Raw genomic sequence first — 56592 nt, 5'->3', positions numbered from 1 at the left:
AGTTCCGCGCCGCCGAAGACCTGCAACGCACCGTCTGGGGTGCGGGCGACATGCCGGACCCGGCCGATCTGATGATGGTCATCCAGGCCGAAGGTGGCCTGGTCGGCGGCGCCTTCGTGGACGGTCGGCTGGTGGGCTATGTCTTCGGCTTCCCCACCCGAAACCCGCAGGTGCAGCACTCGCACCGTCTGGCCGTGCTGCCACAGGCGCGTGGCCTGCATCTGGGCCTGCGTCTGAAGCTGTATCAGCGCGACTGGGCGCTGCGCCACGGCATCACCCGCATCCGCTGGACGTTCGATCCGCTGCGCCCGCTGAATGCCGCGCTGAACATTCACCGGCTGGGCGCCACTGCCAACACCTACCTGCCGGACTATTACGGCGAAATGGCGGGCATCAACGGCGGACTGGCCTCGGACCGGCTGCTGGTGGACTGGGATCTGGCCGATCCCCTGGTCACCTCGCTTGCCGAAGGCCATCGGCGCCAGCCCGGGCAAGGGGTTCCGCTGCCCCTGACCCTGCCCGCAGACCTGGAAACCCTGACGCGCGACGCCCCGGATCACGCCCAGACCCTGCGCCTTGAACTGCGCGCCGCCCTGCAACAGGCCTTCGCCAAGGGTCGCCGCATCGTCGATTTCGACCGCAGCCTTTCGCAATACCGGCTGCAGGGCTGAAGCGCCGGTCGCCGCGGAAAGCCACGCAAGAAAGACTGCTGCCAAGGGCGGAACCGTGCACGATCTTGTCAGATTGCGGGCGGCACTCGGGCGCATCCTTTTTTCGGAATACCGCTCAGACACTGCCAAAATCCTGCCGCAAATTGATTGCATACATCCAATCTTGACTTCCACAGTGTTGTGGAAAGATTCGTGGCGTGTGTGTGATGGAGTGGCAGTATGCCAGTGCAATGTGGCTTTCCGAGTTCGCGTATTTCCCGCCCTTGCCGTAGGGCCCTGCGTTCGGGCATCTCCTCCTTGGCCCTGCTTGCCGGCCTTGTGCTGGCGAACGGCCCCGCCCATGCCGCCTGCGGGCCGATCACAGACGGCGATGACACCATCACCTGTGATCAGCCGGGCCAGCTTCTGCCCTTTGCCGGCAACGATACCGTCACTGTCAACGCCGGCTTCAACGGGGCGATTGTGGGCGACTATCGGTATCCCAAACCGCTGCCCGAAATTGGCTATGGCAATGACCATATCACGGTCAACAGCGGGGCCATTGTTACCCAATACATCAACGGTGATGCCTTCGTCTGGACGCCCGGCATCGGCCCGCTGGGCAATGACACCATCATCTTCAACGAAGGCGCCCAGTTCACGCCGTCGCAGGTCTCGATCTTCAACGGCATCACCGGCGATCTGAACTATCTGCGCGACATCTCGAACATCTATCCCGGCCCCTCGCTGACCATCGCCCTGGGGAATGACACTATCCTGCTGAACGGCGGTACCATCAACGGTGACGTGGTCGGCGATGTCTGGTCCGCCGATCCCAGCTATGCGCCGTTCGTCACCGGCGGGAACGATACCATCGTCCTCGACGGTGCCAATATCGTCTATGCCTATGCAGGCTACAGCACCTCACGGGGGGAAATCCGTGGCGACTATGGCGATGACCTGATCGCGCTGCGCAAGGGCTCGGCCGTGGGCGTTCGGGGGGGCACCGGCAACGATACCATCACCCTCGGCGAGTCGGGGCTTGCGGGCGCGGACATCGGCAAGTTCATCGAGGGCAATGAGGGCGACGATCTCATCACCCTGACAAGCGGCACCGTCGGCGGCCCGGTCAGCGGCGATGCCGGCAATGACACGCTGGTCCTGAATGGCGCAACCATCGGTGGCCTGATGGGCGGCGATGGCGACGATACCGCCACCTGGTCCTCGGGCCTGCTGACGGAATTCGACGGCGGCAATGGTTCGGATCTGCTGACCGTCACGGCCGCGACCTGGGACGGCAGCCAGACCCTGAGCGGCGGTGATGACGTTCTGGCGGACGACGGCTATATCGACACGCTCACCCTGTCTGGCCTGACCGTCACCGCCAACGGGTCGTCCTTGCCCGATTGGGAACGGCTGGTGCTGGCCGATGCCACCGCGCTTACCCTTGCCGGCCCGGGCGCCGAGGTTGGCAGTGGCCCCGCCACGGGTGGTCCTCTGGGCATGATCGTGCAGGGTGGCACCACGCTTGGTTTTGCGGAATCTGCCTTCACCCTGACGGGCGATCTTGCAAATGCCGGAACCGTTGTCCTTGGCAACGGAAGCGCGGGCGATACGCTGACCGTCACTGCGGGTTACGCGGGCAACGGCGGCACCGTCACGCTTGACACCGTTCTGGGCAATGATGCGTCGGCCACCGACATTCTGGTGGTTGGCGGGGCAACCTCGGGCACGACCACGCTGGTTGTCAACAATATCGGCGGCACCGGGGCAGCCACGACAACGGGCATCCTGGTTGTCCAGACGACAGATTTCACCGGCAGCTTCGTCTTGCAGGGCGGGTCTGTGTCGGCAGGTGACTTCACCTATACGCTCGCTCAGGGCAGCGAGGGCTGGTATCTGGTCGCCAAAGCTGCGGTTGTTGAACCGCCCGCGCCCGGCAGCATCCATGAAGCGCTTCCTGCGGCCCTGCTGGCCCGCCTTCCGACGCTGGAACAGCGGGTGGGGCAGCGGCAGTGGCTTGGGCGCGACAGCTCCCGCGTGGGCGTGGTCGACCCTGCGCGCGGGGCCTGGATGCGGGTCTGGGGCGACAAGTCGGAAATCCGGCCGGAAAGCTCGACCAGCGGCATCGCTGCCGATCGCCGCGACTGGGGCCTGCAACTGGGGTATGACCACCCGCTGGAACGTGGCGATGCCGGCCAGTGGGTGCTGGGCATCACGCTGCAGGCAGGACATTCCTCGACAGATGCCACCACCGCCAAGGGCACCGGCAGCATCAAGGCCGATGGCCTGGGTCTGGGCGTGACCGGCACCTGGTATGGCGACAACGGGCTTTACGTTGACCTTCAGGGCCAGGTGAACCGCCTCAAGACGGATGTCACCTTCGACGGGGCGACGCTGCTTGACGGCAAGGGCCTGACCGCAACCGCCGTGGGGGCCGAAATCGGCTGGCGCAAGGCGATCAGCGCGAATTCGGCGCTGGTGCCGCAGGCACAACTGACCTGGTCGCATATCTCGGGCGGCAGCTTCACCGACGATCAGGGCACGCTGGTCGATCTGGGGCACAATGACCAGTTGATCGGCCGTATCGGCGTGGCCTGGGAATACGAGTATTCGGAAGGATGGCTGTTCGGCGACCGTGCCACCTCGTCCGAGGTGAACCACCGTGAAAAGGTCTATGTGATCGGCAACCTGCTGCACAACTTCTCGGGCGACACCACGGTCACGGTGGACGGGGTGGCGCTGACCCAGACCAACGCGGCGACCTGGGCCGAAATCGGCGTCGGCGGCTCCTATCTCTGGGATGGGAACAAGACCATCTATACGGAAATGTCCTATCGCCGCGCCATTGACGGCGGCGACGCCGAAGGTCTTGCAGCAACCGTCGGCTTCCGCGTCCAGTTCTGATGCAATAGCCTGACCCCGGCCCCATCGCAGGGCCGGGGCGCAACCTGAAAGGTCAGGCAGATGTTCAAGAAGAAATCCCTTGCCGCTGCCGTTGCGGCAGCAATCCTTGCGGCTGTGGGTGCGGCGCAGGCGGAAGGCGTGGCCGCCGACATGACGACCGAAACCTTCGGTGACTGGATGGTGCGCTGTGTGCCCGCCGCCACGGCCAATGCCCCGCGCCTGTGCGAGATGACGCAGGAGTTGAACGAAAGCAAATCAGGCAAGCGCGTGCTGGCCATTGGCATGACACGGCAACCCGATGGCAGCGCGGCGGCCACCATCGTCGCACCGCTGGGGCTGAAACTTTCGGCCGGGCTGGCGCTCAAGGGCGATGGCGATCTGTCGGTCGCGGCCGCGTTTGATACCTGCCTGCCGGCGGGCTGCATCCTGCGCCCGGCCCTGGATGCGGCGACGGTGGCCGCGATCGGCGCCTCGCAGAAGCTGACGGCCTCAATGACCGCACCGGATGGCAAAACGCTTGAAGTTGCCTTGTCTCCAGCGGGCTTCAACGATGCCTGGGCCAGACTGGCCCTGCCGGCCCCCTGAAATGGTCCACCCCAAACACCGCGGGCCAAGTCATGGTACGCAGGGGCGCCCGAAGGAAATGCGGCAGGTCAACCGGCGCCATCCCAGGGTTGGGGGACTGTATATTTGACAAACCCGCCGCTTGAGCGGCGCTAACCGCCAGATCGCCCAAGCAGGTCAGTCGTCGGCCGCCTCGTCTGGCTTTGGCGCGAGCCTATGCCCGGCCAGCTTCTTCAGGCGTTCGTTGAACCGCTCCGCATCATCAAAGCCGTTCGCGATGCGATGGTAATAACGAATGTCGAACTCAGCAGCATAGCGGTGCAGGTGTTGCTTGCCGCAGTGGTGATAAACGCCCTTCTTGCCGCGCTTGAAGATGCTGTAGAAGACTTCTGAGCACTCTCGAACTTTTGGACAGATTTTCGGCTGACTTAAGCTACTGCCTGCACCTGCTGATCGGTTTCAATGTGATTGAAGTAGACCACGGCGGGTGGCTGCCCGCCATGGGCAGTGTGTGGGCGTTGGTGGTTGTAGACCGTGATCCATCGCCCGATGCCAGTCCTTGCCTGCGAGCCGGTTTACCAGGCGTGCAGGTAGACGCATTCATACTTCAGGGACCGACAGAGGCGCTTTATGAGGATGTTGCCAAGCAACGCCCCTCGCCGTCCATCGAGATCCGGGCACGGCTCTGTTTCAGTCGGTCGGTCCATGCGAACGATGTGAACTGCGACCCCTGGTCCGTATTCATAATGCCCGGCGCGCCAAAGCGGTGGATAGCCTCGTTCAGGGCCTCGACGCAGAAGTCCGCCTCCAGCGTATTCGAGATGCCAAGCGAGTACCTTCCTCGTGAACCAGCCCATGACCACCACCAAGTAGAGGAACCCCTTCCGCATGGGTAGGTATCCTGCGCCATACGACCGTAAGCTCGATCTCGCACAAGCTGTGCTGCCGTACCCATCCCGCTCTGCCCTCCACGGCATCGCGATCTTCACCGCCGTCAGCCATGCTTGCTTTCGCGTGGAACGTGAAACTTGTTCCTGCAACCGGCTCGAGGCCGATCTTTCCTGCGGCCCGCAAGCAGCCCAGAGCCGGATTCTGGGCTGCTTGCCCTCAACCTTGCGCGATAGTGCCGTGTCCGGCAGGGCCGCTCAGACCAGCCGTAGCGCACTCAGCCGCTGCCGGGTTTCGTTGCAGACCGCCTTCAGATGCCCAACCAGCCGCCCGGCACTGTCCACCCACGGGCGATCTGCCGGATGCAGGGCGCAGACCATGAAATCCGGCGCTTGGGAAAAGCTGCGCAGCACCACGCGATCTCCAAGATAGCTGAGGGCGGTCAGGGGGTTGAGGATGCTGACCCCAAGGCCGCTGCGCACCATCTCGCCCACGGCATTGGCCGATTGCATGGTGACGGGCAGGCGCCGCGTCACGCCCGCCTCGTCAAACATCCGGTCAAGAATCAGCCGGTAAGGGTCTTTCGGCCCCAGCGAGACAAAGGCGTGATCCTGGAAATCCTGCAGGCTGAGCGGCCCTTCGCCATTGGCCAGCGGATGCCCGGCAGGGATCAGGCAGACCTGCGGGAAACGGCCAAGCGGGATCACCTCTGTTGTGGGATCGGCATATTCCCCCTCGATGAGACCAAGGTCGAAATTGAAGCCCGAGATGGGCGACTGGTTGCGCGGGTCACCGTTGTCGATCTCGATGGTCAGACCCGGTGCCTCGCGATGCAGCCGCGCCACCGCCTCGGGCAGCAGGTTTTGTGCGAATGTTGGCAGGGTAGACACTTGCAGGATCTCGCCATAGGCGGCCCGCATCCGCAGCAGCGAGGCGTTGATCTTGTCGAGGCCGGAATAGGCCTCTTCGATGGCGTGATACAGTTTCAGGGCACGCGCGGTCGGGTGCAACCGCTGGCGTCGCCGCTCGAACAACTGAAAACCCACGGCCGCCTCCAGCCGCAGCACTTCGCGCGTCAGCGTGGGCTGGGATGAGCCGAGCGCGGCAGCGGCGGCGGTGACCGTGCCGAATTTTACGATGGCGCGGAACACATCCACCTGTCGCAAGGTCAGCCCCGGCCGCATCTTCGCCCCCATCAAGGTTGTCGCGTCAGCTCATATCCAAAGTGAATGAAGTAGAATAGCCTTTTCTGTATCTCGCCTGTGCGATGCGGGCTTAGCATCCCTGACATATTGTTCGTCACCAACGGATGGAAACACCGCTTGACCTTGCTTTCCCCGCCGCCCTCTTCCGTGTTGGACCGCGCCGCGGAGGCCGGGCTTCAGGCGCTGCTGCAAGCCGCTGCTGGCGCTTTCGGGGCCGAGCAGGTTTCGGTCTGTGCGATGCTGCATGACCGCCCGCTGATCGAGGCTGATCCTGGCCCCTTTGCCGTGCAGGCGCAGTGGCAACACCGCGGCCGTCAGCAGATCTACCCGGCTTCGGTCTGCAAGATGGTCTATCTCGCGGCGCTTGCCGCTTTCGAGGCAGACGGCCGCCTTGTGCTGGATGATGAGGATCACCGGGCCGTCAAGGCGATGATCGGCATCTCGTCGAACGATGCGACCACCTATCTGCTGGGTCGGCTGACCGGCGCCTTTGACGGTCCGATGCTGGATGAGGCGGCGCTGGAACTCTGGGTGACAGCCCGCCATCAGGTGCAGGACTGGCTGGAGTCGCTCAACCTTCCGGCGCTGGAAGGCGTGTATCTGATCCATTCCACCTATGAAGACAGCCCCTATGGCCGTGCCCGGCAGGCGCGGCAGGTGCGGCCGGGTAATCAGCTTTCGGCGCAGGCCTGTGCCGCCATGCTGCATGACATCCTGCGCGGCGCGCTGCCCGGGCGGGACTGGATGGCGGGGCATCTGTCGCGCGACTGGCAACGCAGTGCCGGGCCTGACCCTGAAGGTGACCAGATCGCCGGTTTTCTGACCGATGGGATTCCGGCCTCGTTCCGCGTCTGGTCGAAGGCCGGACATACCTCATGGACGCGGCATGACGTGGCCGCGTTCTCGGCGCCGGATGGCCGCTCGGCCACGCTGGCGGTAATGACCGAAGGCCCCGCAGCGGCGGCCCATACCGGCACCCTGCCCGCCTTTGCCCGCGCCTTCATTGCCGAAGCCTTCGGCTGACCCACCCCAAAGACAAGAAGCAAGACCAACCAACAGGAAGCTGACCATGACCCATTCGCCCGCCTCTCTTGTTCTGAGCCGCCGCCGTATGCTGGCCGCGATGCTTGCCAGCACCGCAGCCGCGGCTGTCGGCGCCATTCCCTTTGCCGCCCGCGCACAGGAGGCGGGCACGCCGCGCCCCGGCGGCACCTTGCAGATGGTGGCCCCGTTCGGATCGGCGCTGCAAAGCCTTGATCCGCACGCCACCTATGAATCGCAGGACATGGCGGTGTCGAAAGCGTTCCACCGCTCGCTTTACAACTGGGATTCGGCGACCAATTCGGTCGTGCTGGAGCTGGCTTCCGAAGTGAAGGTCAGCGACGACGGCAAGACCTTCACCTACAAGCTTCTCGACAACATCTATTTCCACAATGGCCGCCAGTTGGTGGCCGATGACGTGATCTGGTCCTATTCGCGCATCCTTGCGCCGGGCAGCAGCCTGTCGGCGATTTCCAACCTTCAGAACATCAAGGGCGCCCAGGATTATCTGGACGGCAAGGCCGATACGGTGACGGGTCTGGCCAAGATCGACGATCTGACCTTCTCGATCACCTTCGACAGCTTTGCCGATCCGGGCTTCCTGTTGTTCGAGGCGGTCACGGCGATCCTGCCGCGCGAAGCGGTGGAAAGCGGCACCTTCCTGTCGAACCCGGTCGGCTGCGGCCCCTTCACCTTTGTCGAGCATATCGAAGGCTCGCGCATCTCGGGCAAGAAGTTCGACAAGTACTTCAAGGCAGGCAAGCCCTATGCCGATGCCATCGAATTCACCATCACCGATGACTATTCGGCGCTGGACGTGGCCTTCCGTGCGGGCGAGATCGACGCGACCGTCCTGTCGGAAAACGGCTATGTCTTGTATGCGCAAGACCCCGAGCTTTCGAAGGGCCTGATCGAGATTGCCGAGATGTTCACGCGCCATATGGGCATGAACCTCGACATGAAGCCCTTTGACGATGTGCGCGTGCGGCAGGCGATCAACTATGCGGTGGATCGCGACATCATCATTGAAAAGCTTTTGAAGAACAAGGCGTTCAAGGCTGTTGGCTGGCTGCCGACGCCCTCGTCCGGTTTCGATCCCGACCGCAAGCCCTATGCTTTCGACCCCGAAAAGGCAAAAGCCCTGCTGGCTGAAGCGGGCCTGACCGATGGCGTCAGCTTCGAGGCCTGGGTGACGGATGCGACGTCCTCGCTGGGCGTCCTTCAGGCCATGACCCCCTTCCTTGCCGCCGTGGGCATCACCGTGACCCCCAAGGTGGTCGAGGCGGGCGTGCTGGTCGAGGCGATCAACAAGGGCGAAGCCCCGGCGTGGTTCCGCTCCAACGGCACCGGCCCCGATCCGATCTCGGCCCTGCGCAGCTTCGACAGCCGCCGCCCGCGGTCAACCAACCGGGCGGGTTTCAAGGATACCGCCTTCGATGCCATCCTGGACGAGGCCATGGCCACGCTTGACCCCGCCAAGCGGGTGGAACTGGTGCGCAAGGCCGATGCCTATATCTTCGATCAGGCGCCGGTCTGGTTCCACAATTACAACAAGGCCGTGCTGGCAACACAGCCCTGGGTGCATGGCGTGGACGCAAATGTGACCGAGGCCGCGATCATCGAGGTGGATCAGGTCTGGCTGGACGAAAACGCGCCTTCGCGCTGATCGGCCCCGCCGATCTGTCCACCCGGAGGGGCGGCGTCGCGCCGCCCCCCTGCCAGTCCCGTCAGCCTGTGGATGTACCATGCTGAATGTCCTGCTCAGACGGCTGTTCCAGGCCGCCCTGACTGTCCTTGTCGTCGTGACGCTTGTCTTCGTGCTGTTCAGCGTGATTCCGGGCACCTATGCCTCGTCGCTTCAGGCCGACAAGCGCGACGTTTCTGCCGAAGTACTGGAGCGGATCGAGGCCGAACTGGGCCTGAACGATCCGCTGCCACAGCGCTTTGGCCGCTATATGGCGGGGTTGGCGCAGGGTGATCTTGGGGTTTCCTACGCCACCAAGCGCCCGGTTGCAGACATGCTGTCCGGGCGGGTCTGGGCTTCGTTCCGGCTGGCCTGCGCGGCGATCCTGTTCGCGGTCTGCATCGGCCTGCCACTGGGCTTTTTCGCCGCCATGCGGCGGGGCAGTTGGCTGGACACCGCCACCATGACACTGGCGGTTTCGGGCCTGTCGATCCCGGCCTTCTGGGCGGGCCTGGTGCTGATGTATGTCTTCTCTCTGAAGCTGCACTGGCTGCCGACCTTCGGCTATGGCTCGGGCGGGTTGAAACACCTGATCCTGCCCGCCATCACTCTGGGCATCGCGCCGATGGCGCTGCTGGCCCGCACCACCCGTGCCGCCGTGCTGGAAACCCTGAATTCCGATTTCATTCGAACCGCAAGATCCAAGGGCATGTCAGAGCGGCGGCTGGTGCTGCGCCACCTGGCGCGCAACGCCTTCGTGCTGGTGCTGACCACGATCGGCCTGCAATTCGGCTCGATGCTGGGCGGCTCGGTGGTGATCGAGAAGCTGTTTGCCTGGCCGGGGGTCGGCTCGCTGCTGATCGACTCGGTCGGATTGCGCGACATTCCCGCCGTGCAGGGCGCGATTCTGGTGATCGTGCTGTTCTTCCTGCTGATCAACACGCTGGTCGATCTTGCCTATCTGGTGGTCGATCCTCGCATCCGTTACCGCTGAGGAAGCACCATGAAAGCCGGAGCCAACCTTTATGTCGGCGGCGGGATCATCCTGCTGATCTTTCTGCTGGCCGTGTTTGCGCCTTTGATCGCGCCCTATGACCCGGTCACCTCTGCCAATCTGATGTATGCGGAAGAACCGCCCGGCGCCCAGTTCTGGCTGGGCACCGACGAGCAGGGCCGCGACATCTTTTCCCGCATCGCCTATGGCGCCCGCATCTCGCTGTTCATCGGGCTGGCAGTCCAGGTGATGAACACCGCCATCGGCGTCTCGCTGGGCCTATCGGCCGGTTACATCGGCGGCTGGTGGGATGAAATCGTGCAGGGTCTGACCAACCTCATGCTCTCCATCCCGACCATCGTCTTTGCGCTTGCGCTGATGGCGATTCTTGGCCCCGGGCTGCCAAGCCTGCTGATCGCGCTTGGCATGACGGACTGGGCCTATAGCTGCCGGATCTCTCGCGCGCAGGTGCTGACGCAGAAATCGCTGAACTATGTGCAATCGGCCCGGACCATGGGCTTTGGCCCGCTGCATGTGATGTTCCGGGAACTGCTGCCCAACATTTCCGGGCCGCTGATCGTTGTGGCTACGATGGGTGTGGGTTCGGCGATCATGGCCGAAGCCTCGCTGTCCTTCCTTGGCCTTGGCGTTGTGCCGCCGAACCCAAGCTGGGGCGGGATGCTGTCCTCGGCGCGCGAACAGTTAATGGTGGCGCCCTGGGTCGCGGTCTTTCCCGGGCTTGCACTGTTTGCCGCCGTTCTGGGCTTCAATCTTCTGGGCGATGGTCTGCGTGACCTTCTTGATCCTCATGGAAAGGGCCGCAAATGACCAAGGCGGTTCTGGATGTGCGCAACCTTGCGATCAGCCTCTCTGACGGGGCGGTTCGTGTCCCGGCGGTCGAGGGGGTGGATTTCACCATCAACCGCGGTGAGGTTTTCGGCCTGGTGGGGGAATCCGGCTGTGGCAAAAGCCTTTGCGCCCTAGCACTGGCGGGGCTGCTGAAGGCGCCGATGGCGGTCAGCGGCGGGCAGATCCTGCTGGAGGGCCGTGATCTGGCACCGCTCCCCCCGCGAGAGATGCGCCGCCTGCGCGGCGACAAGGTGTCGATGATCTTTCAAGAGCCGATGACGGCGCTGAACCCGCTGATGACGGTGGGCGACCAGATCGGCGAGATGTTCGTGCTGCATCGCGGCCTGACGCCGCGGGCCGCACGGCTGAAGGCGATCGAGGCGCTGGAACAGGTCCAGGTGTCCAGCCCGGAGCGCCGGATCAACGCCTATCCGCACCAGCTTTCGGGCGGGATGCGGCAGCGCGTGATGATCGCCATCGCGCTGGCCTGCGACCCGGCGCTGCTGATCGCAGATGAGCCGACCACAGCGCTGGATGTGACGATCCAGGCCGAGATTGTGGAACTGGTGCTTGAACTGTGCCGCGCCAAGGGCACGGCGGTGATGATGATCTCGCATGACCTGGGGCTGGTGGCGCGCGTCTGCAACCGCGTGGCGGTAATGTATGCGGGCCAGATCGTGGAACAGCGCAGCGCCGAGGAGATCTTCACCGCCCCGGCGCATCCTTACACGCGCGGCCTGATCAATGCGCTGCCGCGTCTGGGGCGGCGGCTGGAGCGGGGGCAGGAGCGGCTGACCGAGATCGGCGGCGTGGTGCCGGCGATCCGCGATTTTCCGCAGGGCTGCCGCTTTGCGCCGCGCTGCACACGCGCCACAGCGGAATGCCGCGCGGCACCCGTGGCGATGACCGATCTGAACGAGGGGGGCCGGGTCCGGTGTCTGCATCATGTCTGAGGCCGCAATGATCCCGGCCGCCACGCCCCTGCTGTCGGTGCAGGGCCTGAAGGTGCATTACGCGGTGCGGCAAGGCTGGCGCGGCAAGCACTTTGCCGTCCGGGCCGTGGACGGGGTGGATCTGACACTGCGGGCGGGCGAATGTCTTGGCCTGGTGGGCGAAAGCGGCTGTGGCAAATCCTCGATTGCGCAGGCGCTGCTGGGGCTGGTGCCTGCGACGGCCGGGGTGATCCGGCTGGACGGACACGAGATAACGGGGGCGGCGCAGGTGTCGGCCATGGCGCTGGCAAGGTCGGCGCAGATGGTGTTCCAGGACCCGATGTCGTCGCTGAACCCGCGCCAGACCATCCGCGAGATCCTGTCAGCGCCCCTGCGCCTGCATGGCATGACCGACCGGGCCGAGCGCGAAGCGCGCGTGGCCGAGATGCTTGGCCTTGTCGGCATGTCGCCCGAAGTGGCCAGCCGTTATCCGCACGAGTTTTCCGGCGGCCAGCGTCAACGGCTGTGCATTGCGCGGGCGCTGATCCTGCGGCCAAAACTGGTGATCTGCGACGAGCCGGTTTCAGCGCTGGATGTCTCGATCCGCGCGCAGATCATCAACCTTCTGCTGGATCTGAAAGACAAGCTGGGCCTTGCCCTGCTGCTGATCTCACATGATCTGGGCGTTGTCGAACACATGAGCGACCGGATCGCCGTGATGTATCTGGGCCGCATCGTCGAAGAAGGCGGCTGGCGCGAGATCTTCACCGCGCCAAGCCACCCTTATACGCGGGCGCTGATCTCGGCGATCCCGGACCCGCTGCACCGTGATCGGGTGCCGGCCCGTCTGGGCGGCGAAATCCCCAGCCCGATGGCCCCGCCAGAAGGATGCGCCTTCAACCCACGCTGCCCGCAGGCCCTGCCACAGTGCCAGAGCGGCCAGGTGCCTGATTTCACCCGCCTCGGCGCCGATCATCAGGCGCGCTGTCATCTGCTGAAAACCGGAACATCCCATGCTTGACCAATCAGCCCCCTCCGCAATCCCGGAAATCGGGCCAGACCTCGTCATCACGGTGCGGGCAGGGCACGACCCTGCCGCCCCGCATCGTGGCACGCTGACCATCGGCGACTGGACGGTGCCTTGCGCCGTGGGCCGCTCGGGCATCGTGGACCCGGCGCAGAAGCGCGAGGGCGACGGAGCCACACCGTCAGGGCGCTTTGCCCTGCGCTACGGCTATTACGAGCCCGGCATCTTTGATGATGGCGTCATGGCTGCCATGGCCTTTCCCTTCAAACCCAAGCCTGACAGCTATGACTGGATCGAGAACCCGGCCAGCCCGGATTACAACCGGATGCGCGCCCGCAGCCATAACGAGCCGCCGCCGGATCGCGCGCCAAGGCTGTTCGACATTTTCATCCCGTTGGGCTGGAATGATGCCGTCCCGCGCGCGGCAGGAGGCAGCGCGATCTTCCTTCATGCCGCCCGCCCTGAAATGACCGGCACGGCGGGCTGTGTGGCGGTGCCGCATGACCAGTTGCTGGAACTCGCGCAGCGGCTGCGCCCCGGCATGATCATCGACATCGCGACGCCGGATCAGGCCGCAGCGGCGCTGTCGCTGCCCGACAGTCTGGAAAGCGTAACCTTTCACAGCCTGCGACCCGGTCCGCGCGTGATCGTGACCGGGGCCGTCCATGGCAACGAAGGTTGCGGGCCGAAAGCGATCAGCCGGATGATCGCCGAGTTCCGCGCCGGACGCCGCAAGCTGGTTTGCGGCTCGGTGACATTCGTGCCTGTGGTCAATCACATGGCTTACCGGCTTGACCGGCGTGAGGGGGACCGCAACCTGAACCGCGACCTGCACGAATATCCGGTGCCGCAGGTCAACGAGGATCGGGTCGCGAATGTGCTGTGTTCGATGCTGCGCGCCCATGATGTGCTGATCGACCTGCATTCCTTCGGGTCCGAAGGGCCGGCCTTCGCATTGTTTGGCCCGGATGCGCCCGGCAGCGATCTGGAGCCGTATGTCCGCCCGCGGGAAGAGCGGCAGTTGATCCGCGCGCTTGGCCTGCCCTTCGCGGTTCAGGGCTGGATGCCGGCGCATCTGAAGGCACTGACCCGGCAAGGCCGCGCGTCCGAGATCGGGCACGCCATCGGCACCACGGAATTCATGCGCTTTGTCGGGGGGGCGGCAATCACGGTGGAGTGTGGCTCGCACAAGGACCCGGCCTCGGGCGGGATGGCCTATGAGGTGATCGCGCGCGGTCTGGCAGCACTTGGCCTGATCATGGCCGAGGCAGGTCCGCCCCCCGCCCCACCGCAGATCCTGCAGATCGGGGACGCGATCTTTGCCGAAAGCGACGACGATCGCCTGCTGCGCACCTATGTGACCGGCGAATCGGTGCGGAAAGACGAGGTGATCGGCAAGCGCGCCGACGGAAGCCCGATCATCGCACCGCATGACGGGGCGATGATCTTTGCCAGCGGCAGCGTGAAGGCCGGAACCGAGATGTGCTTCCTGTGCCGGCCCGGAACCCCATCCTGGCCCAACGATCCTGTCGCGCGGACCTGAACCACACATCTTCCTACGGCTCACCTCAAGCCCCCGGTCGGCAAGTTCAAACGCGCCACCGGGGCCTTCCTTTATGGCTCGACAGCCAGAGGTGCGGATTTGGAGCCGGGTTAAACCTGCAATTCCGCAATAGCGCGTATCGGCCCGCCCGACCGCAAGGGTAGCCCTGTCTCGGAACGTCATATCCTGCACGGGTGCGAAAGCCCTGTTGACTCGTGAAAAGACCCGTTCATATTAGTTGTAGGAACAACACTACAAGTTGGATCTGATGACCCGCGCCAACCCGCCCCTGTCCGCCGACACCCTGCCCGGCCCCGACCTGCCGGTGCGCGGCCGGCGGCATCCGTGGCGCTGGATCGCGGGCAGTCTGGTTCTGCTGCTGCTTGCGCTGCTGGTGCGGGCCTTCGCGGAAGGAAACATCCGCTGGGCCATCGTTGGTGAGTTCCTGACGGCCCCGGTGATCATCAAGGGGTTTGTCTGGACGCTGCTGATCACCTTCGCCGCGCTGGCGCTTGGCGTCGTGCTTGGCTTCGCCTTCGGGATGATGCGGCTTTCGGCCAACCCTGTGCTGCGCTTCGCATCCTGGCTTTACGTCTGGATCTTCCGTGGCACGCCCGTGCTGCTGCAACTGCTGATCTGGTTCAACATCGCGCTGATCTTCCCCACGCTCTACATCCCCGGCGTGGTCGATGTGAAAATGGTCACCGTCATGACCCCCTTCGTCGCCGCCGTTCTTGGCCTTGGGGTCAACGAAGGTTCCTACCTGACCGAAGTGGTACGCGGCGGCATCCTGTCCGTCGACCGCGGTCAGGTTGAGGCGGCCAATACACTGGGCATGACGCCGGGCCAGACGATGCGCCGCATCGTGCTGCCGCAAACCATGCGGTTGATCCTGCCGGTTCTGGGCAACAGCGCCGTGGGGATGCTGAAGTTCTCGTCCCTGGCCGCCACCATCGCCATGACCGAGATGCTGAATGCGGCGCAACGCATCTACTTCATCAATGGCGCGGTGATCGAACTGCTGTTCGTCTGCGCGCTTTGGTATCTGGCCGGAACGACTGTGCTGTCGATCGGGCAATACTACCTTGAAAAGCACTTCGGCCGCAGCCATGGGGGCCGCGCATGACCGCCGCACAGCAACCGATCATCCGCGCGGTCGGCCTGCGCAAGGCCTTCGGAAACCTCGAAGTCCTCAAGGGTATCGACCTTGAGGTCGCACAGGGCGAAGTGCTGTGCATCCTCGGCCCCTCGGGCAGCGGAAAGTCAACGCTGCTGCGCTGCATCAACCACCTTGAGGTGCCCTATGGCGGCTATGTCTGGGTCGATGGCCAGATCATCGGCTATGACCTGCAGGGTGGCGTGCTGCACGAACTGCCGGTCAAGCGGCTGCGGGCACAGCAAAGCCAGTTGGGCATGGTGTTCCAGCACTTCAACCTGTTCGCGCATCGCACCGTCCTTGGCAATGTGATCGAAGGGCCAATGGTGGTGCGCGGCCTGTCGCGCCCGGCGGCCACCGCGCGGGCGATGGACCTGCTTGAAATGGTCGGGCTGGCGGACAAGGCCGGATCATGGCCCGCGCAGCTTTCGGGCGGGCAGAAACAGCGCGTCGCCATCGCGCGGGCCCTGGCAATGGAACCGCAGGTGATGCTGTTCGACGAACCGACCAGCGCGCTGGACCCCGAACTGGTGGGTGAGGTGCTTGAGGTGATGCGGCGGCTGGCCGACACCGGCACCACCATGATCATCGTCACCCACGAAATCGGTTTCGCCCGCGATGTGGCCGACCGCGTGGTCGTGATGATTGACGGAGAAATCCGCGAGACCGGCCCCGCCAGAAAGGTTCTGGCCAACCCGGCCGACCCGCGGGTGAGAAGCTTTCTGGGCCGTGTGCTGGCCCAACCCGCCGAAGCAAAAGACTGACAACACCCAACAGACAAGAGGATTGCGCGATGAAACTGTCCCTTCTGAACCGCCCCGTTCTGGCGGCATTGCTGGGCGCAACGCTGGCCCTGCCGGCGCTGGCCGATGTGGATGCCGCCGCCCAGGCCCTGCTGCCCGAAGCAAACAAAAGCTCGGGCAAGCTGCTGGTCGTGACTTCGCTGGCCTATCCGCCGATGGAATACACCGACGCGGGGTCCGAAGAGCTGAAGGGCTTTGACATCGACATCGCCCGCGAGGTTGCCGCGCGCCTGGGGCTGGAACCAGAATTCGTAAATGTCGAGTTTCCCCAGTTGATTCCGCAGGTGGTGACCGGGCGTTCGGAAATGATCATCAGCGCCTTCTCGGACAAGGTCGAACGGCAGGCGCAGCTTGACTTCATCGACTACTTCAACACCGGCAACGTCTTCTACACGACGGCGGACCACAAGGACGAGATCAAGACCGAAAAGGATCTGTGCGGCAAGACCATCGCCGTGGCCACCGGCACAAGCTGGGTGACTTGGGCCGAAGAGGTTGGCAAGGCGAACTGCCCGGCCGACAACCTTTACAACGTCATCCAGATCCCGACGCAGGCCGAACATATCATGCAGATCAAGCAGGGCCGCGCGCAGGCGTCTGTCATCGGCATCGAGGGGCTGGCGGATCTTGAAATCAACGAGCCGGGCGCCTTCTACCAGATCGGTGAGGCGGGCGAGCCGAACCCCTATGGCATCGCCTTCGAGAAGTCGAACACCGCCCTGCGTGATGCGGCGCTGGCCGCGCTGAACGGCATGTTGGCCGATGGCACCTACATCGAGATCGTGAAGCGCTATCATCTGGATGTTGGCGCGGTCGACAAATTCGTGATCAACGGCGCCACGCAGTAATCACGAGGACGAGGCCATGGCGGGATCAGGCGACATCGACGCGAAGACGGGGGCATCGTCCCTGGCTGCGATCACGCTTGATCCCTATTCGGGCGAGCAGATCTACCGCCAGCTCTATCGGGGCCTGCGCGGGCTGATCCTCTCGGGCGGATGGGGCGAGGGCGAGATCATCCCTTCGGAAAACGAGATGCGCGACCATTTCACCGTGGCGCGCACCACCGTTCGCCATGCCCTTTCGCTCTTGGTCCGAGAGGGGCTGGTGACCCAGGTGCGCGGCAAGGGGACCATGGTTTCGCACCGCCCGGTCAGCCACAGCGTCTGGAACTTCGGCAGCTTTACCGATCTTGCCCGTGCCAACGGCAAGCGTCCGGTGACCCGCGTCATGGAGCACCGGATCGACGATGGCATCCTGCTGCTGGTCCGTGCGCGAGGGCTGGCCGGCGTGGATGCGGTCGAATGGCTGAACCTCGATACCTCCTGGCTGCCCCTGAAAGACTATCCGGGTATCGAGACCTACGATTTCGCGGCGCAGTCGCTTTATGAAGTGCTGCGCCGCGATTACGGGCGTGTTCCCGTGCGCTCCGAGATCCACCTTTCCGTGGTGCCCCCCTCGGCCCATCTGACCGAGGTCTTCGGGCCTGATCCGGCGGTTCCGGGCTATCTTTGTGCCACCGGCGATGTGCTGGACCTTGAGGGCGAGCGGGTCGAGCGGACCTCGATCATCTACTCGCCCCGGGTGGAAATGAAATTCGCAACCCGCTGGGGGCAGGCAGGGGCCCTGCAATCCCCCGCGAAGGGAGACTGACATGACCGCTTTCCGCGGCCTATTCGCGATGCCGAAGCCAATTCTGGGGATGCTGCACCTTGGCGGCGACACATCGGCCGACCGTCTGGCCCGCGCCCTGGAAGAGGCGCGCATCATGGCCGGCGAAGGTTTCGACGGGCTGGTGATCGAAAACTATTTCGGCGATTCCGAGGATGTGGAGCGGGTGCTGGACCGGCTGGTGGCACTGGCCCCCGGGCCACGGATCGGCATCAACGTGCTGCATGACAACAGCCGTGCCTTCGCCCTTGCCAGATCCTATCCGGTTGACTTCATGCAGATAGATTCGATCTGCGGCCACTTGCCCCCCGACCAGGACGCCGACTTTGCCAACACGCTGGCGGCTGAACGGGCCTCGGTGCCCGCCGTGCTTTTTGGCGGCGTGCGCTTCAAGTATCAGCCGGTGCTTTCGGGGCGCCCCGAAGCCGAGGATCTGCGCCTTGGCGCCGCGCGCTGCGACGCGCTTGTGGTGACATCGGATGCAACCGGGCAAGAGACGGACCCGGCCAAGATCCGCAGGTTCCGCACCGCAACCGGCGGCAATGTTCCGATCATCGTCGGCGCCGGCATGACCGAGGCCAATGCCGCGGCCCAGCTTGCGCTGGCGGACGGGGCCATTGTCGGCAGTTGGCTGAAGGAAGGCCATGTCGACAAGGGCCGTCTGGCACCGGCGCATGTCGCGCGTTTCATGGCTGCCGTTCGCCAGGCACGGGCCGAGGCCGCATGACCCTGCGCGCAATCCCCCTGACCCCCGACGCCTTCGCCCCCTTTGGCCGCGTGTTCGATCTGACCGGCACGCCCGGCGAAGGGGTCATGCCCATGTCGGGCGAAGGCTGGCGCGACAGCTACACCCTGGCGCCGCTGATCGACGGGCCGGCCCATCTGGGCATGACGCAGGGCCCGTCCGCCCCCTGGGATTGCCGCCTGATGGAGCGCCATCCCCGCACCGAAGAGGCGCTGTTCTGCGCCGGCGCCGCCATCGTGCTGGCCGTCGCCCCGGGTGGCACGGCGCCCGCGCCGCTGGCCGAAACCCTGCGCGCCTTCATCATCCGGCCGGGGCAGGTTGCAGTGATGAACCGCGGGGTCTGGCACGATGCCTGCCGCGGCCTGAAGGCGCCGACGCCCTATTACTGGATGGCAACCTGCGGCCTTGGCCCCGACCCATGGGTCGAGGTGTCGGGTGGCCCGGTCCGGGTGCTGGCATGACGACCTTCTTCATCGGCGACGTGGCGCTGGACGAATACTTCACAGCGGAACGCTGGCCGGGCCTGGCCGACAAGGATTTCATCGACGAACTGCCGGCGGAATGCGGAGGCTCGATCGCCAATGCGGCGGTGGTTCACGCCGCGCTTGGCGGCGAGACCGAGTTCATCTCCTTGCTGAACGAAACCGCGCTGTCCGACCGGCTGATCGCCGATCTTCAGGCCAACGGCGTTTCCACCCGCCACATGCTGCGCCAGCCCGGCATCCCGGATTCGCGCAATCTGATCTTTCTGGTGGACGGAGAGCATGTTGTTCTGACCCTGCGCATGGGCCAGCAACCCATGCCGCTGCCGCCCGCCACCATGGCGGCCTTGCGCCAGCCGGGCTTCCTTTACACCACGCTCTACCGCGCGCGCCGCCTGCATGAAGCGGACGGCACACTGGCGCAGGATCTTCTGCTGGCGGACCTGCGCCGCCATGGCCGCCGCATGGTCTTCGATCTTGACGTGGGCGGCGCGACCGCCGCAGATGCGGCCTATCTGCAAGGGGCCGAGGTGGTGATCTTCAACCAGGTCGGCTTTCGCGCCACCTTCGGCCATGACACCCTGACCCTGGCCGAGACCTGGCGCCGCGACCATGGCATCACCCGGCTGGTCCGCACCATGGCCGAAGACGGGGCCGAGGCGCTGGACAACGGCCGGTTGCTGCGGGTGCCAGGCCATCGGGTTAACGTGGCCGATGTCACCGGCGCCGGAGACACGTTCGGCGCCGCGCTGACCTGGGGTCTTGGACAGGATCATGCCTTTGAAGCGGCGCTGGAGTTCGCCGTGGCCGCCGCCGCCCGCTCGGTCACCCGCCACGGCCCCCGCGGCGGCAAGGCCAGCCGGGCCGAGGTGCTGGACTGGCTGAAAGACCGGACATCGCCGCCATCGTGAACAGATGCCGCGCGCGGGATAGCCCCCGTGCCGGTGTCCGAAGCCTGGCCCATGGTCAAGGACAAGCCTCCTGCCCTGTCTTTTGCGGGAATGGGCAGGCGGTTGCGGGGCCGTCATGGCCGCACCGTTCAGCCGTCCGCGAAGATGCCGCTGCCGACAGATCGCAGGGCCGCACCATCGCGCAGCAGAAACAGGGCGCTGATGGCGTGTTGCCGCGCGAAGGCAAGCCCCTCGTCCTTGCCCATCACCATCAGGGCCGTCGCCATTGCATCCGCCGTCATGCAATCGGCCGCCATGACGCTGACCGATGCGGGGCCGTCCACAAGCGGTGATCCACGGCGCGGGTCAATGGTATGTGGCAACCGCCGTCCCCTGACGGTCAGAAAGTGCCGGTAGTCACCCGAGGTTGCCACCGCGCCTTCGGTCAATGCCAGCATGGAATGGGGCGCCCGGTCGGGACTGTCAGGTGTTTCGATGGCAACGGACCAGGGCGAACCATCAGCCTGGCGGCCAAGCGCCCGCACTTCGCCATCAATCGCGCACAGCGCCCGGCTCAGTCCGTGACCGGCAACAACCTCGGCCAGCCTGTCCACCCCATATCCCTTGGCGATTCCCGACAGATCGAGTGCAAGCAGTGCCGTCTTGCGCGCGGCCTGACGGGCCGGGTCCAGCTCCAGCGCCGCGACGGAAGAGACACGCGCAGCGCCGCTTGCCGCGCGTATGGCGGCCAGGTCTGCCGGATCGGACCCGAAGCCCCAGGCACGCACGGCGGCCCCGACATTCATCTCGAACGCGCCTTTGGTTGCGCGGCCGATCTGCACGCCCGCCCGCAGCACGGCCATCAGCCCCGCGGGCAGAACAACCCAGTCCCCGCAAGGAGCCGCGTTGAACAGCATCAGATCGCTGTCGGGCTTCCAGGTGGACATCTGGGCGTCCACCTCATCCACCGCCGCCTGCAAGGCCGCTTGCAAGGCATGGGCATCGGGCTTGGCCGGTTCGTCCAGCAAGACGGACCAGCGGCTTCCCATCGTCGGGCCCGACAGAAGCATCCGGTGCGGATCAGTAGGTGTCTTCGACATAGCGCCCCTCGGATTTCAGCGTGACAAGGGTCAGATCCATCGGCGCCAGGATCTCGTTCAGTGCGCCCTGCACGCCCCTTGCCATGTCCCGCCCGCCGCAGACCATGATCCGGGCGCCACGCGCGATCAGCGCCCGCAGGGCCAAGGCATCCCCACGCAGGGCGTCCTGCACATGCTGACGCGGACCGCTGCGGGAAAAGGCGGTACGCAACCCCGTCAGGCGCCCCTCATCCGACCAGCGTTCAAGATCTTCGCCGAACAGCAGGTCAGCATCAGGATGGCGCGCGCCGAACCACAGGTGAACGGGTCGCCGCCCACCTTCCGCGCGGATGAACCCCGCCAGCGGACCGATGCCGGTGCCCGCGCCGATCAGGATCAGCGGGGTGGTGCCACGGTCAGGCTGGAAGGCCGGATTCGGGCGCAGGAAGGCTTGTACCGACTGCCCCGGTTGCAGCGCCATCAGTTGGCCCGAGCACAACCCGCCAGGATGCTTGCGCACGGCAATTTCGACAAACCCGTCTCGGTGGCACGAGGCCAGCGAATAGAACCGCGGCACGGCGGCCCCCTGGGGCAGGATGCCCAGCAGATCACCTGCGCGGAACCGTCCGAAACCGCGCCCGGTCAACCGGCGCCACAAGCCTGCCTTCGGTACGGCAAAGCGCAGGATCGCGGCCGGGGCCTGCACCGCCTCGCCATAATTGCGGCGCGAGATCAGGGTCAGGCTTGTGACCGGCGGCGTATCCGGCTGATGGTTCAGCTCCAGCGGCAAGCCAAGCGCCTGACCAAGCGCACGCCCCCAGCGGGCGAATTCCTGCGGCGACTGGCGATCAATGCGTTCCCCCGGCAACAGCAGGTTCCAGCCACGGTCGCGCGCGGCGGCCTCGAAGGCCACGGCAAAACCGCAGAAATCTGGAAAGCTGCTGTCGCCAAAGCCCAGAACCGCAAGCGGCACGTCGGCCAGCGGCCGCGCGGCGGCCAGTCGTTCAAGCCCCCCCTTGGCGGAAGACGGCGCTGCCCCATCGCCCCAGGTGGCCGTCAGCACCAGGATTCGCCGCGCCGCAATGTAGTCGGCAGGAGAAAACGAGGACAGCGGTGCCATGTGTACGGCCTGACCGGCGGCCTGCAGCGCGCGCGCCAGCGTTGCGGCAAAGCCCCAGGTGCTGCCCCCCTCGGAGCCGACCAGAATTACGGTCTCAGCCCGCGCGGCCGCGACCATGCCCCGCAGCCGGGGCCGACCGCGCCGGCCCTGCGCCCAGAGGATCGCGCCCGTTATGGCAAGCGCGGGGGTGGCCAGCACCATTAGCCCAAGGGCAAGCCCCCAGAGCGCGGCCCCCTCACCCGTGTGCAGCAGATAGACCCATTCATAGGCACGCGCCCAAGGCCCGGGCGTGGCCCAGACCAGCAACGCTCCGGTTCCCTGGTCAAGATAGCCGGTGCCCTGCGAAGTGGTCAGCGTGTAGACATCGCTGGCATCATCCGCAGCAGGAAAGGCCAGTTCACGCAAATCCGCGACCGGAGTTTCCTGAAGGGCGGGAATCGCGGACGGCATAACCCCGGTCTGGCCGCTGACAGTGGCCGGAAAGGCGGGGTTCGCCTCGTCGACAGGCAACAGGTCAAAGGTCGCGGCAGCCATCCACAGGGCGGTGATCGCAGAAATGCCCAGCCCCACCACGGCAAGGCGGGCCAGCTCGGTGTGCAGTCGCCCGGCCAGCGGCCCGCGCAGGCGGCTGAACCACTTTCGCCAGCCACCAACCCGCCGGGCCACCAGCAGGCTGCCCGAAAGCGCCAGACACAGCATCGCGAAGGCCGCCGCCGCCATGGTCATCCGCCCCGCGTCATCCAGCAATAACGAGCGGTGAAAGGCGGTCAGCCATTGCCGGATGACACTCTTGTCGGCGCTGGCCACATCCTGGCCGGTAGCCGGGTCGATCACCGCCGCACCCGGTGTCCCGCCGTCAAACCACCAGACGGTGATCTTTCCCGACGGCGAACGCCGAATCTGCTCGGCTCCGGGGTGCTGGTCCAGCACCAGCGCGGCAAGCTCCGCCACCGTCTGGCCCTGCACTGCGGCAGGTGACGCAATCCGTTCAGCCGCCGGAAAGACCGACAGTATCGCGCCGCTTACGGCAAGCATGATCAGGAAAGCCGCGGCCAGCAGGCCCGGCCAGCGGTGAAGGCGGCGCATCATGGCGTGGTCCTGTTCAGAAGCCGTAGGTGAAATCGGCGATGTATTGGCGGCCCGCAACGGCCTGGCCCGCCCCGGCGGCCGTCAGCGGCACGGCAATCTCGTTCGGACTGTCGCGCATGTCCTCGACCGCGGCATCAATGTGCAGCGTGTAACCGGCATCGAACAGCGCGTCGGCAAGATCCATCGACAGTTCAAGGCTGCGGCCCGCGCCGACGCTTGCGCCGGTTATGCCGTTCACCTCGGCGATGTTCTCGCCGGTGAAGCGAGCCCAGTCGGACAGGTGGCGATAATACTTGGCCTTGCCCCCCGCCATCCACAGACTGCCGGCATAGGCACCGGCCGGATCGGTGACATAGACCGCCAGATAGGCACCGTCCCCGCCATATTGCGAAAGGTTGACGGTCAAGGTCACCGGGCGGGCCTGCGCAAGGCCGGGAACGGTCAGTGCCGTGGTCAGCACAAGGGCAGAGATGAACGATTTTGCCAGCATTTTTCTTTCCTTTGAATGGTTCAGCGATCAGTTGGTCTTGACGACAGGCGGCTTGCCGCCCCCGAACAGGCCGTTCTTCGGCGGCGCAACCGAACCCGCCGGCGCGGCGTTGCCACCGCCTTTGCCGCCACATTCGTGTTCATCGTCATCATCATCGTCGCAGTCGTCGTCATCATCATCGTCGTCGTCATCGTGGTCGTGTCCAAAGAACAGCCAGCCACCCAGATCATCATCACCATCCACCAGCAGAACCCCGGGCGCCCGGCCGGGCACTTCGGCCACACCATTGGCCGATGCGCCGGCCAGCGGCGGCAGGGTCAGGGCGCAGGCCGGTGCCGGGGCTGCGCCGGCAGAACCGATCGCCGTGCTCAGAAGGGTCATGAGTGCAGAGAGTTTCATAAGGTTTCGCTCCTTCAGGACATGGAAAGCCGGTCCCCGACCACAGGCCGGAGGCGCCGTCAAAAGGCATCAGGGGAAAGGGGTCAGTCGTCGCCTTGCTTCAGGCCGTGACCACCCTCGTGTTCATCGTTGTCTTCGTATTCCATCTCGACAACGCTCAAGGTGCCGGGATGGAGCTTGACCTCGATCCTGCGTCCGGTGGCATCGGTGCCGACGATCTCGTAGCAGCCATCGTCGATCTTGATCCGCCGCACGGTCCAACCTTTTTCGGCAGCCAGACGGGCGACGGCCTCGCGTGGTTGCCAATCGGTCATCGGAACGACGCAATCATCGTCGGCCCGTACCGCGCCAGCCGCCATCAGGGCTGCCAGTGTCAGAACGGTGAGGGTCTTTCGCATCAATGAAACTCCGGCGCGGTCGTCGATTGAATGCCTTTTGCGCCACGAATCTGACAGCATCCTGAAGCGCTGCCAGAAAGTGCTTAAGGCTACCGTCAGGTTGGGACATTAGAAGACAGGCACCAGAGGTTCATTGCGCGGCCAGAGGGCAAGATGCGGATTCTGCTGATCGAGGATGACAAGGTGATCGGCGCCGCCGTGCGCGAACAGATCGAGGCGGATGGCCATTCCGTTGATTGGGCCATGCGGCTGGACGAGGCGCAGGATGCACTTGCCGGCGCCAGTTTTGACCTGATCCTGCTTGATCTGATGCTGCCCGATGGGCGTGGCATCCCGTTCCTCAAGACCCTGCGCAGCAGGGGCAACACGACGCCGGTCATCATCCTGACCGCGCTTGACCAGATTTCAGACCGGATCGACGGGCTGAATGCCGGGGCCGATGACTATCTGGTCAAGCCCTTTGACCTGGCCGAGCTTTCCGCCCGCATCGGCGCGGTGGCGCGGCGCTACTCCGGCAATCCGAACCCGGTGATGCGATTTGGCGATCTTGAGATTGATCTTGCCGTCCGCAGCATCCGCCGCGCGGGCAAGCCGGTTGCGCTGACGGCCCGTGAATGGGTGCTGTTCGAGGCCTTCCTGTCCCGGCCATCGCAACTGCTGACCAGATCCCAGCTTGAGGAACACCTGTATTCCTTTGACGCCGATGTCGAAAGCAATGCCATCGAAGTGCATGTAAGCCGGCTGCGCAAGAAACTTGGGGCCGGGGTGATCGCCACGGAACGCGGCCTTGGCTATCGGCTGGGGCGCCCATGAAACGCCCCGCGTCGCTTCGGCTGCGATCCGCGCTGGCGCTGGCGCTGGCGGTCACGCTGGTCTGGGTGGCCGCCGCCGCAATCACCTGGCAATTGCTGCTGCGCGAAATGAACGAGGTTTTCGATTCCGCCCTGCAGGAAACCGGGCAACGCATTCTGCAACTGGCCGTGATCGACGTTCTGGGCCGTGACGAGGAGGGAATCACCCAGCACGTCACCGCGCTGGACCAGCACGAGGAATACTTCACCTATCTGGTCCGCGATCCGCAGGGACGTGTGCTGCTGGCCTCGCATCGCGCCGATCCGGCGCAGTTCCCCGTGCTTGACCAGCCTGGCTTCCACCAGACGGAAGGTTTCCGTTTCTATCAGGAAGCGGCGGTTCGCGGCTCCATCATCCTGACCATAGCCGAACCGATGGCGCATCGGCATGAGGTGGCGGGCGAGGTGGCGCTGGCCCTGGCGCTGCCGCTGGGGCTGGTGATCCCGCTCAGTCTGGTGGGCATTGCTTACGGGCTGGGCTACGGGCTGAGACCGTTGGGGGTGCTGCGCCAGCAGCTTGCCCGCCGCAATGCGAATGACCTGTCCGCCTTGCGGACCGAGACCCTGCCAGAGGAGCTGCGCCCCATCGGCGAAACGGTGAACCAGTTGTTCCTTCGGCTTGGCAAGGCCTTTGACGCCGAACGCAGTTTTGCCTCGAACGCCGCGCATGAGCTGCGCACGCCGCTGGCCGGGGCGATTGCCCAGATCCAGCGCCTGCGCGGGCAGACCCGCGAGACCGACACCGCCGCCCGCGCCGACGAGATCGAAGCCGTCCTGAAGCGCCTGACACGGCTGGCCGAGCGGTTGATGCAGCTTGCCCGCGCCGAAGGGGCGAGGCTGATGACCGACCGGCCGCAGGATCTGCGACCCGTCCTGCAACTGGTGGCGCAGGACTTCTCCCGTGGGGCCGATCAGGGCCGGATCGAATGGTCCCTGCCGCCCGATGCAGTACTGTCAGACCTTGACCCTGACGCCGTTGCCATCGTCGCGCGCAACCTTGTTGAAAACGCGCTGCGCCATGGAGGCGGGGGGCCGGTGCGGGTAAATCTGGCGCCTGATGGTTGGCTCAAGGTCGAGAATGACGGCCCCGCCGTGCCCCCGGACGTGCTGGCTTCGCTTTCAGGTCGCTTCGTGCGTGGCACGGGCGCGGGCAGCGGCAGCGGCCTGGGGCTGGCCATCGTGCGCACCATTGCCGAACGCAGCGGCACCACGCTGACGCTGGCATCGCCCTTGCCCGGCCAAGCCGGCGGCTTTTCCGCCACCATCCGGCTTTGCCCGGAACAGACACACACCCCGCCCCCCTGAACCGATGGAATCAAAGATGACCCTTCCATACAAATCCGCCCACGAAGAGCTGCATTTCATCAACCGCACAGGCTGGCTGCGGGCTGCCGTTCTGGGGGCCAATGACGGCATCGTTTCGGTATCCTCGCTGATCGTCGGCGTCGCCGCCGCCGACCCAAGCCCCGGCGCCGTTCTGGTTGCCGGAATGGCCGGGCTGGCAGCCGGCGCCATGTCGATGGCCGCGGGCGAGTATGTCTCTGTCAGTTCACAATCCGACATCGAACGCGCCGACATCGCCCGCGAACAGCAGGCCCTGATCGACACGCCCGAGGCAGAACTTGCGGAACTGGCCTCGATCTATCAATCCCGCGGGCTGTCGGCGGAAACCGCCGCGCTGGTGGCGCGGGAACTGACGCAGAACGATGCGCTTGGCGCCCATGTGCGGGACGAACTTGGGTTGTCAGAGGTTCACGCGGCCAACCCCCTTCAGGCCGCCTTTGCCTCGGGACTGACTTTCACGGTGGCGGCCGCCCTGCCCTTGATCGCGGCCGTTCTTGCGCCCGCCGACAAGATCATTCCTGTCGTGGTCGTCACAACGCTGCTTTGCCTTGCGGGACTGGGGGCCCTTGGGGCGCAGGCGGGGGGCGCGCCCAAGCTGCGTGCCACCGCCCGCGTGCTGTTCTGGGGGGCGGCGGCCATGGCCATAACCGCCGGCGTCGGCCGCATCTTCGGGGTCAGCGTCTGAAGATCGGCCGCCTCCAAGACCTGCGCCGGCCATCCGCCCCGCCCTTGGGTCAGGCCCTTGCACCGGCCTGGCCCTGACAGCGCGCCGTTTGCGGGGCCGCTGTCTGGAGCGCCACGCCGTTTCGGAGGTGGCGGCGGATCAGCGCCCTGGCCTTGTGGCCCTTGAAGATCGTGGCGGCCGGCCTGTGGCCGGCTGGATTTCCGAAGATCTCTTCATACTCCTCACGCACAGACCGGGGCAGGCTCAGAAAGGCCTGGGCGCCCGGAAACAGGCTTTCACTCCAGCAACCATCCGACTTGATGACTTCATGGCGATCAAAGACCAGGTGCACATAGGTGCAGCCAGTTTCGGGACGGGGCTGGGTGATGCCCGGTACGCCCAGAAGGCTTTTTGCGGAAACAAGAACATCGTCATGCCCCATATGATGCGCGATCCTGCTGTTCACAAGAACCCTGTGCTGGGGCGACACGCGCAGGTTTCGGCTGGGCACATCGGGGCCAAGGGCGTTTCTGGCAATGACGACCGGCCAGAGGTTCGGGCGAAGCGTCAGCTCAAGATCGCCCAGAACCCGCGTATTGACCGCCTTCAGGCATCTTGAGGCACCGGAACGGGTGATGATCTCATCCCCCGGAACCAGATCTTCAACCGGCACCTCGCCTTGCGCTGTCAGGATAAGGGTGCCTGCGGCGAAGCAGATCACGTTAAGATTGACGGCGTTCAGGTCGGCAATCGACGTATTCAACACCTGCACGGTTCCCCCGCCCGCCGACGGGGGCAGCGCGATCAGGATCGAACCATCCGGCGTTTCCGTCGCGGCGGCGACGACATCGTCAAGCGTCTGGAAATAGCTGCTCAGGTCGATCACATCGCCGCCGGCACCATCGAAATCGGCGATCACGTCGTTCCCGCCCGATGCAAAGCTGTCTGCCGCAAACCAGTCTGCGCCGGCGCCACCTGTCAGCGTGTCATTGCCGGCGCCGCCGCTGACAAGGTCGGCGCCAACCCCGCCAAAGATCCGGTCATCGCCGCCACCGCCAAAAAGCGCATCGTCGTTGACCCCGCCGTAGATGTCCTCGTGGAAGAACTGGCCCTGCACGGTTGTCAGCGTTGATCCGGCCGTCTGCGCCGACAGCAGCGTCATGCGGGGAAAGTCATCCGCCGTCCGGGCATCATCACCGGTCAGCGACTGGATCGTGGCGGCCAGGTCCGCGTAATGCGGCGAGAACGAGGTGGATTGGACAAACGTCCCGACGATCTGACCATTCTCATCAAACGCAACGCCGCCCCGGGCGACCGCGCCGATCAGGTAGGTTTCCGTCACGCCATCCCCATCGGCATCATAGTCCAGAAAGGTTCCGCCGCCACTCATGCCGCCCAGGGCTTCGGCACCGTCAATGGTGAAATAACCCCCGATGTCACCACCAACATCCTGTTCTACATAGGCATTTTCGCCTGTGTAAATCGACTGTCCGGCGGCAAGCGTTCCGGTCGTCTGGTGAAGAACGCCGCCCAAACCATTCAGCGAATTGGCTGCCGACGGATAGCCGGTGATGGTGACCGTTCCGAACAGATCGTTCGGATCGTTGGCGATCAGCAGCGGAACCGCCGGACCGTTATAGAACTGTCCTGTGCTGGAAAGGCGGGCGCCGACGTGAAGGCTCATGTCGAAGCCTGCCTTGACGTAATCAAGGGTTCCGTTGTTGTCGGTGTCTTCCCGATAGGCGTCCCAGGGGGCGCCGCCGAAAGGCAGCGTGTAATCGTATTCCGTGGTGGCGTGCTGCTCGACCTGGCCGTCCAGGCTTCGCTGCGGAATCGCGGTGTTGGTGCCGCCGGGCGTGGGGTTGTGGTTGGCGCTGAAATAGATCCCGCCGCCGATATGGGCGCCCGAGAATTTCACATCGACCGAGGCAAGATGGATGAGTTCGGTCGATCCGGGGTCAACAATTTCGACGGCCATCACAGTCGTCCTGTCATTGTGATTGAATAAGGGTAGCACAAAGACAAAACACTGATCGCAGATTTATCTTCCGACAGACCGCCAAGATGCGCAACACGCCTTGGGAGCCGGGGCCGTTATCCGCAGGGAGCGCGGGCCAAGGCGCCCGATTCCCCCGGAGAGCGGCAAGATGGATGGCAATGAATCCATTGCGTTATCAGATAACCGCCAGATCCGCGGCGCTGTTATTGAATATCGGGGGCGGGGCGCGCAGAGTGGGGGAGACGACGGCCCTCCATCACGGAGCGAGACATGACAAGACTGATTCTGGCCGCGGCAGCCCTGCTGGCGCTGACCCTTGCCGGGCCGGCAGCGGCCGAGTGCTATGCCGATTACAAGGCCAAGAAGGATGCCCCGCTGCAACTGCATTATGGCGTGGCGCGGGTCAGCGACGCCAATTGCAGCCCGAAGGCCGCCGCCGGCGAACTGGCGCCACGGCTGGCCGGGGACGGCTGGACGCTGCTGAATGTTCTGTCCACTTTCGGGCCGGAAGGTCTGGACGAAAGGAAAGCCAGTGCCGGCGCCTACTTCCTTCGCTATTGACAGCCTGAAACAGGGAAACCGCGTTGTCGGCTTTGGCATCGCGGCCATTGTCGTGATCCTGTTCGGGGCGGCGCTGTTCCTGTTCCTGAACCTGCCCGACGCCAATGCCTTCAACGCGCGGGTCGAGCGGATCTTTGTGGAAAACAACGATCTGCGGTCGGGCGCCGAGATCAAGCTTTTGGAAATACTGGCACAATCCGGCACGGCTTTCTCCGAGGTGCTGACCAGCTATCGCATGGTGATCTTTGTGCTGCTGGTGTTTTCCACCGCGCTTCTGATTGCCGCGCTGGTGTTTCTGGTGACGATCATCGTGCTGAACCGCCGCATTTCGGCCATTCAGCGCAGCGGTATCCAGGTGGCCAGCCTGATGATTTCGCGTGAGGCGCGGGCGGTTTACATCAACGATCTGGAGTTCCAGTTGACCGAGGCCGCGCTGGAAACCCTGAGCGTTCTGGCCGAGGCGCGGATGGATGACGAGGTGCTGACCGGGGCGCAGATCGAGGCGGTGATCAGCGGCCGGTCCGAGGCCGATTGCGACGAGGCGGCAGGGGCGACGCGGGTCAAGCGGCTGCGCGATACGCTGGGCAACCAGTTGGTATCCGAACTGCTGGTCAAGACCATCGCGCGGCGCGGGTATGTGCTGGCGGTGGGGAAGGAGACCATTCGCATGATCTGATCCGAGAAACGGGTCAAGGCTCTGAAATCGGTCAGAAATCTGCGTCTGCATCGCGTCTGCGCGGCGTATGTTTCGCGTATGCTTGACGTATGCCTGTCCCCCTGCCCCTGTCATGCGGCCGTCATGGGGCTTGCATAGGGGGGGTGGGGGCCTTAGAGACCGCGCTTCGTGTTTTTGGTCCCTTGCTGCCCCTGGGGGATTCGATGATCCAGACGCCCTATTACCTGATCGACCGCACGCGGCTGGCCCGCAACATGGCGGTGATGGACGAGCTGCGCGCGGCCTCGGGCGTGAAATGCCTGCTGGCGCTGAAATGCTTTGCCACTTGGGGCGTGTTCGACCAGATGCGGCAGCACATGGACGGCACCACCAGTTCCAGCCTGTATGAGCTGCGGCTGGGGCGCGAGAAGTTCGGGCTGGAGACCCATGCCTATTCGGTGGGCTGGGCCGACCATGAGATCGCGGAAGCGGTCGGCTATGCCGACAAGATCATCTTCAACTCGATCAGCCAGATGGAGCGGTTCGACAACCAGTCGGCGCAGATTGCGCGGGGGCTTCGGCTGAACCCGCGGTTTTCAACCAGCGGCTTCGACCTGGCTGATCCGGCGCGGCAGTATTCACGGCTGGGCGAATGGGACGCGACCAGGATCGAGCGGGTGATGGACCGGATTTCCGGCTTCATGATCCATTACAACTGCGAAAATGCTGATTTCGATCTGTTCGACCGGCAGCTTGCCCGGATCGAGGAAGAGTTCGGCGGCCTGCTGAAGCGGCTGAAATGGGTAAGCCTTGGTGGCGGCATCCATTTCACCGGCGACGGCTATCCGGTGCAAAAGCTGGCGGCGCGGCTGAAGGCGTTTCAGGACCGTTTCGGGGTGCAGGTCTATCTGGAGCCGGGCGAGGCGGCGATCACCGGGGCGGCCAGCCTTGAGGTGACGGTGCTGGACATCCTGAACAACGGCAAGGATCTGGCGATTGTCGATTCCAGCGTGGAAGCGCATATGCTGGACCTGCTGATCTATCGCCAGCCCGGCAAGATGGAGACGGACGGCCCCTATCCCTATATGGTGTGCGGCAAGTCCTGTCTGGCGGGCGATGTGTTTGGCGAATTTTCGTTCGTAAACCCGCTGTCGGTGGGCGACCGGCTGAGCATCGCCGATGCGGCGGGCTATACGATGGTCAAGAAGAACTGGTTCAACGGCGTGAAGATGCCGTCGATCGTGATCCGCGAAGCGGATGGCAGCCTGACCGTCGCGCGCGAGTTCGGCTATGCCGATTACCGGGATTCGCTGGGCTGATCCCCCCTTCCCCCGAACCGAGGAGGTTTCCGATGAAACGGAACGTATTGATCATTGGTGCAGGCGGCGTGGCGCAGGTCGTGGCGCATAAATGCGCGCAGGCGAATGACCGGCTGGGGGAATTGCACATTGCCAGCCGCCGGGTGGAAAAGGCCGAAGCCATCATCGCGGGCGTGATCGACAAAGGCGCGATGAAGGTGCCGGGCGTGTTCAGGGCCCATGCGGTGGATGCGATGGACACCGGCGCCGTGGCGCATCTGATCCGGCAGACCGGCTGCCAGATCGTGATCAACGTCGGCAGCGCCTTCGTGAACATGACGGTGCTGGAAGCCTGCATCGAGACCGGGGCGGCCTATCTGGACACCGCCATTCACGAAGACCCGGCGAAGGTGTGCGAAACGCCGCCGTGGTATGGCAATTACGAATGGCGTCGGCGCGACCGCTGCAAGGCGAAGGGCGTGACGGCGATCCTGGGCATCGGCTTTGATCCCGGCGTGGTGAACGCCTGGGCGCGGGTGGCCGAGGGGATGCTGGACCGGATCGACAGCATCGACATCGTGGACATCAACGCCGGGTCGCACGGGCGGTATTTCGCCACCAACTTCGACCCCGAGATCAACTTCCGCGAATTCACCGGCACGGTCTATAGCTGGCAGAACGGCGGCTGGCAGTCGAACAGCATGTTCGAGGTGGGCCAGACCTGGACGCTGCCGGTGGTGGGCGACCAGAAGGCCTATCTGACCGGGCATGACGAGGTGCATTCGCTGTCGGCCCGCTATCCGCAGGCGGATGTGCGGTTCTGGATGGGGTTCGGCGACCATTACATCAACGTGTTCACGGTGCTGAAGAACCTTGGCCTGCTGAGCGAAAAGCCGGTGATGACGGCCGAGGGGCAGGAAGTGGTGCCGTTGAAGGTGGTCAAGGCGGTGCTGCCCGACCCGGCCAGCCTGGCGCCCACCTATACCGGCAAGACCTGCATCGCCGACGTGGTGCGGGGCGTGAAGGACGGCAAGCCGGTGGAGCTGACGATCTACAACGTGGCCGATCATGCCGAGGCCTATGCGGAAACCGGGGCGCAGGGCATTTCCTATACGGCGGGCGTGCCGCCGGTGGTGGCGGCGCTGCTGATTGCCGAAGGCGTGTGGGACGTGGGCACGATGGTCAATGTCGAGGAGCTGGACCCCCGCCCCTTCATCACCCTGCTGAACGGCATGGGCCTGCCCAGCCGGATTCATGACGCGGCGGGGGACCGGCCGCTGGCGTTCTGACCGGCGGCATGGCGGCGGGCGGGGGCTTGCGCTAGGCTGCGGGGAAACCCCTTGCAGGACGACAGCATGGCCGCCCCCCGCACCAGCCAGACCCATCCGCTGCAAATTGCCGAGGTGCGGGCCGCCCCGGAAATGGGGCGGATCGGCATCACCTTCTGTCCGGGCAAGCACGATCTGGCGGCGGCCAGCGGGGCCTGGGCGCGCGATCTGGCGGCCGATCTGGATGCGATCGCCGCCTGGGGTGCGCGGCTGGTGCTGACGCTGGTGGAACCGGCCGAGCTGGTGGCGCTGCGGGTGCCCGATCTGGGCGCAGGGGTGCGGCAGCGCGGGATGGACTGGCGGCATCTGCCGGTGGCCGATTATTCGGTGCCGACCGAGGGGTTCGAGGCCGACTGGGCGCAGCACGGCCCCGAAATCCGCGCGCTGCTGCGAGGCGGGGCAGATGTGGTGCTGCATTGCCGGGGTGGGCTGGGCCGGGCCGGTATGACGGCGGCGCGGCTGCTGGCCGAACTGGGGATGGAGCCGGGCGAGGCGATCCGCCTGGTGCGCAAGGCGCGGCCCGGCGCGATTGAAACGCCGGCGCAACTGGCGCTGGTGCGGCGGACGGTGGCGCTGGACGACAGGGTGCTGGACACGGCGGCGCTGCACCGGGTGGGCGCGCGGCTGGGCAGCACGCCGGGCGGCGTGTTCCAGGATGCAGCGGGGCAGCGCTATTACGTCAAGCAGGTGGAAACGGCGGCGCTGGCGCGCAACGAACGGATTGCGGCGCGGCTCTACCGGCTGGCGGGGGCGCCGGTGCTGACCTATGTGGCGACGCGCGATCCCTGCGAGGTGGCCACGGTGTTCGTCCCGCTGGACAAGCGCCATATCGCGCAGTTTTCCGAAGCCGAGCGGCGGCAGGCGCAGGGCTGGCTGGGGGTCCATGCCTGGCTGGCGAACTGGGATGCGGCGGGGTTTGGCGGCGACAATCAGGGCGTGGTGGCGGGCGTGGTGACAACGCTGGATCTGGGCGGCGCGCTGGAGTTCCGCGCGCAGGGCGATCCGAAGGGCCGCGCCTTTGGCGACAGCGTGTCCGAGATCGACCGGCTGCGGCACGACCCGGACAATCCGCAGGCGGCGGCGCTGTTCGGCGACATGACGCCCGAGGCGGTGCGGGCCGCGATTGCGGTGGTGACGCGGCTGCCCGAGGACGCGATCCGCCGCGCGGTGGCCGGGGCGGGCGGGCGCAGCGAGCTGGCGGACCGGCTGGTCGCGCGGCAGGCCGATATGGCGCGGCAGGCGGGTTAGCCGGCCAGCGCCAGCAGGCGCGGCACCTGGGCGCGGATTTCGGCGCCGACCGCGGGGTCAAGCGCGGCAAGCCAGGCGTCGGGAATGGCCTGCAGACCCCAGGTGGCGCCGGCCAGCATCCCGGCCAGCGCGCCGGTGGTATCGGCATCGCCGCCCTGGTTGACGGTCTGGATCAGGGTTTCCGCAAAGCTGCCGGCCGTCAGGTAATGGTGCAGCACGGTCTGCATCGTATCGACGATATAGCCCGAGGCCCGGCCCGGATAGGGCACAAGGCGAAAGGCGCGGTGGCGGGCGGCCAGCGCCTCGGCCAGCGCCTGCGCGGCGGGGCGGCCCTGCCCCTGCACCAGCGCCTGCACCATGGCGACCAGCGCCAGGCAGGCGTCATCGGACAGCGGGTGGTGGTGGGTGGTGCGGGCCTGCGCCAGCGTCCAGTCGCGGGCACGGTCGGGGGCACCCAGCGTGGCCAGCGCCACCGGCAGCACGCGCATCGCGGCGCCATTGCCGGCATCGCCCTCGGACGGCGGGCCTTCGGTGCTGCCGTCGCGCAGAAAGCGGCGGATGCCACGGCGGCAGGTGTTGCCCACATCGGCGGGGCCGGTTTGCAGCCAGGCGGCAAATTCGGTGCAGAGATCGGCGGCATCCAGCCCGCCGCAGCGCAGGAGGGACCGGCCAAGCGCCAGCGACATCTGGGTGTCATCGGTCACAACGCCCGGCGGCAGATTCAGCCAGCCGCCGCCGGTGATGTCGCGGTGAACGCCATGTTTGGCGGAGATTTCGCCCCGTGTCATGAATTCGACGGTGGCACCCAGGGCATCACCGATGGCGAAGCCAAGATAGGCGGCAAGGGCGCGGTCGGCGGGATCAGACATGATCGAGGGCCACCCGGAATTCGCCGCCGATCACCAGAAACTCGCCCTCGCCCTGCAAAAGACGCGAGGGCAGGAGGCCGTTGAAGAACAGCACCTTGGGCAGCGGCACGCGGGCGGCAAGGATCTGGTCCCCGAAACAATCGGCCACCTCGCGGTCAGAGGTGAAGGAGACCAGATTGTTCAGCCGCAGCACGGCGGTGCGGCCCTGCCGTTCAAGGATGCGGTGTTCGTCAAGCGCATTGATGCCCCGATACAGCGTAAGGTGGGTTTCGCCCGGAAAGGCGAAGCGGGCGATGGCCCATTGGCAGAATTCGAACAGCAGGTCGAGCTGCACCCAGATGGTGTTGTTGTGAAAGCGGCTGGACATCTTTTCTTCCACATAGGTGGCCCAGGCGGGGCTGGCGATGTGGTCGATAATCTGGCGGTGGAACGAGGGGCAGATGCCGAAGCGGCTTTCGACCCAGCCTTTCAACACGGCGCCTTCTGCCCCGTTGCTGTCAAACCCCCAGCCCTGGATCAGCCGCAGGACAGAGGACCGGAAGCGGCGGCACCCGGCGGGGGCGGGGGCGCGCTGTTCGGGATCAAGGCCGAACATGGCGGTCAGATAGGAAAGGAACGCCCCGCCCGCTTCGGGCAGGGTTTCGGCCTGATCAAGCATGGTGAACAGGCTGGGGTTCATTTCCCGCACACCCCAGATGTGCAGCGGCACCGGCGCATCGTTGAAACCGCAACTGGCCAGCCAGGCCGAGCACCGACCGACCAGATTGGTCGAATGGCCGATGCCGCGCCAGGCGCGGGCCGGGGGATCTGGCATCGTGGCGGGCATGTCGGGCCTTTGGCCGCAGGGTTGGTGCGGCGGATTAGACCACGGCGGGCGCGGGCCGGCATCGTGGCGTGCCGTCGCGGGGCGTTGCGGCGCGCTACGGCAAAAGGAAAGGGACCTCTAGCCAAGCCACGCCACGGCTTATGCCATAGCGATGATAGCTTCTGCGAGGCGAGTGTAGACCATGTTGGCCTCTTCTATGTTCACTTTGATCCCATGCTCCTTACCCTTGGCATCCTTTCGGACCCAGCGCGCGCCTGTCCATTGGCCGTCAGACGACGTCAGCTCAAAGATAGGCTTCGAAAGCTTTTGAGATACTGGTATTAAGCCGCTGAAGTTTTGAACGCCCGCTAGGTGATAAGGTTCATCGTAACCAACTGCATCCCGGAACTTCTCCTCCCCAACAATCATACCTCTACTTTCTAGCACCGGGACAAGCTTTCCTGATACGAGGTCTTTTATCTTTAACAGCCAATCAAGATAAGCTTTCGACATTTGCTTTTGATCTGGCGTTTCCACTTTATCTTCTACGGTGTAAATTCGGTAGTTCTGAGAAATATAACCAAGCATCTTTGGATTATTTGCAGGAAGAGAATCCGCGCCACCATCTTTGAAGCTCGCGATTTCCTCAACCCAGCGCGGAAAAACGTTGCTAAGCGAATCTATGGCCTGATAGCAGAAGAAGTCTGGCGAAATTGGGATTATAAAGTAGTCTGAACTCATCAGGATACAGTGATTTGTGGCCGAAACGCTTGGACTCATGTCGACCAAAACTATATCAATGTCGTTATCTTTTGCAACCCTACGTATCAATTCGCTAAAGGCACTTACAAAGCGGCGGAGAATAGGAATTGTCGCGCTGCTAGTTAAAGCTGTCGCGATTTGAGTGTCTATCTCAGAAAACCGTATGTTTCCAGCAAGAATAAACAGGTTCGGATTGTTGGTTTTGGCAATCGGCGTTTTCTCCCCCTGAGAAGATACCGTATCACCACCCAAGGCGAACACCGGGGCAAGACTGCTGAAAATGTCTGTGTTCTGCTTGCTTTCGTAAAAAGCGAACAGCGAATCGTAATCCTCTATGCCCAAAGTTAAGCCAGTTAGGTTGCATTGCGGATCGGCATCCACAATCAGAACTCTCTTTCCCAGTCGGGCCAGTTTCCAGCCAAGGTGGAAGGCTGTAGTGGTCTTGCTGACGCCACCTTTGTGATTGAAGAGCGAGATTACCTTGGCCACTGAAATTCTCCCGGAGGATGTTGAGCTACGAATATGAGTATTGGCCGCTGCCGTGCCACGGGAGGTAATCCGACCGCTAGATTGAGTTTCTAGCCTTTCCAGTGCCACAGTATCTTTCGAATGGGCCGGAGGAACATCAGTCAGATTTTTCACCATCGCCTTGGCGACTGCATCAAACTCCGCGTCGATCGGCTTGATCACCCTCTTGTCGTCAGACATGGATCACACCATTGTAGGTTAGCCGCTTACCTACCGACCGGCACAGCGTCCTTTCGATGAATGCCATTGCGCCTGCTTTCGCAGTGTTGTGGCGGAATAAATATTCGTTGGCGTAGCAATGCAGATGCCTCACACTCACGCAGTGATAGATGCCAACATAGCCGCGCTTCAGCAACGACCAGAAGCTTTCAGTGCCGTTGGTGTGGGCTATGTCGCGGACATACTCGCAATGTGAGCGATTGATGCGGATATGGTTGAGGCCTGCTGCTGGAAGTCCGACATAGCCGCGGTGAGTGTCCGCAACGACCATCGCGCTGGTGTTATCCTTAGCCCGAACTAACGGCCCCAGCGTAGCGGCATTGGTGTCATGCCCCCCCACAGTGCGAACCACGTCAGTTTCGGAGCGGATGCCGGCAACGACGGTCTTGCCAACCGATCCGCAACCGGCGCGCAACTTCGTGTCCGCGTGCTTGTTCTTCTCACGACCACCTACATAGGTTTCATCAACCTGCACATGATCGCCCATGCCACTGCCTTGGCCGGCCAACCACGTTTCGCGGATACGCTGAGCAAGGAACCATGCCGACTTCTGCGTAATGCCGAGTTCGCGAGCCATCTGCGTGGCAGGGATGTCGTTGTGCGCCGCGGTCATCATGTAAATCGCCATGAGCCATTTGTGCAGCGGAAGGCGTGATTCTGCCAGAACCGTGCCAGTGCGGACGCTGAAATGCTGGCGGCAGTCCCGGCAGCGGTAGGGCATCGGCTTGTGGTTCTTGACCCCGGCAACCGAAAAGCTGCCGCAATGTGGGCAGGAGACATCGCCAGCCCAGCGATTGTTCTCAAAATACTTCCTTGCGGCTTCCTCATCGGGGAACCGTTTGGAAAATTGATACAGGTTGACGATTTCAGGTTTGTTGATCATGAATTTAGCTAGCCACTTCCGCACCACTGGTCAAGAAATTTTTGGCTAGCTAGGTTTATTGGCTCCAAAAGGAAAGGGCGGATGAAGATCATCCGCCCCGCCTGTCTTTCTGCCCTGCGGCCCTGAAGGGCCGGATCAGACCGGGCTGAAGGTCTTTTCCACGTCCTTGCGGTGGCCTTCGAACGACGCATCGCTGCGCGAGATCAGCGTGTAGAACATCGGCACCACAAACAGGGTGAACACCGTCCCGATCACCAGCCCGGTGAAGATGACCAGACCCATGGCCTGACGGGCGGCGGCGCCGGCGCCTTCGGCGATGATCAGCGGCACCACGGCAAGGGCCATGGCGGCGGTGGTCATCAGGATCGGGCGCAGACGGGTTTTCGCAGCGGCCACGATGGCGGCGCGGCGCGACAGGCCGTGCTCCTCTCGTTGCTGGTTGGCGAATTCCACCATCAGGATGCCGTGCTTGGTGATCAGGCCGATCAGGGTGATCAGGCCGACCTGCGTGTAGATGTTCAGCGTGCTGGCCCCCAGATACAGCGGCAGCATGGCGCCGAAGATCGACAGCGGCACCGACATCATGATGATGAACGGATCGCGGAAACTTTCGAACTGCGCGGCAAGGACAAGGTAGATCACCACCAGAGCCGCCCCGAAGGCCAGCAGGATGGTGTTGCCTTCGGTCTTTTCCAGCCGCGACTGGCCCGAGTAATCGACGAAGAACCCGTCGGGCAGAACTTCGTCTGCGATCCGCTCCAGCTCGGCCAGGGCAACGCTGGTGGACAGGCCGATCATCGGCATGGCCGACAGCGTGGTCGAGTTCAACTGGTTGAACTGTTCGATCGAGGCGGCGGTGATGCCCGGATCAAGCTTGACCACCGAAGACAGCGGCAGCATCGCGCCCGAGCTGGAGCGGACGAAGAATTCGCCCAGCCGTTCGGGGTTGTCGCGCCATTCGCGCGGCACCTGGGTGATCACGTCATAGCTGTTGGAATCGCGGTCGAACTGCGCCACCGCGCCGCCGCCGACCAGGATGCCCAGCGTGTTGCCGATCTCGGACACGCTGACGCCCAATTCGGCCGCGCGGTCACGGTCGATGGTGATGCGGACCTGCGGCGCGTCGAAGGCCAGGCTGTTCTGCACCACGATGAACATGCCGCTGGCCATGGCCTTGTTGCGGATTTCTTCGGCGATCTCGAACACGCGGTCGGGCGAGTGGATCGACTGGATGATCATCGAGATCGGCAGGCCGCCGCCGGCACCGGGCAGCGAGGGCGGTGCGAAGACATAGCTTTGCAGACCGGGGGTATCGTTCAGGATGCCCTGGATCTGGCCCTGGATTTCCGACTGGCTGCGGCTGCGTTCGGCCCAGTCCTTGAGCGCCCAGATGTAGAAGCCGGTGTTCGAGGCCCCGCCCATGCCCGCCACCGAGAACGAGGTCTGCACCTCGGGGATGTCGGCGGTGCGCTTGCCGATTTCGGCGGTGAAGGCATCGGTATATTCCAGCGTCGCGTAGCGCGGGCCGTTCAGGATGGCGAACAGGGCCCCCTGATCTTCCTCGGGCGCAAGTTCGGACGAGGTGTTCAGGAACATGAACCCGGTCGCGCCCACCAGCGACAGCACCATCAGCAGCGTGACCGGCCGATAGTCGAGCGACGAGGACACCCGCCGTTCATACCAGTTCGCCACCCCGGTCAGCACCCGGTCGACCGTGGACTGGAACCGCCCCGGCGCATCATGCGTCAGCAGGCGGGCCGACATGGTGGGGGTGATCGTCAGCGCCACGATGCCCGAGATGATGACCGACCCGGCCAGCGTCAGCGCGAATTCGGTGAACAGCGATCCGGTCAGGCCGCCGGTAAAGGCCAGCGGCGCCAGCACGGCGGCCAGCGTGATGGTCATGGCGATGACGGGGCCGGTAATTTCCTTCATGCCGTTGATCGCGGCACGGGCGGGCTTCTGGCCTTCGTCGATGTGGCGGTGGATGTTCTCGACCACGACGATGGCGTCGTCCACCACCAGACCGATGGCCAGCACCATGGCCAGCAGCGTCAGCAGGTTGATGGAATAGCCCAATGCCAGCATGATGGAGCAGACGCCCACCAGCGACAGCGGGATCGTCACCACCGGCATCACGACCGAGCGGAACGAGCCAAGGAACAGCAGGATCACCACGACCACGATGACCACGGCCTCGGCGATGGTCTTGAACACCTCGGAGATCGAGGCGGCGATGGTTTCGGTGGAGTCATAGACCATGGTGATGGTCATGCCCTGCGGCAGCGTGTCGTTCAGGCGCGGCAGTTCGGCCAACACGTTGGCGGCCACGTCAAGCTGGTTTTCGCCCGGCGCGGGGATGATGCCGATGAAGGTGCCCGGTTCGCCGGAAAAGGTGACGATCGCATCGGTCGAGCCGGAGGCCAGTTCGATGCGGGCCACGTCGCGCAGCCGCACGGTGCCGTTGGCCCCCTGCACCAGCGGCAGGGCGCCGAAGGCCTCGGCCGACTGAACGGTGGAATCGAGCGTCAGCGAATAGGCGAAGTATTCGTTTTCGGTCTTGCCCGGCGCCGACAGGAAGTTCGAGGCCCGGATCGCGCCCAGAACATCGGTGGCGGTCACGCCGCGCGCCGACATCTGCAGCGGGTCCAGCCAGATGCGCATGGCATATTCGGCGGCGCCCATGATTTCCATCTGGGCCACGCCGTCGATGTTGGTCACCCGCGGCCGGACCACCCGCTCAAGGTATTCGGTCAGTTGTTCGGGCGTCATGTTGGGGTTCTGCACCGCCAGATACATCAGCGCGAAGGTCTGGCCGGTGCCCTTAACGATCACCGGGTCTTCCGCGTCGGACGGCAGTTCGCCGCGCACCTGCTGCACCTTCGACATCACCTCGGTCAGGGCGATGTCGGGGTTGGCGCCCAGCTTCATCTGCACCGTCACGACCGAGGCCGAGGGGCGCGAGGCGCTGGTCACATAGTCGATGTTCTCGGTCGTCGAGACGGCCGAGGCGATGGGCGAGGTGATGAAGCCCTGGATCAGTTCGGGCGCGGCACCCGGATAGACGGTGGTGATGGTGACCACCGTCTCATCGACTTCGGGGTATTGCCGCACCGGCAGGTTCAGCACCGAGGCAAGGCCAAGGAACAGGATCAGCGCGGCCACGACGGTGGACAGGACCGGGCGGCGGATGAAGATTTCTGAAAAGTTCATCGGCTTGCCCTTATTCGCCTGCGGGGGCGTCAAGCGCGACCGAATTGTCGATCTTGACCTTGGAGCCCGGTGTCAGGCGGTTCTGCCCGGAGGTGACGATCTGATCGCCGGCGGCCAGCCCCTTGACCACCTCGATCCGGCCACCGGAGCGGCGGCCGAGGGTGACGAACACCTGTTCGACCTTCAGCTCATCGGCGGCCTCGCCGGGGCGGATGACGTAGAGGGAATCGCCATAGAGGGTGGAGCTGACGGCGGTTTGCGGCACCGCGATCACGCCTTCCTCTTTCGGCAGGGCGATGCGCACGCGCAGGAACTGGCCGGGGAACAGGCGGCCCTTGGTGTTTTCCACCTCGGCCCGCACCGAGACGAGGCGCGAATTCGGATCGACCCGCGGTTCGACGGCGATGATCGTGCCGCCGGCGCTGAAATCGCCCACTTCCGAGGTGACGGTGACGGCGCCGCCCAGCTTGAGGTTGGCGATCTGCTGTTCGGGCACCGCGAAATCGACGCGCATCCGGCTGAGATCCTGCAAGGTGGCGTAGATGGTGCCGACCGTCACATACTGACCCACCTCGATCTGGGGGATGCCGATTTCGCCGGCGAAGGGGGCGGTCAACTGCTTGCTGTCCAGCGAGGTCTGCACCTGCGCCACCTGCGCGCGGGCGCTTTCCACCTGTGCTTCGGCGCTTTCGACGGTGGTCACGGCGCCGACGCCGCGTTCCGACAGGGTATTGGCACGCTTGGCCTCGGCGATGGCGACGGTCAGCGCGGCCTGTGCGGCGGCGAGCGAGGCCTTTTCGCTGTCATCGTCGATCTGGACCAGCTTCTGGCCCTTGGTGATGCTGTCGTTGCCGGCAAACAGGATCTCGCGCACCAGACCGCCGGATTCGATGGCCAGATCCACGCCCTGCGCCGAGACCGAGGTGCCGACGGCATCAATGCCCGGCTCCCATGTCACGGCTTCGACGGTTTCGGCGCTGACCGGAACCGGCGGCGGCACCTGCCCGGTGATATACTGGGCGATCATGCCGTCGCGGAAGAACTTGAACCAGACGATCCCGCCCACGATCAGGCCAAGAAGGATGATCGCAATGATCAGGCGCTTGAACATCGGTTTACTCCAGCAAAGCAGTTCCAGAATGCCGGCCGAAGGGCAGGCCTTTCGTGCGGAGTTGGAACGGCTTTGCCGGAACGTCAACTCCCAATGCACCTTTTGCCGGTGCATTGGGGATGCGTTGTGCCCCATCGTCAACGGTCTTGCAATGCAGCGCCGGGTTGAGCGGCACCGGCAAGGGGGCGGTGTGACCTATTTCAGCGTGGCCAGATAGGCGGCCATGTCTTCGCCGCCCTTGGTCAGCTTGAAGGTCATCTTCGACTTGGCGCTGTCATCGCCGGTTGCGGCCTTGAGCCAGGCGCTGGGGTCGGCAAGGTAGGCGGTCAGCGCGGCTTCGTCCCAGACCAGACCGGCGGCGTTGGCGGCAAGGATGCTGTCGCCATACTTGAAATCGGGGAAAGACCCGACCGGGCGCCCGACCACGCCGAACAGGTTGGGGCCGGTCTTGCCCCCCTTCACGATGTCGGTGCCATCGGCGCCGACGATCGAGTGACAGGATTTGCATTTCTTGAAATCGGCCTCGCCCTTGGCGGCATCGCCCGCGAAGGCGGGGGCGGTCAGCGACAGGGCAAGGGCGGTGGCGGTGGCGGTGGCGGTCAGGGCGCGGATCATGAGAAGGTCTTTCAGACAGGTATGGCAGATTCGGGTTTTGCTCCGGGGAAAGCATCGCAAAGCGCGGCGACCTGATCCTTGACTTTCATCAGGCAGGCGGCGGTGGACAGGGCATCGGCCAGCGCCGCCGAGGGGGCCGAGATGCTGACAGCGCGAAAGACCGCCGGCCCCGGCAGGCCGCTGTGCGGATCAAGGATATGGCCGATGCGCCCGGCCTGATCAAAGGTGGTGCCCAGCGGGGCCGAGGTGGCCAGCGCGCGGCTGCGCAACGCGACCTGCCCGCCCTGCGCCAGATGCACCGGCCAGGCGCCGCCATCGGGGTGGCCGCCCAGCGCGCGCAGCTCGCCGGTGTCGATCAGGATGTCATCCAGCCCAGCAGCGGCCAGAAAGGCGGCAACGCGGTCGGCGATGTAGCCCTGCGCGATGCCGTTCAGCGTCAGCGCGCGGCCGGGGCCGTGGGTGATGCGGCTGGCGTCCAGCCGCAGATGCGACCAGCCGGTCCGGGCCAGGGCGGCCTGCCGTTCCGCGGGATCGGGAAGCCGGCCCCGCGCCGCGGCTTCGGCATGAAGCGCCCAGAGCGGCTGCACCGTCGGGTCGAACAGGCCGCCGCTGGCGGCCTGCACGGCCCCGGCCAGCGACAGACATTCCAGCAGTTCGAACGGCGGGTCATCAAGATGGCCCTGACGGTTGAGCCGGCACAGCGCGGAGTCGGTGCGATACAGGCTGAAAATGGTTTCAAGCCGGTCGATTTCGGCCATGGCGCGGGCGGCAATGGCCGGGGCATCGGGATGGGCCAGCCGCAGCGTGACCCGCGCGCCCAGCGCCTGCCCGGTTTCGACATGCAGCGGCTGTGCCGCGGCGGCGGCAGGGGCCAGAAGCGCGGCAGAGATCGCCAGAAAGCGGCGGCGGTTCAGCATGGTCTTATCCTTCGGGCTGGTTCGACAGGGCGCGCAGGCGGCGGGCGTAATCGGCATCGTCGCCCGTTTCGGCCGTGTCGGGCGGGATCACCAGGGCATCGGGGATCTGCGCCAGATCCATGACCGCGCCGCCATGTTCGGCGGCAAAGGCCAGCGCGGCGGCGGGGTCTGCGAAGGGCACGATCTCGGGCGCGCCCATGCCGCCTTCGACGGCGGCCCCCACAACGTAATGTGCACGGCGGGCGTCGATCCAATTGGTGGCGCCGGGATCATCCCAGGTGGCGCCGGGGGCGCCCATGTCATTGACCCAGATCGCCAGGATCGGGTGGCTTTGTTCGGGCAGGCGGGCATAGGCGATGGTATCGCGGACCTGGCTGAAGAACAGCGGCGTGCCGGGCAGGCCTTCCAGATGCACCTGCCCCTTGGGGCCGGGGTGTTCCAGCAGGTTCATCTGGCAGAAATGACCCACGGCATCGGGTGTCAGGGCGACGGCGGCGGTGGATTGCACCGTTTCGTCCCGGCAGGCGGCCATGAGCAGGATCAGGGCGAGGGCAAGGCGGTGTTTCATGGCGTGACCTTTCGGAAGGCCAGCGTGGCCAGCGCCAGCGCGGCAAGCGGCCAGAGAAGCAGCGAGGCCAGCGCCTGCCACAGCGGAATGGTCGCCGCGGCGCCCCCCACGCCAGAGGCGGCGGCGGTGGCCCCGGAAGCGGCCAGGTTGAACAGGCGGAAGGCATCGGCCGGGTTGGCCAGCAGCGCCACCGAGAAGGCGTGGGTGGTGAACCAGCCGCCGTTGTCGGCCACGATGGCGGCCAGAAGGCCAAGGTCATACAGCACCACCAGCGCCAGCCACAGGCCCACAGCCAGCCCGGCCGCCCCCGAGGGACGGCGGGCCAGCGACGACAGGGCATAGCCCGCCCCCAGGAAGGTGGCCCCCAGCACGACCGAGGACCACATCAGCCGGACCAGCGCGGGCAGCCCGGCCTTGGCCGAAGGATCGGCCAGAAGGGCAGCACCGGCGGCAAGGCCATAGCCGGTGACGACGGCCAGCGTCAGAACGGCCAGATGGGCCGCCATCTTGCCCAGCAGAACCTGCCAGCGTGCCACGGGATAGGTCAGCAGAAGCGGCAGCGTACCCCGCTCAACCTCGCCGGCGATGGCGTCGAAGCTCATCAGCAGGGCCAGCAGCGGCACCAGATAGACCGCCAGCGAGGTGAGCGAGGCGACGATGACCGACAGACGGTCAACGCCCAGCCCGCCGGTGGGGGCCGATCCGGCGGCCGAAAGGACCAGCGCGAACAGCGCCATCAGCACAACCGCGATGGCCACCCAGCGGTTGCGCAGCGCGATGCGGAATTCACACAGGGCGGTGGCAAGGATGCGGTTCATTGTCCGTCCCTCTGGCTGAAGTGGCTGTAGATGTCTTCCAGGCTGGGCGGCTGCACCTCGATGTCGCGGATGCGGTCGCCAAGGCGGGTGATGCGGGCCAGAACGGCCAGCTTGTCGGCCTGGCCACAGGTCAGATGGAGGGCGCCGCCGGCGGGCGTGGCCTCGGGCAGGGCCTGGCGCAGCGCGGGATCGTCGGCGTCGCGCGGCACGATGGTGATGGCCACGGGCAAGGCGGCCCGGCGGCGCAGGTCGGGCAGGCTGCCCTCGGCCACCAGACGGCCCTTTGACAGGATCAGAATCCGGTCGGTGCGGGCCTCGACCTCGGTCAGGGCGTGGCTGGACAGCAGGATCGAGGCGCCTTGCGCCGCCAGCCCGTCCAGCAGGGTGTAGAAATCGCGGCGCGAGACCGGATCAAGCCCGCTGGTCGGTTCGTCCAGCACCAGAAGCCGGGGCGCCCCGATCAGCGCCTGCGCCAGACCGACGCGCTGCCGCATCCCCTTGGAATAGGTGCCGATGCGGCGGTGCGCGGCCGGGGCAAGGCCGACCTGTTCCAGCAGCGCCATCGCGCCGCCCGGCGGCTGGCCGCGGAGCGCCAGGTAATGGCGGATCTGCTCCAGCCCGGTCAGCGCCGGGTGAAAGGCCACGTTTTCCGGCAGATAGGCCACCTGCCGCCGCGCCTCGGGGCTGCCGGGCGTGGTACCGCAGACCGAAAGCTGGCCGGTGGTGGCGGGGATCAGGCCAAGGATGATCTTCATCATCGTCGATTTGCCCGCGCCGTTGTGGCCCAGCAGCGCCACCCGTTCGCCCGGCGCGACCGAGAAGGTCACGTCCGTCAGCGCGGCCACGCCGGCAAAGCGCCTAGTGAGTGCCGAGATCGTCAAGGTCGGTGTCATCATATGTGCCTTTCGCCCAGCGACCGGCGACAAGCGCCTCTTGCGCGGCGATGTCATCGGGAACGGGAATGACCAGCGGGGTCATCAGGGGGTGGCTGTCCAGCACGCCGCCGGGCAGCGTGGCCGGGAAGCTGGATTGCGACCAGCGGATCAGTTGCACCGACGGCGCCCCGATCAGCAGGGCGGCGGCGGGCTGCGACCAGAGGATGTGATCCATCAGGTCATTGGGGCGGAACACGCCATCGGCGATGCCGTCGCCGTTCAGGTCGAAGGCCGGGTGATCGGACCAGAAGTTGCCGCGCCCCTCGAAGCTCCATTCGATGCTGCGGGTGCCGACATATTTCACCTGTTCCTGATTGCCGATGAAGGCGTTGCCGGTCAGCACGTTGCGTTCCGACCCGGCGGTGAAGTGGATGCCGATGCCGCAGCCTTCGAAGCGGTTGCCGAAGATCAGGTTCTTGTGGGCGTTGTAGATGAACAGGCATTTCTTCGTGCCGCCCCGGACCAGATTACCGGCGACATCGGCGCCGTTGGCGAAGTTCAGCATCAGCCCGTGTTCGCGGTCGCCCAGCGAGAGGTTGTCCTTCACCACCACGCGGTCGGAGAACATGATGGCGAAGCCCAGGTGATTGCCGATAGAGACATTCCCCGAAACCGTGCTGTCATGCGTGTACATGTAGTGGATGGCGAAGCGCAGATCCTGGAAGGTGTTGTTGCGGAAGATGTCCTTGCGCGAGGCGTTGGCGAAGATGCCGTCCCGGCCCCAGCGGACCGAATTGCCTTCCACCACGGCGCCGGGGCTGTTCCAGACATAGATGCCGTTGCCGCGTTCGTTCATGCGGTCGGATTGCAGGCCTTCGATGCGGTTTCCGCGGACCAGCGCATCGCGGCCGCCATGCAGGTCGATGCCGTGCATGTTGCCGACCAGAAGCAGGTTGCGGATCACGGCCCGGTCGGCACCGCGGACGATCTTGATTCCGGCGTCGAGATCCTGGTTGCGCCGGCCCGATCCGGTGACGGCAAAGCCGTCAAGCACCACATCGGCGGCGGTGATGGTGATGACCGTGCCCTGCCCCTGCCCGTCAACCACCGCCGCGCGGGGGCCGCGCAGCGTAAGCGGGCGGTCGATGGTGACGGGGCCCGGATAGGCCCCGTCCTGCAGCAGCAGCACATCGCCGGGGGACGCCCCGGCGATGGCCCGGGCCAGCGCGCCCGCACCGGGGCTGACCGCGACCTCGGCCGCCCGAAGGGGCGCGCCAAGGCAGACCAGCGCAAGGATCAGGACGCGCAGCAGCATGATCAGGCGTCCTTCGGTTCCACGAACATCCGGCCGCGCATTTCCATGTGCAGCGCATGGCAGAACCACTGGCAGTAATACCAGTAAACGCCCGCCGCCCCGGCGACGAAGGTCACGGACGAGGTTTGCTGCGGCCCGATTTCCATGGCGACGCCATGGTTGCCCATGGTGAAGCCGTGGGTCAGGTCGTCGATGTCGTCGAGGTTGGTGACGATCACCGTCACCTCGTCGCCTTCCTTGACCGTGAATTCCTCAAGCGCGAATTGCGGCGCCTGGCTGGACATGTAGACCCGCACCTTGTTGCCGTCGCGGATCACGGTGTCTTGCCAGTCGTCCAGGTTCACGCCGTCGGCCTCGGCCTGTTTGCGGGTCTCGGCCCACATCGGGTCTTGCCGGTCCCAGACGGACTTGATGTTGGTCATCTTCGAGGCATGAACTGCGATGGCATCATGCGGTTCGGCGAAGTTCGGGCCATCGTGGATGACCACCATCTTGTCGCCCGAAATGTCGATCAACTGGTCGTTTTCGGGTTTCAGCGGGCCGACGTTCAGGAAGCGGTCCTTCGAGAACTTGCACAGGCAGACCAGCCATTTCCCGTCTGCCTCAAGCGTTTCGCCCATCGAGGTTTTCAGGTGGCCGGGCTGATACTGCACATCGACCTTGTCGAGGATCGGATCGACCTGCTCGCCCTTGTAGGCGGCGATGGCCTTGTCGATGTTCCATTTCACCACCTGGCTGTCGAGGAAGAGCGAGGTGAAGACGTTGCCCTTGCCGTCAAAGGCGTTGTGCAGCGGGCCAAGGCCGACCTCGGGCTCTGCCACCACGGTGCTGCGCGGATCGGCGTTCTTGTAGAACACGTCGTCCAGCAGGGTGACATCAATCACCGTGACGGTGGGCGACAGCTTGCCGCCGATGCACAGGTGGCGCTTGTCGGGCGCCATGTTGCAGCCATGCGGGTTGTTGGCGATGGGGATGTAGCGGGTGAACAGGCTGTTCGCCTCTTTCCGGCCGTCCAGCACCTTGACGCCGTTCAGTTCCTGATACTGGCCGGCGGCGATGGCCTTTTCGATCTCGGCGATGTTGAACACCACCACATGATCCATTTCCGAGGCGGTCATATCCGCCAGGTTCATGCCCATTTCCGAGTTGTAGCTGGTGGAGAAGGCCCATTTGCCTTCGTAATCGGCATCGCAGTTGTCGAGGTTGCCCGAGACCATGACCTGCCAGGCGACATCCCACTTGTCGGCATCGACGGCGGTGAAGATGTTCACATAGGTGGACACGTCCTTCATGGTCGAGCCGTCATTGACCAGGGGCGCCTCGTCCTCGCCGTTGCAGAAGACGTAGTTCGAGCGCGGCCATTTCTGCGGGCGCATCCCGTGGATGCCCTTGGCGTTGGGGATTTCCAGAATGGCATCGCATTTCATCACGTCGCAGCGGACCCGCGCAACGCGGGTGTTCGCCTTGTCGTTCATGAACAGGAAGCGGCCGTCATACTTGCCCTCGGTATAGGACATGTGGACGTGGTGAAGATCGCCGTTGTCGTGGATCTTCTTGCCGTTGGCCTCAAGCAGCTTCTTCGTCTTCTCGGTCATCGTCCGCTGGTGGATGCGGATCGATTCATTGGTCTGGCCCCAGCCGGTGGCCGAGCAGCGGTTGAACACCGGCACGCGCATGAATTCCCGCATCGAGGGGATGCCGAGAATCCGCATCTCGCCCGTCTGGCCCGAGGACCAGAAGCCGTAATATTCGTCAAGCTGGCCGGGCGCCACCTCGAAGCCCGCGGCGCGGGCGGCGCCGGGCAGGGCCACGGCGGCGGCCCCCAGGCCAAGGGCGGCCGGGGTCAGCGCCAGCCGTCCGGCAGAGCCGGCAAGCGCGGCGCCGCCCGCCGTTGCCCCCAGCAGGGCGCGGCGGCTGAGACCTGTCTTGTGGTCGGTTTCCATGATCATACTCCTCTTGCGGATTTCGGGATGTGGCGGGCGGCATTGGGATGGCCGACGGGGGGCGGCCCCAGAACCGGGGCGGCGCCCTCGACGGCGGACCGCCGCTTTTCGCGCTTGATGACGACCGGACAGATCGTCCTGGACTGGTACAGAACCTGGCAGTGCAGGCAGTTCACACATTCGTTCGGGTTGATCTCCCCCGTGGGGTGAATGGCCTGAACCGGGCATTGGTTGGCGCAGCTCTGGCAGGGGTTGCCGCATTCGCGGTACCGCTTGAGCCAGTCGAACATGCGCATCCGGGCCGGGATCGCCATCGCCGCGCCCAGCGGGCAGAGATAGCGGCAGTAGAACCGTTCGACGAAGAGACCGGCGATGAGCAGCGCGGCGGCATAGGCCACGAAGGGCCAGGCGCGGACGAATTTCAGGATGATCGCGGTCTTGAAGGGTTCGACCTCGGCCAGATGTTCGGCCTGTTCGATGGACATCAGCGAGACGCCGAAGAGGCCAAGGAAGATCATGTACTTGATCGGCCAGAGGCGTTCGTGCAGGCCCCAGGGCAGCGTCCATTGCGGCACATGCAGGGCGCGGGCGATGCGGTTGGTCAGTTCCTGAAGGGCGCCGAAGGGGCACAGCCAGCCGCAATAGGCGCCCCGCCCCCAGAACAGCAGCGCGGCGGCAACGGCGAACCACAGGATGAAGGTCAGCGGGTCCAGCAGGAAGGCCTGCCAACTGAAGCCGGTGACCAGCGCCCCGAACAGCGCCATCAGGTTGACGACGGAAAGCTGCGCATTGGCGTAGAAGCCCAGGAAGACCAGGGTCACGGTCAGGAAGCCCATGCGGAACCAGAAATAGGCGCGGGCGTTGCGGGTGGCGAAGCCCTGGAAGAAGAACACGCCCGTCAGCACCACAAGCATCGCGGCCAGGCCGGCGATTTCGGGCTTCGATCCGGCCCAGATCTTTTTCCACAACTGGGCCTGGGCGCTGACTTCATCCTGCGCGGCAACCTGTTCGGCGGCCGAGGGTTCGGCGGCCGGCGGCGGGGCGACCGCGCGCAGGAAGCGGGGCGGCACCTGGTAGCCCAGATCGAAGGTGGTGAAGACCTTTTCGATCGGCCCCACCTCGCGCTGCACCAGAAGCTGGATGCGGAACGGCCGGGTCGGATCGAATCCGCTGTCGGCGGGAATCCTGAACAGGTCCATCTCGGGGAATTCGGGCGCCCCGCTGGCGGCAAGGCTGACCACGCGGCGGTGCATCCGGTCGCGGAAACGGACCGACACGTCATCCTGGATCAGGACGATCCGGTCGAAGATGCCGCCGCGCACATAGCCCGAACCCTTGAAACTGTAGAGACCACGCCCGACCAGCAGCAGCGCCTGTTCGCCCGTGCCAAGCCAGGATTGCAGGTTTGTGAATTCCTGTTCGCCAAGAAGGGCGCGGCCGATGCCCGGCACGGACACCAGCGCCGCCTGCATGTCGATGAAGGTTGTATCGGCGGGTTCCGTCAGGGCACGGGCGGCGGCGCGCGGGTCTTCCATCGTGGCGAAGGCCGCGTTCAACTGGCCCACGTCCAGCGACAGCCGCCGCAGGGTGCCATCGCCTTCCATCGTCATCCAGCCGGGGCCGGCGGTGGCGTCCGGGTCGATCTCGACCCCGGGGCCGGCGGGCCTGGTTTCCGGCGCAAGGCCGCCAAGGCCCAGGGTGCGGGCCACCTTGAGCCCCGAGCGCACGATGGAATCGTCGATCACCATCACCGAGACGGTGGCACCCGAGATGATGTCCATGTCGTGGCTGGTGCCGCCGGACCGGGCCTCGGCCACCAGATCAAGGCCGATGTAGCCCTGGACCAGCGCCTTGATCCTGGCCTCGGGGATGCCGATCAGGACGATGGGTTCAGAATGCTTGACCAGATCCAGCCCGATGATGCGGGCCTGGGCATCCAGGGCCACCATCGTGTGGATGGGTTTGCCGGAATAGCCGGTGGTCCCCACGAAATCCGAGGTGACGAAGGCCCAGCCAAGGGTTTCGCCGCCCTTCAGCACGGGCACGACCGGCAGGTCGTCGCGCAGGGGGCCATAGGCATCGGCGCCGGGAACAAGCGTCGCGGCGGGCACCTTGTCCAGAAAGCCGGCCAGAACCGGGGCGGCGGCGGCCGGAAGCGGCAGCAGCAGCAGGACAAGCAGGATCAGGCGGGAAAGCAGGGTCATCGGGCAACCTCATCTGGTTGCCCGGACCCTGGCCTGTTCTGGCTTCGGATCTCTTGACCAAACTCAAGGGATACGACGACAGATCCGGCCAACGGACGCAGGGCGCGCCGAACCGGCGCGGGCGTTTCCGTGGACCGCGCCATCGGGGGGCCGCGTGGCAGGGGCCGGGCATGGGGCAAGGGGCCGGGCAGTTCCGCCACGGCCTGCGGCTGAAGCATCAGGAAGCGGCCGAACGGCGCGGGAAGGGGCGGCTTGCGGCCAGACAGGCCCGCCGCAAGCGGCAGGCATTTCAGGCAATCGCAGCAGTTGCCCTTTTCCACGGGATTTCCGGCCGCATCGAGAAGGATCGTTGTGGTCCCGCCATCGGCGCAGATGACCATCTCGGTCACCGGGCCGCGCGCAACCGCCGCCCCCGCCGCCGCGCCATAAAGCGCGACCGCCAGAACGGCGACAAGGCAAAGGAAGGGGCGAAGGACCGACGACATTGGTCCTGACTACACCACCGAAAGGGGTTGCGACTTGACAAAAGTCAACTCTGACTTGCGTATTTTCCCGCTTTTCGGCCCTGTCGGGAGGGGGGCCGCGACAGAAAGGCCTGAAAGGATTTGACTTTTGTTAAGGCCGGTGGCCGCGCCCGGGCGCCAGGATCGCCAGCGGCCCCTGCGCCGCGATGGCAGTTCCTGCAAGGAGACCCGGAATGACCGCCCTGAAACGCCTTTTCTCGGAAGGGTTCCGCATCTTCTTTCTGGCGGCGGGCCTGTTCGCGGTGCTGGCCATGGCGCTGTGGGAACACTGGATCGCGGCACAGGCGCTGGGGCAGGAGGCCGGGTTTCCGGCGGCCGCCATGCCGCAGCACTGGCACGCGCATGAGATGATCTTCGGCTTTGGCGGCGCGGCGCTGGCGGGGTTCTTCCTGACCGCCGTTCCCAACTGGACGGGGGCGAAGGGCGCCCCGCACCGATTCATCGCGCTGGTGGCGGCGCTGTGGCTGGCCGGGCGGCTGGCCCTGTGGTTTTCCGGCGGGCTGCCGCCCGGCGTGGTGGCGCTGACCGATCTGGCCTTTGCGCCGGTTCTGGCGGGGCAACTGCTGGAGCAACTGATCCGCAAGCCCAAGGCGCAGCAGATGATCCTGCTGGCCTTGCTGGCGCTGTTCTGGACCGCGAACCTGCTGACACATCTGGAATGGATGGGGCTGACCGGCACGCTTTGGGCGGGTCTGCGCGGCGGATTGCTGACGCTGGGCGCCATGATCATGGTGCTGGGCGGGCGGGTGACGCCGGGCTTTACCCGCAACGCCATGGTGGCCACCGGGCGCGACAGCCGCCTGCCGCGCAACCCCGCGCCGCTGGCGGCGGTGTCGATTGCCGCCTCGGTCGGGGTGGCGGCGGGGTATCTGGCCGGACTGCCCGAGCCGGTGCTGGGCGGGCTGGCGGTGGTGGCCGGGCTGGCGGGCCTGGCGCGGGTGGCGCTGTGGCGCAGCGGCTGGACATGGGACAAGCCGATTCTGTGGGTGCTGCACCTGTCCTATGCCGCGAATGCGGCGGGGTTCGCGATGCTGGGGCTGGCCGGTCTGGGCTTCGGGTCCGAGATCGCGGCGCTGCATCTGCTGGGCATCGGCGGCGTGGGGGGCATGACGCTGGCGATCATGTCGCGGGCCAGCCTTGGCCATACCGGGCGGCCGCTGGTGGCGCCGCGTGCCGTGGCGCTGGCCTATGCGCTGTTGCCGCTGGCCGCGCTGCTGCGCTATCTGGGGTCGGCTTGGCCCGAGGCGCATGATCCGGCGCTGCTGCTGGCGGGCGGGCTGTGGATGGCCGCCTTTGCGCTGTTCGTGCTGCGGCTGTGGCCGGTGTGGTGGGCGCCGCGCCTGCCGCGTGCGGCGGCAGACTGACCCCGGCCCGAAGGAAAGGCCCTGCCCGATGACCATCTGGATCGAATTTGCGCTGGCGATGGGGCTTTTCCTGCTGTCGCACCGGATTCCGGCGGCGCTGGGGGTGAAGGGGCGGCTGCTGGCGCTGCTGGGCGCGCGCGGCTATGCGGTGGTGTTCTCGGCCGTGTCGCTGCTGTTGCTGGGGTGGCTGATCGCGGTGGCGGCGCGGGCGCCGTTCGTGCCGCTGTGGGATCAGCAGCTCTGGCACCGCTGGGCGGTCAACCTGATGATGCCTGCCGCCATTGCGCTGGCGGTGTTCGGGATCGGGGCGCCCAATCCCTTTGCCTTTGAAGGCCGCGCCACGGGGTTCGACCCCGCCCGCCCCGGCATTGCCGGCCTGACGCGCCAGCCGCTGCTGTGGGCGCTGGCGCTGTGGGCCGGGGCGCATCTGCTGCCGAACGGCGATCTGGCGCATGTGCTGCTGTTCGGGCCGTTCCTGGTTCTGGCGCTGGCCGGGATGCCGGTGGTGGAACGGCGGCGGCGGCGCAGCATGGCGGAGGCCGACTGGCGGCGGCTGACGGCGCAGACCGGGCTGGTGCCGTTTGCCGCGCTGGCAACCGGCCGCTGGCGCCCGTGCGGCGGACCGTCACCGCTGCGGCTGGCGGGGACCGTGCTGGTCTGGGCGGGGCTGTTGCACCTGCATATGCCGGTGATTGGCCTGTCGCCCCTGCCCTGACCGGGCCGGGTCAGCGGGTCCAGGCGGTGGCCGGGTCTTCCTCGGCATAGGTGCGCAGCAGCGCGACATCCTCGACCAGGGCCATGTTCTGACGGATGGTCACGCCCTGATCCTTGAGCCTGGCAAAGGCACGGCTGAGGCTTTCGGGCTTCATCCCCAGACGGCCGGCGATCAGCACCTTGTCATAGGGCAGCGCCACCGTGCAGGGGCCAGAGGGGCAATCGGCCAGTTCCAGCAGGAATTCGGCCACGCGCTGCGCGCCGGTCTGCGCCTTGAGCTGTTCGACCTGCGTCACAAGGCTGTGCAGATGCACGAAGGTGGCCGACAGGATCGAGATCGCCACCTCGGGGTTGCTGCGGATCTGGCGCAGGATGCTGTCGGCGTCGATGCGGATCAGCGCGCAATCGGTGACAGCTTCGGCCGCGACCGGGTAGGTATCGCTGCGGAAGGCCACCGCTTCGCCGAACGAGGCGCCGCGGGTGAACACGCCGACCACCGCTTCGGCACCGTTCGGGGCGATGCGGTAAAGTTTCACCCAGCCTTCGGCGACGATGTAGATCGCCTTGGCCTGTTCGCCCTGAAGAAAGATGGTGCCACCGCGCGGATAGGTGCGGACACGGGCCTGTTCCAGCACCGCCTGCGCAACCGCTTCGGGGGCCGAGGCAAGCAGCAGAGAGCTGCGGGCAATGGCGGCATGTTCGGTTTTCATCTTGTCCCACGCTGGCAGATCGCGCGGAAGTCTAGCCGCCTGCGCGGGGCAAGGCCACCGGGCAAGGACCGGCGGAGGTTATATTCAGCATACGGGATGTGACTTCCGGGCCGACACGCGGCCGGTCAGGGCGCGTCGGACAGGGCAAACCCGGACAGATCCGGCAGGCACAGGTCGGCGGCGGCGTGGTCTTCGTCGGCCGAGTAGAGCGAGGGCGTGGCCACGACCTTCAGCCCGGCCCCCTGCGCCGCGCGGATGCCGTTCAGCGTGTCTTCAAAGGCCAGCGCCTGACCGGGCGGCAGGCCAAGGCGCTCCAGCGCCAGCAGATAGACATCGGGCGCGGGCTTCTTGGCCTGCACCATGTCACCGGCGGCGATCACGTCGAAAACCTGATCCGCCGGCTTGCCCCAAAGACAGGCGGACAGCGCCTCGACATTGCCGGGGCTGGTGGTGGTGGCGATGGCCAGCCGCAGCCCGGCCGCGCGCGCCTGTTCAACCAGCCGCAGCACGCCGGGGCGGGGCTGCAGGCCGCCCCGCGCCAGAATGGCGGCATAGGCGGCGGTCTTTTCCTTGTGCATCGCGGCGATGGTGGCATCGTCGGGGCCATGACCGACAGCCGCCCGATGCGCGGCCATGCGTTCCTTGCCGCCCGTCACTTTCAGAAGGCGGGTGTAGTCGGCCACGCTCCAGCACCAGTCCAGACCATGCGCGGCAAAGGTGGCGTTGAAGGCCTGGCGGTGCGCCTCTTCGGTTTCGGCCAGCGTGCCGTCCACATCGAAGATCAGCGCCTTCAGGGCCATGACCAGCCTTTCACCAGCGCGGGCAGGCGGCTGAAATCGCTGAAGGCGGCCTGATGCGGCATCTTTTCCACCGGGGTCTTGCGATAGCCTTCGGTGTAAAGAAGGAACGGCAGCCCGGCGTTCACGGCGGTTTCGGCATCCACCTCGCTGTCGCCCACATACAGCGCGCGGTCGCGGCCAAGGCGGGCCTGCGCGGCGTGCACCATGCCGGGGTCGGGCTTGCGGGTGGGCAGGCTGTCGCCGCCCAGGATGACCGGGAAGAACCGTTCAAGCCCGACATG

Annotated in this window: 52 protein-coding genes and 2 pseudogenes (2 of these 54 only partly in view); 27 read left to right on the top strand and 27 right to left on the bottom strand. The window is 65.4% G+C overall.

Features of this window, described 5'->3' with window-relative positions:
• The 3 genes from C5F44_RS05945 to C5F44_RS05935 form a co-directional block, all read left to right on the top strand.
• Positions 1-671: the 3' portion of a GNAT family N-acetyltransferase gene (locus C5F44_RS05945; protein ID WP_107672590.1), read on the top strand. 40 nt of this gene lie to the left of the window's left edge; only the last 671 of its 711 coding nucleotides appear in the window; its start codon lies beyond the left edge, outside the window; its stop codon occupies positions 669-671.
• 297 nt (positions 672-968) lie between these two features.
• Complete coding sequence (locus C5F44_RS05940; RefSeq protein ID WP_181318199.1) at positions 969-3557, top strand: autotransporter family protein; 2589 nt, start codon at positions 969-971, stop codon at positions 3555-3557.
• A 60-nt stretch (positions 3558-3617) separates the two neighbouring features.
• Positions 3618-4142: an invasion associated locus B family protein gene (locus tag C5F44_RS05935; protein WP_107672588.1), complete on the top strand. Its 525-nt coding sequence runs from the start codon at positions 3618-3620 to the stop codon at positions 4140-4142.
• Positions 4143-4298: 156 nt separating this feature from the next.
• Here the strand turns inward: C5F44_RS05935 and C5F44_RS18130 are convergent.
• The 3 genes and pseudogenes from C5F44_RS18130 to C5F44_RS05920 form a co-directional block, all read right to left on the bottom strand.
• Positions 4299-4511, bottom strand: a pseudogene (locus C5F44_RS18130) (transposase); the annotation flags it as partial.
• Positions 4512-4549: 38 nt separating this feature from the next.
• Positions 4550-5020 (bottom strand): annotated as a pseudogene (locus C5F44_RS18125) (transposase); the annotation flags it as partial.
• A gap of 246 nt (positions 5021-5266) precedes the next feature.
• Positions 5267-6205, bottom strand: coding sequence for a LysR substrate-binding domain-containing protein (locus C5F44_RS05920; protein ID WP_107672587.1), 939 nt, complete (start codon positions 6203-6205; stop codon positions 5267-5269).
• Positions 6206-6364: 159 nt separating this feature from the next.
• On the opposite strand from C5F44_RS05920, the gene C5F44_RS05915 reads away from it, so the two are divergent.
• From C5F44_RS05915 to C5F44_RS05850, 14 genes are all read left to right on the top strand, one after another.
• Positions 6365-7237, top strand: a complete 873-nt coding sequence (locus tag C5F44_RS05915; RefSeq protein WP_107672586.1) for a serine hydrolase — start codon at positions 6365-6367, stop codon at positions 7235-7237.
• A 46-nt stretch (positions 7238-7283) separates the two neighbouring features.
• Positions 7284-8921 (top strand): ABC transporter substrate-binding protein, encoded by a 1638-nt coding sequence (locus C5F44_RS05910; protein ID WP_107672585.1) that lies wholly within the window; start codon positions 7284-7286, stop codon positions 8919-8921.
• 79 nt (positions 8922-9000) lie between these two features.
• A complete protein-coding gene (locus C5F44_RS05905; protein ID WP_107672584.1) occupies positions 9001-9933 on the top strand; it encodes an ABC transporter permease in 933 nt (310 codons plus the stop codon).
• A 9-nt stretch (positions 9934-9942) separates the two neighbouring features.
• A complete protein-coding gene (locus C5F44_RS05900) occupies positions 9943-10761 on the top strand; it encodes an ABC transporter permease (RefSeq protein ID WP_107672583.1) in 819 nt (272 codons plus the stop codon).
• Positions 10758-11735 carry an ABC transporter ATP-binding protein gene (locus C5F44_RS05895; RefSeq protein WP_107672582.1) on the top strand — a complete coding sequence of 326 codons (978 nt, stop codon included), beginning with the start codon at positions 10758-10760 and terminating at the stop codon, positions 11733-11735. Before C5F44_RS05900 ends, C5F44_RS05895 begins: the two co-directional genes overlap by 4 nt.
• On the top strand, positions 11728-12735 hold the full coding sequence (locus C5F44_RS05890) for an ABC transporter ATP-binding protein (protein WP_107672581.1): 1008 nt from the start codon (positions 11728-11730) through the stop codon (positions 12733-12735). The genes C5F44_RS05895 and C5F44_RS05890 overlap by 8 nt, the downstream gene beginning before the upstream one ends.
• Positions 12728-14284 carry a L,D-transpeptidase family protein gene (locus C5F44_RS05885; RefSeq protein ID WP_107672580.1) on the top strand — a complete coding sequence of 519 codons (1557 nt, stop codon included), beginning with the start codon at positions 12728-12730 and terminating at the stop codon, positions 14282-14284. Before C5F44_RS05890 ends, C5F44_RS05885 begins: the two co-directional genes overlap by 8 nt.
• Before the next feature lie 268 nt (positions 14285-14552).
• Complete coding sequence (locus C5F44_RS05880; RefSeq protein ID WP_107672701.1) at positions 14553-15410, top strand: amino acid ABC transporter permease; 858 nt, start codon at positions 14553-14555, stop codon at positions 15408-15410.
• Positions 15407-16204, top strand: coding sequence for an amino acid ABC transporter ATP-binding protein (locus tag C5F44_RS05875; protein WP_107672579.1), 798 nt, complete (start codon positions 15407-15409; stop codon positions 16202-16204). The genes C5F44_RS05880 and C5F44_RS05875 overlap by 4 nt, the downstream gene beginning before the upstream one ends.
• 29 nt (positions 16205-16233) lie before the next feature.
• On the top strand, positions 16234-17091 hold the full coding sequence (locus C5F44_RS05870) for a transporter substrate-binding domain-containing protein (protein ID WP_107672578.1): 858 nt from the start codon (positions 16234-16236) through the stop codon (positions 17089-17091).
• 16 nt (positions 17092-17107) lie between these two features.
• Positions 17108-17896 carry a GntR family transcriptional regulator gene (locus C5F44_RS05865; protein ID WP_107672577.1) on the top strand — a complete coding sequence of 263 codons (789 nt, stop codon included), beginning with the start codon at positions 17108-17110 and terminating at the stop codon, positions 17894-17896.
• Between the two features lies 1 nt (position 17897).
• Positions 17898-18641: a BtpA/SgcQ family protein gene (locus C5F44_RS05860; RefSeq protein WP_107672576.1), complete on the top strand. Its 744-nt coding sequence runs from the start codon at positions 17898-17900 to the stop codon at positions 18639-18641.
• The gene (locus C5F44_RS05855; RefSeq protein ID WP_107672575.1) at positions 18638-19120 is read left to right on the top strand and encodes an ureidoglycolate lyase; all 483 of its coding nucleotides are present in this window, start codon (positions 18638-18640) and stop codon (positions 19118-19120) included. Before C5F44_RS05860 ends, C5F44_RS05855 begins: the two co-directional genes overlap by 4 nt.
• Positions 19117-20052, top strand: a complete 936-nt coding sequence (locus tag C5F44_RS05850; protein ID WP_181318198.1) for a carbohydrate kinase family protein — start codon at positions 19117-19119, stop codon at positions 20050-20052. Before C5F44_RS05855 ends, C5F44_RS05850 begins: the two co-directional genes overlap by 4 nt.
• A gap of 128 nt (positions 20053-20180) precedes the next feature.
• On the opposite strand, the gene C5F44_RS05845 is transcribed toward C5F44_RS05850, so the two are convergent.
• From C5F44_RS05845 to C5F44_RS05825, 5 genes are all read right to left on the bottom strand, one after another.
• Complete coding sequence (locus C5F44_RS05845; RefSeq protein ID WP_107672573.1) at positions 20181-21131, bottom strand: FAD:protein FMN transferase; 951 nt, start codon at positions 21129-21131, stop codon at positions 20181-20183.
• Entirely contained in the window at positions 21112-23319 is a 2208-nt protein-coding gene (locus tag C5F44_RS05840; RefSeq protein ID WP_107672572.1) for a PepSY domain-containing protein, read from the bottom strand. The genes C5F44_RS05845 and C5F44_RS05840 overlap by 20 nt, the downstream gene beginning before the upstream one ends.
• 13 nt (positions 23320-23332) lie before the next feature.
• The gene (locus tag C5F44_RS05835) at positions 23333-23809 is read right to left on the bottom strand and encodes a DUF2271 domain-containing protein (protein WP_107672571.1); all 477 of its coding nucleotides are present in this window, start codon (positions 23807-23809) and stop codon (positions 23333-23335) included.
• Positions 23810-23836: 27 nt separating this feature from the next.
• Positions 23837-24190, bottom strand: coding sequence for a hypothetical protein (locus C5F44_RS05830; RefSeq protein WP_235822534.1), 354 nt, complete (start codon positions 24188-24190; stop codon positions 23837-23839).
• A 101-nt stretch (positions 24191-24291) separates the two neighbouring features.
• The gene (locus tag C5F44_RS05825; protein ID WP_107672569.1) at positions 24292-24606 is read right to left on the bottom strand and encodes a PepSY domain-containing protein; all 315 of its coding nucleotides are present in this window, start codon (positions 24604-24606) and stop codon (positions 24292-24294) included.
• Positions 24607-24759: 153 nt separating this feature from the next.
• Here C5F44_RS05825 and C5F44_RS05820 point away from each other — a divergent pair, with 153 nt between their 5' ends.
• The 3 genes from C5F44_RS05820 to C5F44_RS05810 are packed head-to-tail and all read left to right on the top strand — an operon-like array spanning position 24760 to position 27486.
• On the top strand, positions 24760-25419 hold the full coding sequence (locus C5F44_RS05820; RefSeq protein ID WP_107672568.1) for a response regulator transcription factor: 660 nt from the start codon (positions 24760-24762) through the stop codon (positions 25417-25419).
• Complete coding sequence (locus C5F44_RS05815; RefSeq protein WP_107672567.1) at positions 25416-26762, top strand: ATP-binding protein; 1347 nt, start codon at positions 25416-25418, stop codon at positions 26760-26762. Before C5F44_RS05820 ends, C5F44_RS05815 begins: the two co-directional genes overlap by 4 nt.
• Before the next feature lie 16 nt (positions 26763-26778).
• Positions 26779-27486: a VIT1/CCC1 transporter family protein gene (locus C5F44_RS05810; protein ID WP_107672700.1), complete on the top strand. Its 708-nt coding sequence runs from the start codon at positions 26779-26781 to the stop codon at positions 27484-27486.
• Between the two features lie 49 nt (positions 27487-27535).
• Here C5F44_RS05810 and C5F44_RS05805 read toward each other — a convergent pair whose 3' ends face one another.
• Positions 27536-29443: a Hint domain-containing protein gene (locus tag C5F44_RS05805; RefSeq protein WP_107672566.1), complete on the bottom strand. Its 1908-nt coding sequence runs from the start codon at positions 29441-29443 to the stop codon at positions 27536-27538.
• Between the two features lie 291 nt (positions 29444-29734).
• On the opposite strand from C5F44_RS05805, the gene C5F44_RS05800 reads away from it, so the two are divergent.
• The 5 genes from C5F44_RS05800 to C5F44_RS18120 all read left to right on the top strand — a co-directional run bounded on the left by C5F44_RS05800 (position 29735) and on the right by C5F44_RS18120 (position 34554).
• Positions 29735-30025 (top strand): hypothetical protein, encoded by a 291-nt coding sequence (locus C5F44_RS05800; RefSeq protein WP_107672565.1) that lies wholly within the window; start codon positions 29735-29737, stop codon positions 30023-30025.
• Entirely contained in the window at positions 29949-30701 is a 753-nt protein-coding gene (locus C5F44_RS05795; RefSeq protein ID WP_412917529.1) for a hypothetical protein, read from the top strand. The genes C5F44_RS05800 and C5F44_RS05795 overlap by 77 nt, the downstream gene beginning before the upstream one ends.
• A gap of 203 nt (positions 30702-30904) precedes the next feature.
• A complete protein-coding gene (locus C5F44_RS05790) occupies positions 30905-31999 on the top strand; it encodes a carboxynorspermidine decarboxylase (protein ID WP_107672563.1) in 1095 nt (364 codons plus the stop codon).
• 32 nt (positions 32000-32031) lie between these two features.
• Positions 32032-33267: a saccharopine dehydrogenase family protein gene (locus C5F44_RS05785; protein ID WP_107672562.1), complete on the top strand. Its 1236-nt coding sequence runs from the start codon at positions 32032-32034 to the stop codon at positions 33265-33267.
• A gap of 66 nt (positions 33268-33333) precedes the next feature.
• The gene (locus tag C5F44_RS18120; protein WP_107672699.1) at positions 33334-34554 is read left to right on the top strand and encodes a cyclin-dependent kinase inhibitor 3 family protein; all 1221 of its coding nucleotides are present in this window, start codon (positions 33334-33336) and stop codon (positions 34552-34554) included.
• Here C5F44_RS18120 and draG read toward each other — a convergent pair.
• From draG to C5F44_RS05705, 15 genes are all read right to left on the bottom strand, one after another.
• Complete coding sequence (gene draG, locus C5F44_RS05775; RefSeq protein WP_107672561.1) at positions 34551-35423, bottom strand: ADP-ribosyl-[dinitrogen reductase] hydrolase; 873 nt, start codon at positions 35421-35423, stop codon at positions 34551-34553. The genes C5F44_RS18120 and draG overlap by 4 nt on opposite strands.
• A complete protein-coding gene (locus C5F44_RS05770) occupies positions 35416-36237 on the bottom strand; it encodes an NAD(+)--dinitrogen-reductase ADP-D-ribosyltransferase (protein WP_107672698.1) in 822 nt (273 codons plus the stop codon). Before C5F44_RS05770 ends, draG begins: the two co-directional genes overlap by 8 nt.
• Positions 36238-36387: 150 nt before the next feature.
• The gene (locus tag C5F44_RS05765) at positions 36388-37698 is read right to left on the bottom strand and encodes a ParA family protein (RefSeq protein WP_107672560.1); all 1311 of its coding nucleotides are present in this window, start codon (positions 37696-37698) and stop codon (positions 36388-36390) included.
• On the bottom strand, positions 37691-38617 hold the full coding sequence (locus tag C5F44_RS05760) for an IS1595 family transposase (protein WP_107672697.1): 927 nt from the start codon (positions 38615-38617) through the stop codon (positions 37691-37693). Before C5F44_RS05760 ends, C5F44_RS05765 begins: the two co-directional genes overlap by 8 nt.
• Before the next feature lie 138 nt (positions 38618-38755).
• A complete protein-coding gene (locus C5F44_RS05755) occupies positions 38756-41833 on the bottom strand; it encodes an efflux RND transporter permease subunit (protein WP_107672559.1) in 3078 nt (1025 codons plus the stop codon).
• A 10-nt stretch (positions 41834-41843) separates the two neighbouring features.
• Positions 41844-42944, bottom strand: a complete 1101-nt coding sequence (locus tag C5F44_RS05750) for an efflux RND transporter periplasmic adaptor subunit (RefSeq protein WP_107672558.1) — start codon at positions 42942-42944, stop codon at positions 41844-41846.
• A gap of 195 nt (positions 42945-43139) precedes the next feature.
• Positions 43140-43559 carry a c-type cytochrome gene (locus C5F44_RS05745; protein ID WP_181318197.1) on the bottom strand — a complete coding sequence of 140 codons (420 nt, stop codon included), beginning with the start codon at positions 43557-43559 and terminating at the stop codon, positions 43140-43142.
• Between the two features lie 11 nt (positions 43560-43570).
• Positions 43571-44476 (bottom strand): FAD:protein FMN transferase, encoded by a 906-nt coding sequence (locus C5F44_RS05740; RefSeq protein WP_181318196.1) that lies wholly within the window; start codon positions 44474-44476, stop codon positions 43571-43573.
• 4 nt (positions 44477-44480) lie between these two features.
• On the bottom strand, positions 44481-45044 hold the full coding sequence (locus tag C5F44_RS05735) for a nitrous oxide reductase accessory protein NosL (protein ID WP_107672557.1): 564 nt from the start codon (positions 45042-45044) through the stop codon (positions 44481-44483).
• Complete coding sequence (locus tag C5F44_RS05730; RefSeq protein ID WP_107672556.1) at positions 45041-45862, bottom strand: ABC transporter permease; 822 nt, start codon at positions 45860-45862, stop codon at positions 45041-45043. Before C5F44_RS05730 ends, C5F44_RS05735 begins: the two co-directional genes overlap by 4 nt.
• Positions 45859-46755, bottom strand: a complete 897-nt coding sequence (locus tag C5F44_RS05725; protein WP_107672694.1) for an ABC transporter ATP-binding protein — start codon at positions 46753-46755, stop codon at positions 45859-45861. The genes C5F44_RS05730 and C5F44_RS05725 overlap by 4 nt, the downstream gene beginning before the upstream one ends.
• Positions 46721-48052 carry a nitrous oxide reductase family maturation protein NosD gene (locus C5F44_RS05720; RefSeq protein ID WP_107672555.1) on the bottom strand — a complete coding sequence of 444 codons (1332 nt, stop codon included), beginning with the start codon at positions 48050-48052 and terminating at the stop codon, positions 46721-46723. The genes C5F44_RS05725 and C5F44_RS05720 overlap by 35 nt, the downstream gene beginning before the upstream one ends.
• A gap of 2 nt (positions 48053-48054) precedes the next feature.
• Positions 48055-49995, bottom strand: coding sequence for a TAT-dependent nitrous-oxide reductase (nosZ, locus tag C5F44_RS05715; RefSeq protein WP_181318195.1), 1941 nt, complete (start codon positions 49993-49995; stop codon positions 48055-48057).
• Positions 49996-49997: 2 nt separating this feature from the next.
• Positions 49998-52199: a NosR/NirI family protein gene (locus C5F44_RS05710; protein WP_107672553.1), complete on the bottom strand. Its 2202-nt coding sequence runs from the start codon at positions 52197-52199 to the stop codon at positions 49998-50000.
• The gene (locus C5F44_RS05705; protein ID WP_107672552.1) at positions 52196-52684 is read right to left on the bottom strand and encodes a hypothetical protein; all 489 of its coding nucleotides are present in this window, start codon (positions 52682-52684) and stop codon (positions 52196-52198) included. Before C5F44_RS05705 ends, C5F44_RS05710 begins: the two co-directional genes overlap by 4 nt.
• A 212-nt stretch (positions 52685-52896) precedes the next feature.
• Here C5F44_RS05705 and C5F44_RS05700 point away from each other — a divergent pair, with 212 nt between their 5' ends.
• Positions 52897-54087: an NnrS family protein gene (locus C5F44_RS05700; RefSeq protein WP_107672551.1), complete on the top strand. Its 1191-nt coding sequence runs from the start codon at positions 52897-52899 to the stop codon at positions 54085-54087.
• 28 nt (positions 54088-54115) lie between these two features.
• A complete protein-coding gene (locus tag C5F44_RS05695; RefSeq protein WP_107672550.1) occupies positions 54116-54802 on the top strand; it encodes an NnrU family protein in 687 nt (228 codons plus the stop codon).
• Between the two features lie 10 nt (positions 54803-54812).
• Here the strand turns inward: C5F44_RS05695 and C5F44_RS05690 are convergent, their stop codons facing one another.
• The 3 genes from C5F44_RS05690 to C5F44_RS05680 all read right to left on the bottom strand — a co-directional run.
• Positions 54813-55511 (bottom strand): Crp/Fnr family transcriptional regulator, encoded by a 699-nt coding sequence (locus C5F44_RS05690; protein WP_107672549.1) that lies wholly within the window; start codon positions 55509-55511, stop codon positions 54813-54815.
• A 125-nt stretch (positions 55512-55636) separates the two neighbouring features.
• Complete coding sequence (locus C5F44_RS05685) at positions 55637-56311, bottom strand: HAD family hydrolase (RefSeq protein ID WP_107672548.1); 675 nt, start codon at positions 56309-56311, stop codon at positions 55637-55639.
• On the bottom strand, positions 56302-56592 hold the end of the coding sequence (locus C5F44_RS05680) for a phosphoglycolate phosphatase (protein ID WP_107672547.1). The gene runs 366 nt beyond the window's last position; only the last 291 of its 657 coding nucleotides appear in the window; the start codon falls outside the window, past its right edge; its stop codon occupies positions 56302-56304. Before C5F44_RS05680 ends, C5F44_RS05685 begins: the two co-directional genes overlap by 10 nt.

Origin of the sequence: Fuscovulum blasticum DSM 2131 (assembly GCF_003034965.1) — a bacterium.
In the GTDB taxonomy this organism is placed as follows: Bacteria; Pseudomonadota; Alphaproteobacteria; order Rhodobacterales; family Rhodobacteraceae; genus Pseudogemmobacter; species Pseudogemmobacter blasticus.
This window is presented reverse-complemented; position numbering and strand designations above follow the sequence as displayed.

Excerpts from the sequence above, each read along its gene's own strand:
- C5F44_RS05935 (WP_107672588.1), top strand. The coding sequence starts at position 3,618 with ATGTTCAAGAAGAAATCCCTTGCCGCTGCCGTTGCGGCAGCAATCCTT.
- C5F44_RS05920 (WP_107672587.1), bottom strand. The coding sequence starts at position 6,205 with ATGGGGGCGAAGATGCGGCCGGGGCTGACCTTGCGACAGGTGGATGTG.
- C5F44_RS05910 (WP_107672585.1), top strand. The coding sequence starts at position 7,284 with ATGACCCATTCGCCCGCCTCTCTTGTTCTGAGCCGCCGCCGTATGCTG.
- C5F44_RS05905 (WP_107672584.1), top strand. The coding sequence starts at position 9,001 with ATGCTGAATGTCCTGCTCAGACGGCTGTTCCAGGCCGCCCTGACTGTC.
- C5F44_RS05900 (WP_107672583.1), top strand. The coding sequence starts at position 9,943 with ATGAAAGCCGGAGCCAACCTTTATGTCGGCGGCGGGATCATCCTGCTG.
- C5F44_RS05895 (WP_107672582.1), top strand. The coding sequence starts at position 10,758 with ATGACCAAGGCGGTTCTGGATGTGCGCAACCTTGCGATCAGCCTCTCT.
- C5F44_RS05890 (WP_107672581.1), top strand. The coding sequence starts at position 11,728 with ATGTCTGAGGCCGCAATGATCCCGGCCGCCACGCCCCTGCTGTCGGTG.
- C5F44_RS05885 (WP_107672580.1), top strand. The coding sequence starts at position 12,728 with ATGCTTGACCAATCAGCCCCCTCCGCAATCCCGGAAATCGGGCCAGAC.
- C5F44_RS05880 (WP_107672701.1), top strand. The coding sequence starts at position 14,553 with ATGACCCGCGCCAACCCGCCCCTGTCCGCCGACACCCTGCCCGGCCCC.
- C5F44_RS05875 (WP_107672579.1), top strand. The coding sequence starts at position 15,407 with ATGACCGCCGCACAGCAACCGATCATCCGCGCGGTCGGCCTGCGCAAG.
- C5F44_RS05870 (WP_107672578.1), top strand. The coding sequence starts at position 16,234 with ATGAAACTGTCCCTTCTGAACCGCCCCGTTCTGGCGGCATTGCTGGGC.
- C5F44_RS05865 (WP_107672577.1), top strand. The coding sequence starts at position 17,108 with ATGGCGGGATCAGGCGACATCGACGCGAAGACGGGGGCATCGTCCCTG.
- C5F44_RS05860 (WP_107672576.1), top strand. The coding sequence starts at position 17,898 with ATGACCGCTTTCCGCGGCCTATTCGCGATGCCGAAGCCAATTCTGGGG.
- C5F44_RS05855 (WP_107672575.1), top strand. The coding sequence starts at position 18,638 with ATGACCCTGCGCGCAATCCCCCTGACCCCCGACGCCTTCGCCCCCTTT.
- C5F44_RS05850 (WP_181318198.1), top strand. The coding sequence starts at position 19,117 with ATGACGACCTTCTTCATCGGCGACGTGGCGCTGGACGAATACTTCACA.
- C5F44_RS05845 (WP_107672573.1), bottom strand. The coding sequence starts at position 21,131 with ATGTCGAAGACACCTACTGATCCGCACCGGATGCTTCTGTCGGGCCCG.
- C5F44_RS05840 (WP_107672572.1), bottom strand. The coding sequence starts at position 23,319 with ATGATGCGCCGCCTTCACCGCTGGCCGGGCCTGCTGGCCGCGGCTTTC.
- C5F44_RS05835 (WP_107672571.1), bottom strand. The coding sequence starts at position 23,809 with ATGCTGGCAAAATCGTTCATCTCTGCCCTTGTGCTGACCACGGCACTG.
- C5F44_RS05830 (WP_235822534.1), bottom strand. The coding sequence starts at position 24,190 with ATGACCCTTCTGAGCACGGCGATCGGTTCTGCCGGCGCAGCCCCGGCA.
- C5F44_RS05825 (WP_107672569.1), bottom strand. The coding sequence starts at position 24,606 with ATGCGAAAGACCCTCACCGTTCTGACACTGGCAGCCCTGATGGCGGCT.
- C5F44_RS05820 (WP_107672568.1), top strand. The coding sequence starts at position 24,760 with ATGCGGATTCTGCTGATCGAGGATGACAAGGTGATCGGCGCCGCCGTG.
- C5F44_RS05815 (WP_107672567.1), top strand. The coding sequence starts at position 25,416 with ATGAAACGCCCCGCGTCGCTTCGGCTGCGATCCGCGCTGGCGCTGGCG.
- C5F44_RS05810 (WP_107672700.1), top strand. The coding sequence starts at position 26,779 with ATGACCCTTCCATACAAATCCGCCCACGAAGAGCTGCATTTCATCAAC.
- C5F44_RS05805 (WP_107672566.1), bottom strand. The coding sequence starts at position 29,443 with ATGGCCGTCGAAATTGTTGACCCCGGATCGACCGAACTCATCCATCTT.
- C5F44_RS05800 (WP_107672565.1), top strand. The coding sequence starts at position 29,735 with ATGACAAGACTGATTCTGGCCGCGGCAGCCCTGCTGGCGCTGACCCTT.
- C5F44_RS05795 (WP_412917529.1), top strand. The coding sequence starts at position 29,949 with ATGTTCTGTCCACTTTCGGGCCGGAAGGTCTGGACGAAAGGAAAGCCA.
- C5F44_RS05790 (WP_107672563.1), top strand. The coding sequence starts at position 30,905 with ATGATCCAGACGCCCTATTACCTGATCGACCGCACGCGGCTGGCCCGC.
- C5F44_RS05785 (WP_107672562.1), top strand. The coding sequence starts at position 32,032 with ATGAAACGGAACGTATTGATCATTGGTGCAGGCGGCGTGGCGCAGGTC.
- C5F44_RS18120 (WP_107672699.1), top strand. The coding sequence starts at position 33,334 with ATGGCCGCCCCCCGCACCAGCCAGACCCATCCGCTGCAAATTGCCGAG.
- draG (WP_107672561.1), bottom strand. The coding sequence starts at position 35,423 with ATGTCTGATCCCGCCGACCGCGCCCTTGCCGCCTATCTTGGCTTCGCC.
- C5F44_RS05770 (WP_107672698.1), bottom strand. The coding sequence starts at position 36,237 with ATGCCAGATCCCCCGGCCCGCGCCTGGCGCGGCATCGGCCATTCGACC.
- C5F44_RS05765 (WP_107672560.1), bottom strand. The coding sequence starts at position 37,698 with ATGTCTGACGACAAGAGGGTGATCAAGCCGATCGACGCGGAGTTTGAT.
- C5F44_RS05755 (WP_107672559.1), bottom strand. The coding sequence starts at position 41,833 with ATGAACTTTTCAGAAATCTTCATCCGCCGCCCGGTCCTGTCCACCGTC.
- C5F44_RS05750 (WP_107672558.1), bottom strand. The coding sequence starts at position 42,944 with ATGTTCAAGCGCCTGATCATTGCGATCATCCTTCTTGGCCTGATCGTG.
- C5F44_RS05745 (WP_181318197.1), bottom strand. The coding sequence starts at position 43,559 with ATGATCCGCGCCCTGACCGCCACCGCCACCGCCACCGCCCTTGCCCTG.
- C5F44_RS05740 (WP_181318196.1), bottom strand. The coding sequence starts at position 44,476 with ATGCTGAACCGCCGCCGCTTTCTGGCGATCTCTGCCGCGCTTCTGGCC.
- C5F44_RS05735 (WP_107672557.1), bottom strand. The coding sequence starts at position 45,044 with ATGAAACACCGCCTTGCCCTCGCCCTGATCCTGCTCATGGCCGCCTGC.
- C5F44_RS05730 (WP_107672556.1), bottom strand. The coding sequence starts at position 45,862 with ATGAACCGCATCCTTGCCACCGCCCTGTGTGAATTCCGCATCGCGCTG.
- C5F44_RS05725 (WP_107672694.1), bottom strand. The coding sequence starts at position 46,755 with ATGACACCGACCTTGACGATCTCGGCACTCACTAGGCGCTTTGCCGGC.
- C5F44_RS05720 (WP_107672555.1), bottom strand. The coding sequence starts at position 48,052 with ATGCTGCTGCGCGTCCTGATCCTTGCGCTGGTCTGCCTTGGCGCGCCC.
- nosZ (WP_181318195.1), bottom strand. The coding sequence starts at position 49,995 with ATGGAAACCGACCACAAGACAGGTCTCAGCCGCCGCGCCCTGCTGGGG.
- C5F44_RS05710 (WP_107672553.1), bottom strand. The coding sequence starts at position 52,199 with ATGACCCTGCTTTCCCGCCTGATCCTGCTTGTCCTGCTGCTGCTGCCG.
- C5F44_RS05705 (WP_107672552.1), bottom strand. The coding sequence starts at position 52,684 with ATGTCGTCGGTCCTTCGCCCCTTCCTTTGCCTTGTCGCCGTTCTGGCG.
- C5F44_RS05700 (WP_107672551.1), top strand. The coding sequence starts at position 52,897 with ATGACCGCCCTGAAACGCCTTTTCTCGGAAGGGTTCCGCATCTTCTTT.
- C5F44_RS05695 (WP_107672550.1), top strand. The coding sequence starts at position 54,116 with ATGACCATCTGGATCGAATTTGCGCTGGCGATGGGGCTTTTCCTGCTG.
- C5F44_RS05690 (WP_107672549.1), bottom strand. The coding sequence starts at position 55,511 with ATGAAAACCGAACATGCCGCCATTGCCCGCAGCTCTCTGCTGCTTGCC.
- C5F44_RS05685 (WP_107672548.1), bottom strand. The coding sequence starts at position 56,311 with ATGGCCCTGAAGGCGCTGATCTTCGATGTGGACGGCACGCTGGCCGAA.